General features: G+C 72.5%; 50 protein-coding genes and 1 pseudogene (1 of these 51 cut by a window edge). 25 read left to right on the top strand and 26 right to left on the bottom strand.

The annotated features are described in order from the left end of the window. Together JKV81_RS32425 and zapE are read right to left on the bottom strand one after the other, a co-directional pair. On the bottom strand, positions 1-260 hold the 5' portion of the coding sequence (locus JKV81_RS32425; RefSeq protein ID WP_099174907.1) for an OsmC family protein. Its footprint begins 166 nt before the window's first position; the window shows 260 of its 426 coding nt (coding positions 1-260); its start codon is at positions 258-260; the stop codon falls past the left edge of the window. A gap of 82 nt (positions 261-342) precedes the next feature. Further along, positions 343-1,473, bottom strand: coding sequence for a cell division protein ZapE (zapE, locus tag JKV81_RS32420; RefSeq protein ID WP_129266146.1), 1,131 nt, complete (start codon positions 1,471-1,473; stop codon positions 343-345). A 219-nt stretch (positions 1,474-1,692) separates the two neighbouring features. Here zapE and JKV81_RS32415 point away from each other — a divergent pair, with 219 nt between their 5' ends. From JKV81_RS32415 to msrB, 4 genes are all read left to right on the top strand, one after another. Then, entirely contained in the window at positions 1,693-2,466 is a 774-nt protein-coding gene (locus JKV81_RS32415) for a pyrimidine reductase family protein (protein ID WP_202079195.1), read from the top strand. Positions 2,467-2,623: 157 nt separating this feature from the next. Continuing rightward, on the top strand, positions 2,624-3,076 hold the full coding sequence (locus JKV81_RS32410; RefSeq protein ID WP_187281859.1) for an indole-3-glycerol phosphate synthase: 453 nt from the start codon (positions 2,624-2,626) through the stop codon (positions 3,074-3,076). 46 nt (positions 3,077-3,122) lie between these two features. After that, positions 3,123-4,517: a UDP-N-acetylmuramate--L-alanine ligase gene (gene murC / locus JKV81_RS32405; RefSeq protein WP_124275378.1), complete on the top strand. Its 1,395-nt coding sequence runs from the start codon at positions 3,123-3,125 to the stop codon at positions 4,515-4,517. A 9-nt stretch (positions 4,518-4,526) separates the two neighbouring features. Next, the gene (gene msrB / locus JKV81_RS32400) at positions 4,527-4,934 is read left to right on the top strand and encodes a peptide-methionine (R)-S-oxide reductase MsrB (RefSeq protein ID WP_099174912.1); all 408 of its coding nucleotides are present in this window, start codon (positions 4,527-4,529) and stop codon (positions 4,932-4,934) included. Between the two features lie 51 nt (positions 4,935-4,985). On the opposite strand, the pseudogene JKV81_RS32395 reads toward msrB, so the two are convergent. The 7 genes and pseudogenes from JKV81_RS32395 to JKV81_RS32365 all read right to left on the bottom strand — a co-directional run bounded on the left by JKV81_RS32395 (position 4,986) and on the right by JKV81_RS32365 (position 14,516). Beyond that, a pseudogene (locus JKV81_RS32395) lies at positions 4,986-7,153 on the bottom strand (MMPL family transporter). A 40-nt stretch (positions 7,154-7,193) separates the two neighbouring features. Further along, positions 7,194-7,748 (bottom strand): TetR/AcrR family transcriptional regulator, encoded by a 555-nt coding sequence (locus tag JKV81_RS32390; protein ID WP_129266149.1) that lies wholly within the window; start codon positions 7,746-7,748, stop codon positions 7,194-7,196. Between the two features lie 89 nt (positions 7,749-7,837). Further along, positions 7,838-9,211, bottom strand: coding sequence for an amidohydrolase family protein (locus JKV81_RS32385; RefSeq protein WP_202079193.1), 1,374 nt, complete (start codon positions 9,209-9,211; stop codon positions 7,838-7,840). A gap of 85 nt (positions 9,212-9,296) precedes the next feature. Next, on the bottom strand, positions 9,297-10,574 hold the full coding sequence (locus JKV81_RS32380; protein WP_202079191.1) for an amidohydrolase family protein: 1,278 nt from the start codon (positions 10,572-10,574) through the stop codon (positions 9,297-9,299). Between the two features lie 173 nt (positions 10,575-10,747). Further along, positions 10,748-11,494, bottom strand: coding sequence for a GntR family transcriptional regulator (locus tag JKV81_RS32375; protein ID WP_202079189.1), 747 nt, complete (start codon positions 11,492-11,494; stop codon positions 10,748-10,750). A 36-nt stretch (positions 11,495-11,530) separates the two neighbouring features. After that, entirely contained in the window at positions 11,531-12,007 is a 477-nt protein-coding gene (locus JKV81_RS32370) for a hypothetical protein (RefSeq protein WP_129266153.1), read from the bottom strand. A 94-nt stretch (positions 12,008-12,101) separates the two neighbouring features. After that, complete coding sequence (locus JKV81_RS32365; RefSeq protein ID WP_202079187.1) at positions 12,102-14,516, bottom strand: GTPase-associated protein 1-related protein; 2,415 nt, start codon at positions 14,514-14,516, stop codon at positions 12,102-12,104. A 196-nt stretch (positions 14,517-14,712) separates the two neighbouring features. On the opposite strand from JKV81_RS32365, the gene JKV81_RS32360 reads away from it, so the two are divergent. After that, positions 14,713-15,549 (top strand): alpha/beta fold hydrolase, encoded by an 837-nt coding sequence (locus tag JKV81_RS32360; RefSeq protein WP_129266155.1) that lies wholly within the window; start codon positions 14,713-14,715, stop codon positions 15,547-15,549. Between the two features lie 62 nt (positions 15,550-15,611). Here JKV81_RS32360 and JKV81_RS32355 read toward each other — a convergent pair whose 3' ends face one another. Then, the gene (locus tag JKV81_RS32355; protein WP_202079185.1) at positions 15,612-17,204 is read right to left on the bottom strand and encodes an MFS transporter; all 1,593 of its coding nucleotides are present in this window, start codon (positions 17,202-17,204) and stop codon (positions 15,612-15,614) included. 129 nt (positions 17,205-17,333) lie between these two features. Continuing rightward, entirely contained in the window at positions 17,334-17,807 is a 474-nt protein-coding gene (locus JKV81_RS32350) for a MarR family winged helix-turn-helix transcriptional regulator (RefSeq protein WP_129266157.1), read from the bottom strand. A 79-nt stretch (positions 17,808-17,886) separates the two neighbouring features. Here JKV81_RS32350 and JKV81_RS32345 point away from each other — a divergent pair, with 79 nt between their 5' ends. From JKV81_RS32345 to JKV81_RS32330, 4 genes are all read left to right on the top strand, one after another. Then, on the top strand, positions 17,887-18,390 hold the full coding sequence (locus tag JKV81_RS32345) for a MarR family winged helix-turn-helix transcriptional regulator (protein ID WP_124275387.1): 504 nt from the start codon (positions 17,887-17,889) through the stop codon (positions 18,388-18,390). 378 nt (positions 18,391-18,768) lie between these two features. Then, entirely contained in the window at positions 18,769-19,797 is a 1,029-nt protein-coding gene (tdh, locus tag JKV81_RS32340; protein WP_129266158.1) for an L-threonine 3-dehydrogenase, read from the top strand. Positions 19,798-19,918: 121 nt separating this feature from the next. Next, positions 19,919-21,124: a glycine C-acetyltransferase gene (locus tag JKV81_RS32335; RefSeq protein ID WP_129266159.1), complete on the top strand. Its 1,206-nt coding sequence runs from the start codon at positions 19,919-19,921 to the stop codon at positions 21,122-21,124. 30 nt (positions 21,125-21,154) lie between these two features. After that, the gene (locus tag JKV81_RS32330) at positions 21,155-22,060 is read left to right on the top strand and encodes a LysR family transcriptional regulator (RefSeq protein WP_147984181.1); all 906 of its coding nucleotides are present in this window, start codon (positions 21,155-21,157) and stop codon (positions 22,058-22,060) included. 42 nt (positions 22,061-22,102) lie between these two features. Here JKV81_RS32330 and JKV81_RS32325 read toward each other — a convergent pair whose 3' ends face one another. Further along, positions 22,103-22,651, bottom strand: coding sequence for a hypothetical protein (locus JKV81_RS32325; RefSeq protein ID WP_202079183.1), 549 nt, complete (start codon positions 22,649-22,651; stop codon positions 22,103-22,105). A 46-nt stretch (positions 22,652-22,697) separates the two neighbouring features. Then, positions 22,698-23,084 carry a VOC family protein gene (locus JKV81_RS32320; protein ID WP_202079181.1) on the bottom strand — a complete coding sequence of 129 codons (387 nt, stop codon included), beginning with the start codon at positions 23,082-23,084 and terminating at the stop codon, positions 22,698-22,700. A 97-nt stretch (positions 23,085-23,181) separates the two neighbouring features. Between JKV81_RS32320 and JKV81_RS32315 the strand changes: the two genes are divergently transcribed. Together JKV81_RS32315 and JKV81_RS32310 are read left to right on the top strand one after the other, a co-directional pair. Further along, positions 23,182-23,805 (top strand): nucleoside/nucleotide kinase family protein, encoded by a 624-nt coding sequence (locus JKV81_RS32315; RefSeq protein ID WP_129266162.1) that lies wholly within the window; start codon positions 23,182-23,184, stop codon positions 23,803-23,805. 92 nt (positions 23,806-23,897) lie between these two features. After that, positions 23,898-25,028, top strand: coding sequence for an aminopeptidase P family protein (locus JKV81_RS32310; protein WP_202079179.1), 1,131 nt, complete (start codon positions 23,898-23,900; stop codon positions 25,026-25,028). 42 nt (positions 25,029-25,070) lie between these two features. Here JKV81_RS32310 and JKV81_RS32305 read toward each other — a convergent pair whose 3' ends face one another. After that, positions 25,071-26,087, bottom strand: a complete 1,017-nt coding sequence (locus tag JKV81_RS32305) for an aldo/keto reductase (protein WP_202079177.1) — start codon at positions 26,085-26,087, stop codon at positions 25,071-25,073. A gap of 106 nt (positions 26,088-26,193) precedes the next feature. Then, positions 26,194-27,954, bottom strand: coding sequence for a malto-oligosyltrehalose trehalohydrolase (gene treZ / locus JKV81_RS32300; protein WP_202079175.1), 1,761 nt, complete (start codon positions 27,952-27,954; stop codon positions 26,194-26,196). Positions 27,955-28,155: 201 nt separating this feature from the next. Here treZ and JKV81_RS32295 point away from each other — a divergent pair, with 201 nt between their 5' ends. Further along, a complete protein-coding gene (locus JKV81_RS32295; RefSeq protein WP_129266166.1) occupies positions 28,156-29,535 on the top strand; it encodes a GH1 family beta-glucosidase in 1,380 nt (459 codons plus the stop codon). On the opposite strand, the gene JKV81_RS32290 is transcribed toward JKV81_RS32295, so the two are convergent. Both JKV81_RS32290 and JKV81_RS32285 read right to left on the bottom strand, forming a co-directional pair. Further along, positions 29,523-30,434, bottom strand: a complete 912-nt coding sequence (locus tag JKV81_RS32290; RefSeq protein ID WP_202079173.1) for a GNAT family N-acetyltransferase — start codon at positions 30,432-30,434, stop codon at positions 29,523-29,525. The two genes, JKV81_RS32295 and JKV81_RS32290, sit on opposite strands and share 13 nt — an antisense overlap. A gap of 227 nt (positions 30,435-30,661) precedes the next feature. Next, the gene (locus JKV81_RS32285; protein WP_202079171.1) at positions 30,662-31,621 is read right to left on the bottom strand and encodes a GNAT family N-acetyltransferase; all 960 of its coding nucleotides are present in this window, start codon (positions 31,619-31,621) and stop codon (positions 30,662-30,664) included. A 164-nt stretch (positions 31,622-31,785) separates the two neighbouring features. On the opposite strand from JKV81_RS32285, the gene JKV81_RS32280 reads away from it, so the two are divergent. Next, the gene (locus JKV81_RS32280; RefSeq protein WP_124275401.1) at positions 31,786-32,352 is read left to right on the top strand and encodes an FHA domain-containing protein; all 567 of its coding nucleotides are present in this window, start codon (positions 31,786-31,788) and stop codon (positions 32,350-32,352) included. A 75-nt stretch (positions 32,353-32,427) separates the two neighbouring features. Here JKV81_RS32280 and treY read toward each other — a convergent pair whose 3' ends face one another. Both treY and glgX read right to left on the bottom strand, forming a co-directional pair. Then, positions 32,428-34,821, bottom strand: coding sequence for a malto-oligosyltrehalose synthase (gene treY / locus JKV81_RS32275; protein WP_202079169.1), 2,394 nt, complete (start codon positions 34,819-34,821; stop codon positions 32,428-32,430). Between the two features lie 97 nt (positions 34,822-34,918). Further along, a complete protein-coding gene (gene glgX, locus JKV81_RS32270) occupies positions 34,919-37,075 on the bottom strand; it encodes a glycogen debranching protein GlgX (protein ID WP_129266170.1) in 2,157 nt (718 codons plus the stop codon). 379 nt (positions 37,076-37,454) lie between these two features. Between glgX and JKV81_RS32265 the strand changes: the two genes are divergently transcribed. Together JKV81_RS32265 and JKV81_RS32260 are read left to right on the top strand one after the other, a co-directional pair. After that, positions 37,455-38,687, top strand: a complete 1,233-nt coding sequence (locus JKV81_RS32265) for a DUF5919 domain-containing protein (RefSeq protein ID WP_129266171.1) — start codon at positions 37,455-37,457, stop codon at positions 38,685-38,687. A 78-nt stretch (positions 38,688-38,765) separates the two neighbouring features. After that, positions 38,766-39,479 carry an exonuclease domain-containing protein gene (locus JKV81_RS32260; RefSeq protein WP_124275405.1) on the top strand — a complete coding sequence of 238 codons (714 nt, stop codon included), beginning with the start codon at positions 38,766-38,768 and terminating at the stop codon, positions 39,477-39,479. Between the two features lie 39 nt (positions 39,480-39,518). On the opposite strand, the gene JKV81_RS32255 is transcribed toward JKV81_RS32260, so the two are convergent. Continuing rightward, a complete protein-coding gene (locus JKV81_RS32255; protein WP_202079167.1) occupies positions 39,519-39,920 on the bottom strand; it encodes a DUF4333 domain-containing protein in 402 nt (133 codons plus the stop codon). A gap of 158 nt (positions 39,921-40,078) precedes the next feature. Further along, positions 40,079-40,945 carry a phosphotransferase enzyme family protein gene (locus JKV81_RS32250; RefSeq protein ID WP_202079241.1) on the bottom strand — a complete coding sequence of 289 codons (867 nt, stop codon included), beginning with the start codon at positions 40,943-40,945 and terminating at the stop codon, positions 40,079-40,081. A 127-nt stretch (positions 40,946-41,072) separates the two neighbouring features. On the opposite strand from JKV81_RS32250, the gene JKV81_RS32245 reads away from it, so the two are divergent. The 10 genes from JKV81_RS32245 (at position 41,073) to JKV81_RS32200 (ending at position 51,405) form a co-directional block, all read left to right on the top strand. Then, a complete protein-coding gene (locus JKV81_RS32245; protein ID WP_202079165.1) occupies positions 41,073-42,011 on the top strand; it encodes a carbohydrate ABC transporter permease in 939 nt (312 codons plus the stop codon). After that, the gene (locus JKV81_RS32240) at positions 42,008-42,847 is read left to right on the top strand and encodes a carbohydrate ABC transporter permease (RefSeq protein ID WP_099174942.1); all 840 of its coding nucleotides are present in this window, start codon (positions 42,008-42,010) and stop codon (positions 42,845-42,847) included. The genes JKV81_RS32245 and JKV81_RS32240 overlap by 4 nt, the downstream gene beginning before the upstream one ends. Then, a complete protein-coding gene (locus tag JKV81_RS32235; RefSeq protein WP_129266173.1) occupies positions 42,847-44,142 on the top strand; it encodes an ABC transporter substrate-binding protein in 1,296 nt (431 codons plus the stop codon). The genes JKV81_RS32240 and JKV81_RS32235 overlap by 1 nt, the downstream gene beginning before the upstream one ends. A 65-nt stretch (positions 44,143-44,207) precedes the next feature. After that, positions 44,208-45,416: a macrolide-inactivating glycosyltransferase gene (mgt, locus tag JKV81_RS32230; RefSeq protein WP_202079163.1), complete on the top strand. Its 1,209-nt coding sequence runs from the start codon at positions 44,208-44,210 to the stop codon at positions 45,414-45,416. Between the two features lie 391 nt (positions 45,417-45,807). Continuing rightward, the gene (locus tag JKV81_RS32225; RefSeq protein WP_202079161.1) at positions 45,808-47,010 is read left to right on the top strand and encodes a S8 family peptidase; all 1,203 of its coding nucleotides are present in this window, start codon (positions 45,808-45,810) and stop codon (positions 47,008-47,010) included. Between the two features lie 94 nt (positions 47,011-47,104). Next, positions 47,105-47,653 (top strand): DUF1697 domain-containing protein, encoded by a 549-nt coding sequence (locus tag JKV81_RS32220; RefSeq protein ID WP_129266176.1) that lies wholly within the window; start codon positions 47,105-47,107, stop codon positions 47,651-47,653. Next, positions 47,646-48,029, top strand: coding sequence for a nuclear transport factor 2 family protein (locus JKV81_RS32215; protein ID WP_202079159.1), 384 nt, complete (start codon positions 47,646-47,648; stop codon positions 48,027-48,029). The genes JKV81_RS32220 and JKV81_RS32215 overlap by 8 nt, the downstream gene beginning before the upstream one ends. Positions 48,030-48,621: 592 nt before the next feature. After that, positions 48,622-49,539, top strand: coding sequence for a S1 family peptidase (locus JKV81_RS32210; RefSeq protein WP_124275413.1), 918 nt, complete (start codon positions 48,622-48,624; stop codon positions 49,537-49,539). A 103-nt stretch (positions 49,540-49,642) separates the two neighbouring features. Further along, complete coding sequence (locus tag JKV81_RS32205; RefSeq protein ID WP_202079157.1) at positions 49,643-50,644, top strand: ketopantoate reductase family protein; 1,002 nt, start codon at positions 49,643-49,645, stop codon at positions 50,642-50,644. A gap of 77 nt (positions 50,645-50,721) precedes the next feature. Then, a complete protein-coding gene (locus JKV81_RS32200; RefSeq protein ID WP_129266179.1) occupies positions 50,722-51,405 on the top strand; it encodes a mycothiol-dependent nitroreductase Rv2466c family protein in 684 nt (227 codons plus the stop codon). Here JKV81_RS32200 and JKV81_RS32195 read toward each other — a convergent pair. From JKV81_RS32195 to JKV81_RS32170, 5 genes are all read right to left on the bottom strand, one after another. After that, a complete protein-coding gene (locus JKV81_RS32195) occupies positions 51,360-52,112 on the bottom strand; it encodes a sirohydrochlorin chelatase (RefSeq protein WP_129266180.1) in 753 nt (250 codons plus the stop codon). The two genes, JKV81_RS32200 and JKV81_RS32195, sit on opposite strands and share 46 nt — an antisense overlap. Positions 52,113-52,118: 6 nt before the next feature. Beyond that, positions 52,119-52,997, bottom strand: a complete 879-nt coding sequence (locus tag JKV81_RS32190) for an ABC transporter permease (protein WP_099174952.1) — start codon at positions 52,995-52,997, stop codon at positions 52,119-52,121. Beyond that, positions 52,984-53,775 carry an ABC transporter ATP-binding protein gene (locus JKV81_RS32185; protein ID WP_099174953.1) on the bottom strand — a complete coding sequence of 264 codons (792 nt, stop codon included), beginning with the start codon at positions 53,773-53,775 and terminating at the stop codon, positions 52,984-52,986. The genes JKV81_RS32190 and JKV81_RS32185 overlap by 14 nt, the downstream gene beginning before the upstream one ends. Before the next feature lie 49 nt (positions 53,776-53,824). Beyond that, the gene (locus tag JKV81_RS32180) at positions 53,825-54,940 is read right to left on the bottom strand and encodes an aliphatic sulfonate ABC transporter substrate-binding protein (RefSeq protein WP_202079155.1); all 1,116 of its coding nucleotides are present in this window, start codon (positions 54,938-54,940) and stop codon (positions 53,825-53,827) included. A 234-nt stretch (positions 54,941-55,174) separates the two neighbouring features. Next, a complete protein-coding gene (locus JKV81_RS32170; RefSeq protein WP_202079153.1) occupies positions 55,175-56,521 on the bottom strand; it encodes a sulfate adenylyltransferase subunit 1 in 1,347 nt (448 codons plus the stop codon). Positions 56,522-56,590 lie beyond the last annotated feature (69 nt).

Genomic DNA, 56,590 nt, shown 5'->3' with positions numbered 1-56,590 from the left:
AAGGTGACCTCGGCCTGGGTGTTCAGCCGGGTGGGCGGGGTGCCCGCGGTGGCCAGCCCGTTGGACAGGGCCATCGAGAAGCAGCTGGAGTGCGCGGCCGCGATGAGCTCCTCCGGGCTGGTCTTGCCGTTCGCCTTCTCCGCGCGGGACGGCCAGGAGACCGGGTAGGCCCCGATCCCCGAGGAGTCGAGGGTGACAACGCCGTTGCCCTCGAGCAGGTTGCCTTCCCAGACCGTGTGCGCCTGACGCGTGGTAGCCATGCTGATCCCTTCAAACGGTGTGCGCGGTTCTACGGGGTGGCCGGGCGCTCCGTCGTGCCCGGCCGGTGTCACGCCCCCGAACCTACTGCGCCACCAGTCCCTTTGCGTCACGCGCCAGCGCGGTCAGCCGCGAGATCGCCCGGAAGTACTTCTTCCGGTACCCGCCGTTCAGCATCTCGTCGCTGAACAGCCGGTCGAAGGGGAGACCGGAGGCGAGCACCGGGACCTCACGGTCGTACAGCCGGTCGGCGAGCACCACCAGGCGCAGCGCCGTCGACTGGTCGGGCACCGGCTGCACATCGGTGAGACAGACCGCCGCGATCCCGTCCGTCAGCGCGCCGTACCTGCTCGGGTGCACCCGGGCGAGATGGTCGAGCAGGGCCGGGAAGTCGTCGAGCGAGGCGCCGGCGGTGGCGTACGCGGCCCTGGTGACCTGGTCGTCGGAGTACGGCGGCGGGGCCTCGGGCAGCCCCCGGTGGCGGTAGTCCTCGCCGTCGATCCGCAGCGGCCGGAAGTGCGCGGACAGCCCCTGGATCTCGCGGAGGAAGTCGGCCGCCGCGAAACGGCCCTCGCCGAGCTTGCCGGGCAGGGTGTTCGAGGTGGCGGCCAGCGCGACGCCCGCGTCGACGAGCCTGCTGAGCAGCGAGGACACCAGGACGGTGTCGCCCGGGTCGTCCAGCTCGAATTCGTCGATGCAGAGCAGCCGGTGCCCGCTCAGGGTCTGCACGGTCTGCTGGAAGCCCAGCGCGCCGACCAGGTTCGTCAGCTCCACGAAGGTGCCGAAGGCCTTGAGCGAGGGTGCGGCGGGGGTCGCGTGCCAGAGCGAGGCCAGCAGGTGCGTCTTGCCGACGCCGTACCCGCCGTCGAGATAGACACCGCGCGGCCCGGCGGGGGCCGCCGCCTGCTTCTTGCCGAACCACCCGCCCGTCGCCCGCCGCCACCCCGCGGAGGCGCTTCCGGCCTTGCCCGACCCCGTCGCATGCGCCCCGCCGAGCCCCGCGGCGAACGAGCTGAGGACCTCGACCGCCTCGGTCTGGCTCGGCTGGTTCGGGTCGGGTACGTACGTATCGAAGCGCACCGAGTCGAAGCGCGGCGGCGGCACCATCTCACCGACCAGACGGTCGGCGGGGACGCGCGGTTCGAGGGCGCACAGGGACTGCGGGGCCGTTTCGGCTATGGGGCTCTGCCCCGGCACGGCTGTGGAGGACGACACAACTCTCCACCTTAAGGCCTCGCCCGCGACGGGGGAGCGGGCTCCCTCCCGGGCTCCTGGGCAGGTGCCCTGTCCGGGCTCCCGGGCTGGCTCCCTCGCCGGGCTTCCGGGCTGGCTCCCTCGCCGGGCTCCCGGGCGGGCTCCGTCGCGGGCACCTCACCGGCTCGCTCATGGCTCCGCCGCCGGTGAGGCCCCGGGCGCCGTGCCAGACTGCTGGGCATGCGACGCCTGCTCCCCGTGACGGACCTGACCACCCCAGCCGCTTCCGCCGCCGACCGTGAGTGGACGCTCGACGAGCTGGCCGACGCCTACGCGTATCCCGAGGGACGGCGTCCCTGGCTCCGGGCCAACATGGTCTCCACCCTGGACGGTGCCGCCCAGCACGACGGCCGTTCCCAGGGCATCTCGTGCCCCACCGACATGCGGATCTTCGGCACTCTGCGCGGCCTGGCCGACGCGGTCGTCGTCGGCGCCGAGACGGTGCGCCTGGAGGGCTACCGGCCCGCGAAGGCCCGCGAGGCCTTCGCCGCCCGGCGCGAGGCCGCGGGACAGGCGCCCACCCCCGCCATCGCGGTCGTCAGCGCGAGCCTGGACCTCGACTTCTCGCTCCCGCTCTTCACCTCGCCGCTGGTCCCGACCTTCGTGATCACCGGCGCGACGGCCCCCTCGGACCGGGTCCACGCGGCCCGGGAGGCGGGGGCCGAGGTGCTGTTCGCCGGGGACGGGGCCTCCGTCGATCCCGCGCGTGCCGTCGAGGAGCTGGCCGGGCGGGGCCTCGGCCGGCTCCTCACCGAGGGCGGGCCGCGGCTGCTCGGCCAGTTCATGGCGGCCGGGGTGCTCGAAGAGCTCTGCCTGACCGTCTCCCCGCTGCTCACCGCCGGGGACGCGCAGCGCATCGCGGGCGGCCCCGCCCTCTCCGTGCCGGAACGTTTCTCCCTCCTCTCGCTCCTGGAGGAGGCAGGATTCCTCTTCACTCGGTACGGGAAGATCTGACACTTAGCGGAATTACCCGTTCCGGTTAGCTCCGGGTGGGCACACTTAGTCCTGCTACCCCTGCAATTGCGGGGAAGGATGGTTTCAGCAACAGCGGCCGTCCGTGCGGCCGACGAGATGAAGCGGAAGGGCGCCTGTCGTGTTCACAAGCGTTTTGATGATCGAGAAGCCCCTCACCCCCGAGGACGTGGAATTCGTCACGACCCTCCACGGTGAGGAGCAGATCTCGTTCGTCGTGCTGATGCAGCCCCGCAGTGACCAGGCCGACGTGCTGCTGCGCGCGATCGACGACGTGGCGATCGGCGAGCTCAGGGAAGCCGTGCGCGAAGGGGACCAGCCGGAGGGCAAGGAGGCCAGGGAGCCCGCCGAGATGGCGCTGGAGTACTCGCTCCGGGAGCTGCGCGAGGCCGGCTCGGAGGCCGTCGGACAGGTGGTCGAGGACCACCCCCTGGACAAGCTGAAGACCGTGGTCGACGACTCCGGCGCCGACGAGGTCATCGTGCTGACGGCACCGCACTACGTCGAGGAGTTCTTCCACCGCGACTGGGCCTCCCGGGCCCGGCACAAGGTCGGCGTACCGGTGCTCAAGCTCTTCGCGCACAGCGAATAGGCTGGGGGCGGACCCAGACCCACCTCACAGCTCGGGAGAGACACGTATGGCACCCGGTATTCCTGCCGCCCTGGAACGGCCGCACTTCATCGGCATCGGCGGCGCCGGAATGTCGGGCATCGCGAAGATCCTCGCCCAGCGCGGCGCGAAGGTGGCGGGCAGCGACGCCAAGGAGTCCGCCACCGCCGAGGCCCTGCGCGCGCTGGGTGCGACCGTCCACATCGGGCACGCCGCCGGACACCTGGCCGACGACGCGACCTCGGTGGTCGTCTCCAGCGCCATCCGCGCCGACAACCCCGAGCTGGTCCGCGCCGCCGAGCTGGACATCCCCGTCGTCCACCGCTCCGACGCGCTCGCCTCGCTGATGGACGGTCTGCGCGCCATCGCGGTCGCCGGCACCCACGGCAAGACGACCACCACGTCGATGCTCGCCGTCGCCCTCTCCGAGCTGTCCCTCGACCCCTCGTACGCCATCGGCGGCGACCTGGAAGGCCCCGGCACCAACGCCACGCACGGCAGCGGCGACATCTTCGTCGCCGAGGCCGACGAGAGCGACCGGAGCTTCCAGAAGTACGCCCCCGAGGTCGCGATCGTCCTCAACGTCGAGCTGGACCACCACGCGAACTACGCGTCGATGGACGAGATCTACGAGTCCTTCGAGACCTTCGTCGGCAAGGTCGTCCCGGGCGGCACCCTGGTCATCGCCGCCGACCAGCCCGGCGCCGTCGAGCTGACCCGGCGGGTCCGCGCGCTCTCCTCCCTCACCGTCGTCACCTACGGCGAGTCCGAGGGCGCGGACGTACGCGTGCACAAGGTCACCCCGCGCGGTCTGACCAGCGAGGTCACGGTCGTCCTCAACGGCAAGTACCTCACCTTCACGGTCTCCGTGCCCGGCCGCCACTACGCGCACAATGCGGTCGCCGCGCTCGCCGCCGGCGTCGCCCTCGGCATCCCCGCGCACAACCTGGCCTCCGCGATCGGCAAGTACACCGGGGTCAAGCGCCGCCTCCAGCTCAAGGGCGAGGCGGCCGGCGTGCAGGTCATCGACTCGTACGCCCACCACCCCACCGAGATGACCGCCGACCTGGAAGCCATGCGGGGCGCGGCGACCGACGCCCGTCTCCTGGTGGTCTTCCAGCCCCACCTCTTCTCCCGCACCCAGGAGCTCGGCACGGAGATGGGCCAGGCCCTCGCCCTCGCCGACGCCTCGCTGGTCCTGGACATCTACCCGGCCCGCGAGGACCCGGTCCCGGGTGTCACGAGCGCACTGATCATCGACGCGGCGAAGGCCGCGGGCGCCGACGTCACGGCCGTCCACGACAAGGCGGCCGTCCCCGCCGCCGTCGCGGGAATGGCGAAGCCGGGCGATCTGGTTCTCACCATGGGAGCGGGCGATGTCACCGACCTCGGCCCGCAGATCCTGGACCACCTGTCGAGCTGAGGAGCCACCGTGTCGTACGACGTCGAGAAGCCGGACGAGCAATGGCGGGCGGAGCTGACCCCCGCCGAGTACGCGGTGCTGCGCAAGGCCGGCACCGAGCCCGCGTTCGTGGGTGAGTACACCGACACCAAGACGGCGGGCGTCTACTCCTGCCGTGCCTGCGGTGCGGAGCTGTTCCGCTCCGACACCAAGTTCGAGTCGCACTGCGGCTGGCCGTCCTTCTACGACCCGAAGGACAGCGACGCCGTCGAGCTGCTCCAGGACAACACCATGGGCATGACCCGCACCGAGGTGCGCTGCGCCCGCTGCGGGTCCCACCTGGGGCACGTCTTCGAGGGCGAGGGTTACCAGACGCCCACGGACCAGCGGTACTGCATCAACTCGATCTCGCTGACGCTGGCGCCGGACGAGAGCTGAGCCGTCGCACCTGCGGTGCCCCCGGCCCTCGGGCCGGGGGCACCGGTGCGTTCACGTCTTCACGAGCTCGACCGCCTCCCGCTGCACCGGGATCTCCCGCTGAAGCCGCTCGCCCTCGATGTCGAGGTCCGGCAGAATCCGGTCGACGGGGCGGGGCAGCCACCACGCCGCGCGTCCCAGCAGGTGCATGACCGCCGGTACGAGGGTCATGCGCACCACGAAGGCGTCGACGAGCACCCCGATCGCCAGGGCGAACCCGATGGACTTGATGATCGGGTCGGGCATGAACACGAATCCGCCGAAGACGGCCGTCATGATCACCGCCGCGGCCGTCACCACGCGTCCGTTGTGGCCGACACCGCTGATGACCGACTCGCGGGCGTCGGCGCCGTGGACGAAGTCCTCCCGCATGCGCGAGACCAGGAAGACCTCGTAGTCCATGGCCAGCCCGAAGAGGATGCCGATCAGGAGGATGGGCAGGAAGCTGACCAGCGGCCCGGGCGTGTCGAGGCCGACCAGCTCCGCCAGATGCCCTTTCTGGAAGATCGTGACGGTGATCCCGAAGGTGGCGCCGATGGTCAGCAGGAAGCCCAGCGCCGCCTTGAGGGGCACCAGGACCGACCGGAAGACGAGCATCAGCAGCAGGACGGACAGCCCGACCACGAGCAGGAGATAGACCGGCAGCGCGGCGGCGAGTTTCTCGGAGACGTCGATGCCGACCGCGGTGGCGCCGGTCAGCGAGACGGTGGCGCCCCCGACGTCCGCCACCCGGTCACGGATCTCGTTGACGGTGTCCTCGGTCGCGGCGGCGGTCGGGCCGGTCTCGGGGATCACGGCCAGCAGGGCGGTGGTGCCCTTCTCGTTCATCTGCGGGGCGGCGACGGCCAGCACCCCGTCGGTGTCGGTGATCAGCGCGGCGGTCTCCTTGGCGGCCGCCCCGGTCGCCCGAGCGGTGTCGCCCGACACCACGGCGACCAGCCGGCCGTTGAAGCCCTCGCCGAACCCTTCGGTCGTCAGGTCGTACGCCTCACGGTTCGGCGAACCGACCGCCTCGGTGCTCGCGTCGGGCAGCGCCAGGCGCATGTCCTGCACGGGCAGGGCGAGGGCGCCGAGCCCGACCACCCCGAGGACGAGGACGGGCACCCGCAGCCGTGCCACGATCCGGCCCCAGCGGAAGCCGAAGCCGGCCTCCGCCTCGGCGGGGGCGGAAGCGGGTGTCCGGTCCCGGGTCCGCTGCTTACGGGGCAGTACGCGGGCGCCCGCGAAGCCGAGGACGGCCGGCAGCAGGGTGAGGGACACCAGCACCGCGAGAGCGACCGTGGCCGCGGCGGCCAGGCCCATGACCGTCAGGAAGGGCACCCCGGCGACTGCGAGCCCCGCGAGCGCGATGACGACGGTGGCACCCGCGAACACGACGGCCGACCCGGCGGTTCCGGCCGCCCGGCCCGCCGCTTCCTCCCCGTCCATGCCCTCCAGGAGGTAGTGGCGGTAGCGGGAGGTGATGAACAGGGCGTAGTCGATGCCGACCGCCAGGCCCAGCATGAGCGCCAGGATGGGCGCGGTGCTGGTCAGCTCCACGGTGCTGCTGAGGGCGAACAGCCCCGCCATGCCGGCCGCCACGCCGACCAGCGCGTTCAGCAGGGTCATGCCCGCGGCCACCAGCGAGCCGAAGGTGAGGACCAGGACGAGGGCGGCGACGGCCACACCGATGATCTCGGTCGAACCGATCTCCGGTACGCCCCGCATGATCTCGCCGCCTCGACCCGCAGGCCGGAGACGGACGCACCCGCCTCGCCGAACGCCTCCCGCTGTGCGTCGGTGATGCCGTCGGCACCGGACGCGAACTGCACCTGGATCAGGGCGTGGCGGCCGTCCTGCGAGACGGCCTTGGACACGAAGGGATCGACGGCCGCGAGCACCCCGGGAACATCCGCGGCCTCCTCGGTCACGGGAGCCACGGCCGCGGGCGTGAGCTTCCCGCCCTCGGGTGCGACGACGACGATGGTCCCCGTCGCGCCGCCCGCCTGCGGGAACTCCCTGGCGAGCGAGTCCAGGGCCTTCTGGGACTCGGTGCCGGGGATCGAGAACTTGCTGGTGGTGGGCCCGCTGAAGGCCGCAGCACCCCCACCGAGCAGGGCGAGCAGCAGGAGCCAGAGGGCGAGGACACGCCCTCGGCGCCGGAAGGACAGCCGGCCGAGCCGGTACAGCAGTATGGCCATGCGAAGGAGGCGTCTTTCTCTTCGGTCGGGACGGCTTCGGTCAGCTCAGGCCGGTCGGATGCCCGAGGGTTCTCAGGGCTCCCCGGACCAACTCGTCACGCATCGTGGCGGGTTCGGCATCCACATCGGCCGCGACCGTGACAGCCACGCCACCGATCACCATCTGCGCCGCCACGCGCGCACGGGGCTCGTCCCTGCGGCCGGCCAGTGCGGCCGCGAGCTGGTCGACGGCCCGGGGGATGACGGCCAGCACGGGATGGCCGAGCATGTCGGGCAGCTCGGCGAAGATGATCTTCACTTCGAGGTGGAAGCGCATGGCGAGGCCGACGTAGCCCGTGACGGCGGCTTCGACGGCCTGACCGCCGGTCAGCGCGGCCAGCTCCTCGCCCATGGCGGAGAGCGCCTCGGCCGGCGGGGTCAGCAGCTCGGTGAGGATCGCGTCCTTGCCGGCGAAGTGGTACAGCAGGGACGCCTTGGAGCACCGGGCCTCGACCGCGATGTCGTGCAGCGAGGTTCCCTTGAAGCCGTGCTCGGCGAAGAGACGCAGTGCGGAGTCGAGAATCTGACGACGCATCGCGGAAGGCGGACGTGGCATGGGGCCACCGTAGCTGACCGATCGGTCAGAGCTGACCGATCGGTCAGGCAATGCGGGTGACGCACGCCACATCCGGCCCTGTGGGACTGCTACTCCGGCCGGCCCCGGCCGACGAGCTCCCCGTCGCGCGCCACGACGGCTCCGCCGTGCACGACCATGTCCCGTCGGGGCATGTCCACGACGACCTGGGGCAGGCACTCGCCCCGTACCAGGACGAAGTCGGCGGGGGCCCCGGGCCGGAGATCCGCGTGCGCGAGGCCCATGACGTCCGCGCCCCCGTGGGTCGCGACGCGGTAGCAGTCCGCCAGCTCCTCGTCCAGGCGCACGTCCGTGACCCATCCGAGCAGATGGGCGCGGTGCAGCATGTCGGCGTTGCCGAAGGGGCTCCAGGAGTCGCGTACGCCGTCGGAACCGAGCCCGACCCGGACACCGTGCTCGCGCAGCCGTGCGATCGGCAGGACCAGGGAGTCGGACGGCGCGACCGTGGTGAGCGCGATGTCCAGATCCCCCAGTTCGGCGGCGAGGGCGCCCAGTTCGCCGTCCGTCAGACCGGGCAGGCAGAAGACGTGGCTCACGGTGACCTTGCCGGTGAGGGACAGCGCGCGCGTCCGGTCGATGATGCCGCGCAGCGCCTCGGTCCCCTTCGCACCCCGGTCGTGCAGATGGATGTCCACGCCGATGCCGTGGCGGTCGGCGATACCGAAGACGAGGTCGAGCTGCTCGTCCAGGGCCTGGTCGAAACCGCCGGGGTCGATGCCGCCGATCATGTCGACGGCGCCGGTGCGCGCCGCTTCCTCCAGCAGCTCCGCCGTGCCCGGGGTGCGGATGACGCCGTGCTGCGGGAAGGCCACGATCTGGACGTCCAGGGCGTGGCGGAGCCGCTCACGGGCGTCCGCCAGACCCTCGACCCCGGCCAGGCCGTAGGCCGGGGCCACGTCGGCATGGGCGCGCATCGCCCGCGTGCCGCGCGTGACGGCGTGGGCCATCAAGCCGTACGCGCGTTCCGCGACGGGCCTGCGCTGACTGTGGAACAGGTCCACGTCCTGGGCGACGTAGTCCGCGATACCGCTCGCGGGCCGGCGCGACACCCAGGAACCGCCCCAGGTCGTCTTGTCGGGGTGGATGTGCGCGTCCACGAGCGACGGCAGTGCGATCCGGCCGCCACCGTCGACGACCTTCGCGCCGCGCGGCGCCGGGCCCGGTGTGACACGGCCGTCGACGACCACGAGGTCCGTGGCCCTCGCGGCCCCGTGCAGGCGTACGTCGCGGAAGACGACGGCCCTGCCGGCCGCCGGTCCGGCACCGGACGCGGCCCCTTCGGCCGGGGCGGCGTCGGCCCGGGCGGCCGGGGCTACCGCGGCCGCGGTCGTGGTGGCCCCGGCCGTGGTGCCGGCGAGTGCGGCGGCACCGGCCAGCACCGTGCGACGGGAGAAGGTGCCGAGGGCGGGCGATGACGGCTGCATGGGGACTCCTGCTGCGGATCGGCGAGGCGAGACGAGGCGAGGCGAGGCGAGGGAAGCGGGGGAGGGGCGGCCGGGGCCGGGCGGGTCAGAGCGCGACGCCCGCCCGGACCACCCGCACCGGCCGCGTGAGGACGGAGACGTCGGCCAGCGGATCGCCGTCCACGAGGATCGCGTCGCCCGCGAAACCACGCGCGAGGCGGCCCACCGTGCGCTCCAGCCCCAGGAGACGGGCCGCGCCCGTCGTGGCGGTGCGGATCGCGTCGAGGGCGGGGAGTCCCGCCGCGCGCATCAGCTCCACCTCGCTGCCGATGGGCCGTACCGTGCCGCCGGACGAGTCCGTTCCGGCGGCGAGCGGCACCCCGCGTTCGTGCGCGGCGAGGACCGCCCGCTCCAGGACGGGGAGATAGGTGCGCCCCCGCTCGGCGAGGACCGGGTCCGTGGACTGCGCCAGGCCCGCGATGGCGGTGAGGGTCGGCGTGAAGTACGTACCCCTGCGGAGCATTTCGTCCAGGGTGCGCTCCCCGACGAACGCGCCGTGCTCCAGGGAGCGGATGCCGGCGGTGACGGCGTCGTGGCAGCCCTGCTCGCTGTAGCTGTGGCAGAGGACGCCCTTGCCCCGTCGCCGTGCGGCGGCGACGAGCTCCGAGAGCTGCTCGTGCGAGTACACCTGGGTGAGCGGGTCCTGCTCGGGCAGCCCGGCGCGCTCGTTGACGCGCGTCTTGATCACGTCGGCACCACGGGCGACGTTCACCTCCACCACGCGGCGCAGCGCCTCGGCCGAGCGGACGCCGTCCTTGAGCCGGGCGAGCGGGGTGAGGTCGGGGTCCGCGAGCACGGTCTCGCCGAGGTCCGGGGTGACGAAGACGCCCGCCGCCGTCAGCCGGGGTGCGAGGCCGGGGCTGTGCCGGGCCAGTTCGCGGACGGCGATGTCCTGGTAGAACGACGTGGACCCGCTGCGTGCGCTGGTCGCCCCCTGGCGGACCGCGTCACGGGCCTCGGCGGCCGTGCTCAGGTGGATGTGCGCGTCGACCAGGCCCGGCAGGACCCAGCGGCCGTGCGCGTCCAGGACGTCCGCGCCGCCCGGTACGGCGACGCTGCCGCGCGGTCCGGCCGCGCGCACCGTTCCGTCGCGGATGACGACGACGGCGTTCTCGGTGACCTCGCCGGTCGCCGGGTCGAGGAGCGTGCCGCCCCGGATGACGAGACCGCCGCCTCGCGCCGCGCCGCCGGAGGCGCTCCGGTCCGCGGGGGCGGCCACCGCGGGAGCCGCCGCGGCCACGGTCCCGGCGAGGGCGGCGGCACCGGCGAGAACTCCGCGGCGGGTCAGCCTGGCTGAGGGCGGGGGGAGGGCTTCGACGCACATGAGAGCTCCTTGGGGGGGAGTGGGCCGATGGCTAGGGAGTTTGTATACCAAGCGTCGAGCCACAGGCAAGGATCATGTCATCGAACGGCAAAGATGCGGGGGTTTGAGGTGATGGATCCGCGAGGTGGAGTCTGCTTGGTATACAAGCTTTGGCGGCAGGTCCCCGCGAGGTGTCAGGCCTCGCCGAAGAGCGAGCGCAGGGCGACCACCCGGCTGTCGCGCACATGCAGGAGGGTGCAGGCCACGGCGGCCTCCACGTCGCCGGCGGAGATGTGCCGGAACATCTCCGCGTGCTGGGCCCGCATGTGCGCGGGCTCCTCGCGCATGCCGAACAGCAGCCGGAGCTGCCAGCTCAGCTGCTCCATGGTGCGTGCCAGCAGGGGATTGCCCGACATCGCCACGACGCCCTCGTGGAAGGCGGTGTGGGCGGCCACCTCGCGCGTCCCCTCGTCCGACGCGGCGGCCGACTCGGCCTGGCGGAGGGCGGCTTCGAGAACGGCCAGCCCGTCGGTCCGGCCCGCCGTCACGGCACGGGCCGCGAGCCGCGAGGCCTGGACGGCCAGAGGCTCCCAGACCTCGTAGAGGTGCTCGACATCGGTGTGTTCGAGACGGCGCACCCGGACGCCGCTGTGCGGGAGCAGCTCCAGCAGGCCTTCCGCGACCAGCGCGCGCAGAGCCTCGCGTACGGGCACGCGGGACATGCTGAGCTCCTCGGCGACCTCCCGCTCGACGAGGCGGGCGCCCTGCGCGTAACGCCGGTCGACGATGCGCTGCAGGACGGCTTCACGCGCCCGCGCGCTGAGCGAGGCCGGCGCCGGCGCTCCCGGTGCCGACGCTCCCGGTGCCGACGCTCCCGGCGCCGGTGCACGTGAACCGCTGTCGCTTCCGTCCGCCACCTGCGCCACCTGTTCCGCCTTCATCCGCAGCCCCGCCCCCGGCGATCCCGACGAGGGACCCTAGTCCTCGTCGGACCTGGACTCGGCGGCCGCCTCGGCCCGCAGCAGCGGGTGCACCACCCCGGGGAAGACCCGGGCCCGTACGACCTCCTCGGCGGCCCCGCCCTGCACCACGGTCTCGGCCACGCCCCACGGGCGGCCCGCCAGGTGGACGGTGAGCGTGTACGAGGCCGAGCAGCCCAGGCACTCGTAGCGGTCCGCCCAGACCTCGACCTCCGTGACGCTGCCCGGGTAGCGCTTCACATGCCGGTGCCGGGCGTGACAGCGGTCGCACGTCTCGCCCGGCTCGCACGTACCGCCGCACGGACAGGGCACGTCCAGCGACTCCGCGGGCAGCCACCGCTGCACGAGCAGCGCCTCGCGGGTCGCCCCCATGTCCTTCATCGCCTTGAGGTTCCGCGCGGCGACGTTGTACGACTCGCCGGTCGCCGCCATCCGGTCCCGGATGACGTCCTTACGTCCGCGGTTCGTCGTCATGCCGTCTCCTCCTGGGTGTCACGCAGCCCGCCAGGAGGCACACGAGATCAGAACGTCCCACGGTACCTTCCGCGCGGTGCGTTCCACGACCTCGTCACGCCCTGCGCACCCGCCCCGCGATGCGCCGGCCGAGGCGCCCCAGCGAGCGGGACGGCCGGTTCCAGGCGCGGAACGCCTCCAGGGTGCGGCTGCTCCCCTCGCGCTCCACGGCCCCCTCCACCGCCGCCAGCTCCTCCGGGGACAGGGCGCGCACCACGGGGCGCAGGACCTCCTCCAGCAGGGCGGTCCGGATCCGGGTCCAGTCGGGGCCCGCGTGCGGGTGGGCGTTCCATACGGCGAAGCAGTCCGCCACGTACGCGGGATCCGCCCGCAGCAGCGCCAGGACCGGCTCGCGGCGGCCGGCCACGCCGTACGCCGCGATCAGCTCCTCGTCCCCGCTGTGCACGAACGCGTACAGCTCGTCGTCCGGCCGGCCGGGAGCCAGCAGCCGCTCGGCCAGGGCGCCGAAGGCGTGCTCCAGGGCCAGGGGCTCCGCCGGTTCGGCGCGGCTGCGCAGGGTCCGGGCGCGGTCCGCCCAGCCCGGTTCGGCCGTACCGGCGCGCAGGTCGCGGGCGAAGTCCAGCAGCATCAGGCAGGCGCGGACCCGGGCGCCGATCTCCTGGGGGAAGCCGCGCAGCAGGTCGTGGGCGAGCTCGGCGGCGTCCTCGTCACCGGAGGGCGCGGCCAGCGCGGCGTCGACCAGGCGCGCCCAGGTGCCGGCCGTCCGGTGGGCGTCGGACGTGGTCTCGCCCAGCAGCGACCGGGCCTCGCCCGCCGTCGGGGTCTCCTCGCCCCACACCAGGCCGACGGCGGTCCGCAGCACCAGCGGCTCGGCGAACGGGGACATGCCGGCCGCGCGCAGCACGGTGTGCAGGATCTCCACCCGGTCGGCGCCCCGCGCCTTCGCCCCGGGCGCCTCGGCGCACATCCGCAGATGCGGCAGCGCCTGCGTCCCGGTGAACGGCAGGGTCACCCGGGTCAGCAGCCGTTCCGTGTCCGCCGGGCGGTCCGGTGCGAGCCGGTCCAGCTCGCCCAGGAGCGCCGTACGGACGTCGAACTGCTCGTCCAGCAGGTCCGGCAGCGCACGGCACGCGCCCGCCCCGGGGTCGTCGAGCAGCGCGCCTGCCAGCCGGCCCACCACGCCGGGCAGCAGCTCCGCGCGGTCGAGGTCCAGCAGCCGGGCTATCCGCAGCAGCTGCACCGTCCGCGCGACCCCTCCGGGCACCCCGGAGGAGAGCTCGGCCAGCACCTCGTCGCCCAGCTCCTCGACCAGCCCGGCGAGCACACGCTCCCCGGCGGGCTCCTCGAACGCCGAACGCGCCGGCGGCTCCAGGGCCACATCGCCGCCCCGTACGGCCTCCGTGACCAGCAGCGCGGCCAGCGGCGCGGTGACGGAGGCGGGGCAGCGGCCGTCCAGCGCCGTCAGCAGCCGGAGCGCCGCGGCGCACTCGGCGGCCGTACGGTCGTCGGCGGGCGCGGTCAGGGCGTCGGTCAGCTGCCGGGTGCGCTTCTCGTCCAGCGCGTAGGGCCGCTCGGCCGCCCAGTCGGCCGCCGCGGCCCGCTCCTCGGACCCGAGCGCGATCCCTGCACCGAGCGCCGTGACGGCGAGCGGCCCCGCGGCGAAGGGCTCGCCCGGCAGCTCCGCCGCCTCCCGGAACAGCTCGGGGGAGCGGCTGCGCCAGATCCGGGCGGCCGTCCCCGCCCAGGCGTCGTCCACCGTCCCCGAGGGGCGCGGACCCGAGGCGGCGTGCACACGGAAGCGGGGGTCACGGGCGTCGGGCGCGTCCTCGGGAAGGACCCCGACGACCTGGTGCGTGGTGCGCCCCGGGTGCCGGGTGTACGTCGTGAAGGTCAGCCGCTCGGCATGGTCCCTGGGCAGGACCGCGGTGGCCAGCGCGACCCACCGGGCCACGTCGGCGCTCTGCCGCTCCACGAGCACGACCGGGGGCGCGGACGGGTCCTCACTCACCCGGCGCAGATCGCTGAGCACGGCGGCGAGCCACGGGCTGCGGGCCACCGCGAAGTCGCCGAGCCCCTCCCGGGTCAGCCCGCGTGACGGCCCGTGCGCGGTGGCCAGGGCGGTCAGCGGGTCGGGCGGCATGCGGTCGGGCGTCGTGGCGAGCCACCCCGCGGCCCCCCAGGCGGCGACCGGGAGCACCCGGCCGGGCACCGGCGTCCCGGGCAGGAGATGGACGGCGTGGGCGTGGAACCCGCCCGCGCCCGTGGCCACCGTACGGCTGAGCAGATGGCTGCCGTCGGAGAGCAGGACGAAGCCGAACGCCACCGGAAGCGCCCGGAGTTGCGCGTCGGGGAGCCGGCCGGGAGTGCCCGCCGGAGCGTCGTACGCCAGGATCGGTGCGGCCTCCGCGCGCACCGGGCCGGGTATCGCGGGGTCCACGGCGGTGAACCGGCCGGCGGGCTCCCCGTCCCCGGGCGTGACGGAGGTGTAGTGCAACTGCGGGAGGCTCATGCGTAGGCCCTCATCGTCCCTGCCACGTGCGTCCCCGTCACACGCACCGGCCGCCGCTCGCCGCCCTGTCGGTGCGGCCCGGCCCGGCGGAGCGACGACCCCGGCGGGGAGCTTTCCGTAGTCGTGCGGGCGACGCTATCAAGCCCTGACGCCCCGTTGGGCCGCGCGCTGCAGGAGGACGACCTAGGTTGGCCGTATGACTGAGGTGACGCTTTCCGCGGGAGTGGTGGAGTACGAGGACACCGGCGGGGACGGGCCCGTGGTGGTCCTGCTGCACGGTGTGGCGATGAACGGTTCGCTCTGGCGCCACGTCGTCGCCGGGCTGCGATCCGACTACCGGTGCGTCGTGCCCACCCTGCCGCTGGGCGCCCACCGCCGGCCGATGCGTCCGGACGCCGATCTGACGGTGCTCGGGGTCGCCCATCTGGTGGCGGAGTTCCTGGAGAAGCTGGACCTCGACGACGTCACCCTGGTGATGAACGACTGGGGCGGGGCGCAAGCCCTCGTCGCGGAGGGCCGGGACCGGCGGATCGGCAGGCTGGTGATCACGTCCTGCGAGGCGTTCGACAACTATCCGCCCGGTCTGCCCGGCCGCAATCTGGCCGTCGCGGCCAGGACCCCCGGAGGGCTGCGGCTCGCTTTCGCCCTGCTGAAGCTGAAGCCGATGCGCCGAACGTCCCTGACCTGGGGGTGGATGAGCAAGCGGCCGGTCCCGCACGACGTGATGGACGACTGGCTCCGGCCCCTGTGGACCTCCGCGGCGATCCGGCGGGACCTGCGGGCGTACATCGTCGGGGTACCGCCCCGGGACGTTCTGCTGGGGTGGGCGGAGGCGCTGCGTACGTTCGACCGTCCCGCGCTCGTCGTCTGGGCGGCCGAGGACAAGGTCATGCCGCCCGCGCACGGCCGGAGGCTGGCGGAGATGCTGCCGAAGGGCGAACTCGTGGAGATCGCCGACAGTTTCACCCTCATCCCCGAGGACCGGCCCGAGCCGCTGACCGAGGCCATCAGGGACTTCGTGCCGCTGCCCTGACGCCGTCCGGCCGGGTGCGGGAGCGCCTTCGCACGCGCTCCCGCACCCGGCCGGGGCCGGTCTCAGTCCTCCGAGCCCTCCGGTGCGGTGCGGCGGCGCATGCCGAACCCGGCGAGCAGCGCGCCCGCGGCACAGAGGACCGCGGTGACGATCACCGCGGTGTGCATGCCGTTCATGAACGCGTTGCCGCTGCCCTCGATCACGGCGGCCCTCAGCTGCGCGGGCATGTCGGCCGAGACGGGTGAGACGCCCATGGACACCGCGTCCCTGGCCTCCTCGAAGCCCGCCGCCGTGCCCGCCGGGACGCCGGCCGAGGTCAGTTCGCCGGTCAGGGTGGAGCCCACCTTCGAGCTGATCAGGGAGACCAGCACGGACGTGCCGAGCGCGCCGCCGATCTGCAGCGAGGTGGCCTGCAGCCCGCCGGCCACCCCGCCGTCCTTCCTCGGCGCGTTGCCGACGATCGCGTCGGAGGACGCGGACATCACGATGCCGACGCCCAGGCCGATGGCGAGGAACGGCGGCCACAGGGAGGCGTACGAGGAACCGGCGTCCCAGGTCAGCATCCACAGGGCTGCCGCGGTCTGGAGGGCCATGCCGACCGGCATGGTGACCCGCGGGCCGAAGCGCTGGGTCAGGGCGGCGCCCAGCGGCGCCGCCACCACCGTGGCCAGGCTGAACGGCAGGGTGCGGACACCGGCCTCGACCGGGGAGAAGCCGCGCACGTTCTGCAGGTACAGCATCACGAAGAAGATGACACCGAGCATCACGAAGAAGTTGACCGCGGTGACGATGGCGCCGATGGTCAGCGAGCGGTTACGGAAGAGCCGCATCGGCAGCAGCGGGTGGGCCAGCCGGGTCTCGTACCAGCAGAAGCCGGCCAGGACGACCAGGCCCGCGGCGATCGACCCCAGCGTTCCGCCGGAGGCCCAGCCCCAGGTCTCGCCCTTGACCACGCCGAAGATCAGGGCGACCAGGCCGACGGCGAGCAGGACCACGCCCGGTACGTCGAAGCGGTGGTGCCCGGTGGAGTCCTTGCTCTTCGGCAGGACGAACAGGCTGAAGACCAGCGCGGCGACGCCGATGGGCGCGTTGATGTAGAAGACCGACTCCCAGTTGACGTACTCGATGAGCAGACCGCCGACGATCGGGCCGAGCGCGGTGGAGCAGGACGCCACCATGGCCCAGAGGCCCACGGCCATGCCGAACTTCCGCGGCGGGAAGACCGCCCGCAGGAGACCGAGGGTGTTGGGGATCAGCAGGGCGGCGAACAGGCCCTGGACCGCGCGGAAGGCGATGACGCCCTCGACCGAACCGGAGAGGGCGATCGCCACCGAGGCCAGCGTGAAGCCGAGGGTGCCCGCCATGTAGACCGCGTGCCGCCCGAAGCGGTCACCGAGCTTGCCGCCCAGGATCAACAGGGCGGCCATGGCGATCAGATAGGCGTTGGTGACCCACTGGAGGTCGGCCGTGGACGCGCCGAGGTCCCGGCCTATCTCCGGGTTGGCGATCGCGACGACGGAGGAGTCGAGGTTGACCATGAACAGGCCGACGGCCACGGCGATCAGCGTCAGCCAGGGGTTGCCGCGCCTGCCCCGGGGCACGTCGGGTGGACTGCTCTCGGGCAGGGCGGAGGGGTCCACGGTGGTGGAGGACATGCGTGAGCCTTGTCTGTGAAACGTCGGACGACGAGAAGAGGTGCCCCGGCTGCGAGGGCCGCGCGGCGGCCACGCCAGGGGAACCTGCCGTGCCCCGGGACGGGGGCACGGCGATGACCGGCGGAGTGGTCAGCCGGCGGGGGAGTGGAGGTGCCGGTTCAGTGACGTCAGCGCGCCCAGGGCCGCACCGAGGGCGTCGAGCTCTCCCTCGGTGAGCGTGTGCAGCACGCGCGCCAGATGGCTCTCCTTGAGCGCACGCGCCTCGGCGAGCCTCTCCCGGGCCGTGGGCGTGGGGTGCAGATGGGCGACCCGCTTGTCGGCGGTGTCCTGCCGGCGCTCCAGCAGTCCCAGGTCGGTGAGCTGGGAGACGAGGGCGCTGACGTTGTTCGGCTTCATCAGGAGCGCTTCGGCCGTCTCCCTGACGGTGATCCCTTCGCGCTCCTCGACGAGGAACAGCAGGGCCAGCTGGCCGTCGGGCAGCCGGGGGTGCGGAAACCCGTGCGCCACCTGCCGCTCCAGACCCCGGTGCAGCGCAGGCAGGGACGCCACGAGCGCGGAGGCTACGCGGTCGATCTCCTGGGCGGGCGCGGCGGGGTCGGGCATCCGCACAGCATAGGTACGGGACTATAGGTATGTCAACATACTTAAATGCGGTGTCCTGCCGGCGAGAGCCGGATGGTATATGTGCGGGGGAGAGCCCCGAGGTGCCGCGCAGGCGGTCGAGAGAAGGACCGTGGACAAGCCGACGCACTTGATCGAGTTCGAGACGATGCTGCTCGGGCGGCACCTCCAGCCGGGCGCCATCCGGTCGCGGCGCGGCGGACACCTCGACCGCAGCGCGTACACCCTGCTGAGCCGGATCCGTATGGAAGGCCCGATGTCCATCGGCCAGCTGAGCGAGGCCTTCGGTCTCGACGCCTCCACGCTGAACCGGCAGACCGCCGCCATGCTGCGGGCCGGTCTGGTCGAGCGCATCCCCGACCCCGACGGAGGCATCGCCCGCAAGTTCCGCATCACCGGTGCGGGTGAACGCGGCCTGGACGCGGAGCGCGAGGCGAACATCAGCGGCCTGGAGCGGGTCATGGCCGAGTGGTCGCCCGACGAGGTCGCCGACTTCGCCGCGTACCTCAAGCGCTTCAACAGCGACATCGAGCACCTCGACGGACGGCCCTGGCCCCGGCCCTGACCCGCGGCACCCGTCACGCCGCACCCGTCACGTCACCGCACTGGTCGCCGCGCGCTCCTCCGCGGCGCTCACCCTGCCGGACCCCGAACCCCTGTCCGCCGTCCCGGTCGACGACGGCAAGGCCCGCCGGCTCGGGCTCTACGCCACGGCGTGAAGCGCAGCTGCGGCGGCGCTTAAGAAATCCTCGATGGACCTGGGCCCGCGTGTGCGGCAGTGTCTTCCTGACGGCAACGAGCGGCGCGGCACCGGGTGACCGGTGGGACGGCGCACACGTCCGCCCCGCTCCGACCGCCGTCACCCCCCAAGCACCCCGGGCCGCAGGCCGCCTTCGGCATGCCCCCGGCCCGGGGCCGTCACCAGGTACAGGGAGCCGCAGCCGTGAAGGCACTCGTGAAGCACAAGGCCGAGCCGGGACTGTGGCTGATGGACGTGCCGGAGCCGGAAATCGGCCCCGGGGATGTGCTGATCAAGGTGCTGCGCACCGGGATCTGCGGCACCGACCTGCACATCCGCGACTACGACGGCTGGGCGCAGAAGGCCGTGCGCACCCCGCTCGTGCTGGGCCACGAGTTCGTCGGCGAGGTCGCCGCGACCGGCGCGGACGTCGTCGACATCGAGATCGGCGACCTCGTCAGCGGCGAGGGCCACCTGGTCTGCGGGAAGTGCCGCAACTGCCTCGCCGGACGCCGGCACCTGTGCCGCTCCACCCTCGGGCTCGGGGTCGGCAGGGACGGGGCGTTCGCCGAGTACCTGTCGCTGCCCGCCTCCAACGTCTGGGTGCACCGCGACAAGGTGGACCTCGACGTCGCCGCGATCTTCGACCCGTTCGGCAACGCCGTGCACACGGCCCTGTCCTTCCCGCTCGTCGGTGAGGACGTGCTGATCACCGGCGCGGGCCCGATCGGCATCATGGCCGCCGCCGTCGCCCGCCACGCGGGCGCCCGCAACGTCGTCATCACCGACGTCAGCGAGGCGCGGCTCGACCTGGCCAGGAAGGTCGGGGTGGACCTCGCCCTGAACGTCGGCGGCGCGACCATCGCCGACGGCCAGCGCAGCCTCGGGCTGCGGGAGGGCTTCGACATCGGCCTGGAGATGTCCGGCCGGCCCGAGGCCATGCGGGACATGATCGCGAACATGACGCACGGCGGCCGGATCGCGATGCTCGGACTGCCGTCCGCCGAGTTCCCCGTCGACTGGTCCCGCGTCGTCACCTCGATGCTCACGATCAAGGGCATCTACGGCCGCGAGATGTACGAGACCTGGTACGCCATGTCCGTACTCCTGGAGGGCGGGCTCGACCTCGCCCCGGTGATCACCGGCCGGTACGGCTACCGCGACTTCGAAGCCGCCTTCGACGACGCCGCGAGCGGTCTCGGCGGCAAGGTCCTGCTCGACTGGTCCGCCTGAGGCTCCGCGCCCCGAAGCCTCGTACCGAAGCGCCGCGCACGGGAACGCAGCACCGACGCCCGTCGTAAGCCTGTCGTACCGAAGCTCCTCGCACGCACCTGTATCCACCTGGGAGACCCACATGTTCGACTCCGTACGCGACGACGTGCGCACCACCCTCGACGAGATCCGCGACGCCGGGCTCCAGAAGCCCGAGCGCGTGATCGGCACCCCGCAGTCCGCCACCGTCGCCGTCACCTCCGGCGGCAGCGGCGGTGAGGTGCTGAACTTCTGCGCCAACAACTACCTGGGCCTCGCCGACCACCCCGAGGTCATCGCCGCCGCCCACGAGGCGCTGGACCGCTGGGGCTACGGCATGGCCTCCGTCCGCTTCATCTGCGGCACCCAGGAGGTCCACAAGGAGCTGGAGCAGCGGCTCTCCGCCTTCCTCGGGCAGGAGGACACGATCCTCTACTCCTCCTGCTTCGACGCCAACGGCGGAGTCTTCGAGACGCTCCTCGGCCCCGAGGACGCGGTGATCTCCGACGCCCTGAACCACGCCTCCATCATCGACGGGATCCGCCTCTCCAAGGCGAAGCGGTACCGGTACGCCAACCGCGACATGGCTGACCTGGAGCAGCAGCTCAAGGAGGCCTCCGGCGCCCGCCGCCGGCTCGTCGTCACCGACGGCGTCTTCTCCATGGACGGCTACGTCGCCCCGCTGGCCGAGATCTGCGACCTCGCCGACCGCTACGACGCCATGGTCATGGTCGACGACTCGCACGCCGTCGGCTTCGTCGGCCCCGGCGGCCGGGGCACCCCCGAGCTGCACGGGGTCATGGACCGCGTCGACATCATCACCGGCACGCTCGGCAAGGCGCTGGGCGGCGCGTCCGGCGGTTACGTCGCCGCGCGCGCCGAGATCGTCGCGCTACTGCGCCAGCGCTCGCGCCCGTACCTCTTCTCCAACTCGCTCGCCCCGGTCATCGCCGCCGCCTCCCTCAAGGTCATCGACCTGCTGGAGTCCGCCGGCGAGCTGCGGGAGCGGCTCGACGCCAACACCGCGCTCTTCCGCTCGCGGATGACCGCGGAGGGCTTCGACATCCTGCCCGGCGACCACGCCATCGCCCCCGTGATGATCGGCGACGCCGCGAAGGCGGGCCGGATGGCGGAACTGCTCCTGGAGCGCGGGGTGTACGTGATCGGGTTCTCCTACCCCGTCGTCCCGCAGGGCGCCGCGCGCATCCGCGTCCAGCTCTCCGCAGCGCACTCCACCGCCGACGTCGACCGTGCCGTGGACGCGTTCGTCGACGCCCGGGCCGCGCTGGAGGCGGAGACGGAGGCGTAGAACCGTCTCACGATCTGGGATCATGGGCGCATGATCGATGCACGGCGGCTGCGCATTCTCCGTGCGGTGGCGGACCACCGCACCGTGACCGCCGCGGCCGCCGCGCTGTATCTGACCCCCTCGGCGGTCTCCCAGCAGCTCGCCGCCCTGGAGCAGGAGACCGGCCACCGGCTGGTCGAGCGCGGGGCGAGGGGCGCGCGGCTGACCGTCGCCGGGGAGATCCTGCTGACCCACGCCAACGCGGTCCTCGCCCAGCTGGAGCGGGCGGAGGCGGAGCTCGCCGACTACAGCGCGGGTGTCGCGGGGACGGTCACGGTCGCCGCGTTCGCCACGGGGATCGGGCTGGTCCTCGCCCCGGCGATCGCGGAACTGACCCGCACCGCGCCCGGCATCCGGGTCCGGGTGCAGGACGCCGAGGGCGACGCGAGCGTGCCGATGGTGCTGGACCGGCAGGTCGACGTGGCGGTCGCCGTCGAGTACCGGGGCGCACCCGGTGACGACGACCGGCGGCTGACCCGGGTGCCGCTGTACTCGGAGCCCTTCGACGCGGTGCTGCCGGTCGGCCACCGCCTCGCGGACCAGGACCACGTCGCCGTCGCCGATCTCGCCAAGGACGTGTGGATCGGCCCGTACCCCGGCAACCCCTGCCACGACGTGGTGGTCCTGGCCTGCGAGTACGCGGGCTTCGAGCCCCTGCTGGAGCACTCCTCCGACGACTTCCACGCCGTCGTCGCCCTGGCCGGTGCGGGCGCCGGGGTGGCGCTGGTGCCCCGCTCGGCGCTGCGCGGCACGGAGCTCGGCGGGGTCGTCGTACGGCCCGTGGAGGGCGTCGCCCCGACCCGGCGCGTCTTCGCCGCCGTACGCCAGGGCGCCGAGGGCCACCCGCTGATCAGGCCGGTCCTGGAAGCACTGCGCGCGGCGGCCGGCCCGGCGTAGCGCGGGTCCCGGACGTCGGTACGGGCCGGGTCGCGGACGCCCTCAGCCGCCGACCACCGGCACGTCCGGCGCGAACCGGTGGACGGCGGCGGCGAGCGCGGCGTGGTCGAGGCGCCAGCCGGTGACGGCACGTGAGGCCAGGGCCACGTCGGCGGGAACCTCCGGGGCCATCGCCCGCATCACGGCCTGGGGGCGGTCCCCCTGCCCCGGCCCGGGCAGCCGAGCCGCGTCGGGGCGGCGGGCCACACCCACCCACCGCATGCCCGCCGCTGTGTGCTGCTGCCAGAGGACGACGGCCGTGATGTCCTGCCAGGGCACATGCGCCGTGGTCGCGGAGTAGCGGGCGGGGGAGCCGCCCAGCAGCACGCCCGTCCCGTCCACCCGGAACGCCACCTTGCGGCTCGTCGCCCCGTACGCCATGAACAGGCCCGCGCCACCGAACAGGACGACTCCCGGCCATCGCAGGACCGGCGTGACGTCCGCCACCGCCACGAGCGTGGTGAGGGCCGCCGCCGTCACCACGAACAGTGACGTCCTGCGGTCCCAGCCGTACCGTGCCTCGTACGCCGGCGACGTGCCCCCCGATGTCATGGGCCGATCATGGCAGGGGCGGCGGGCCCCGGGTAGGGCAGGGGACTCACGCGGGCTGCAGCAGGTCCCACCGGTTGCCGTAGAGGTCCTCGAACACCGCGACGGAGCCGTACGTCTCGTGCCTCGGCTCCTCCAGGAAGCGGACGCCGGCCGCCCGCATCCGCTCGTGGTCGCCCGCGAAGTCCTCCGTGTGCAGGAAGAAGCCGACCCGGCCGCCCGTCTGCGCCCCGACGGCCGCCTCCTGGGCCCCGTCCTTGGCGCGCGCCAGCAGCAGTCCCGTACCCGCGGCGCCCCGCGGCCGGACGACGACCCAGCGGGAGCCGTCGCCCCGGTCGGTGTCCTCCACCAGCTCGAAGCCGAGGGCGTCGGTGTAGAAGGCGAGGGCCTCGTCGTAGTCGCGGACGACCAGCGTGACCAGGGCGATGTGGGACATGGGGAACCTCGTCGGTGTGCGGCACGGCGTGAGTTATACGTAACACTTTATACGTGACACTCACGTGTACCGGTCCCGTACGGGGACAATGCCCGCCATGGACACGAGCGATCTCGCCACGCTGACGGAACGCGCCCGTGGCCTCGCCGACGCCGGCGGGCGCCGCATCCTCGGCATCGCGGGTGCGCCCGGCGCCGGGAAGTCCACGCTGGCCGCCAGGATCACCGAACGGCTCGACGGCCGCGCGGTCCTCGTCCCGATGGACGGCTTCCATCTGGCCGGCGCGGAGCTGGAGCGTCTCGGGCGGGCGGGCCGCAAGGGCGCCCCCGACACCTTCGACGCCGCCGGATACGCGGCCCTGCTCCGGCGGCTGCGCCGGCCCGGCCCCGACCCGGTGTACGCGCCCGCGTTCGACCGGGCGCTGGAGGAACCGGTCGCCGGGTCCGTGTGCGTCGCCCCGGACATCCCGCTCGTCGTGACCGAGGGCAACTACCTGCTGCTGGACGAGGGCCCCTGGGCGCCGGTGCGCGGACTGCTGGACGAGGTGTGGTTCCTGGACGCCGATCCGGGGCTGCGGGTGAGCCGGCTCGTGGACCGGCATGTGCGCTTCGGCAAGCCGCGTCCGTACGCCGAGCGCTGGGTCGCCGGCTCCGACGAGCGCAACGCCCGGCTGGTCGAGCGGCACCGGGACCGCGCCGACCTCGTCGTACGGCTGCCCTGAACCGGACGCGGCGCGCCCCGGAATCCCGCTCGCTTACGGCCGGGCGGCCGGGCAGGATGCTGTGTGCCGTGTCGCCCCGCCAGGAGGTCCTCATGCCCAGCACCGACCAGCCCGTGCCCTTCACCGCCGACGACTACCGGGCCAGGATGACCCGCGCGGCCGAGTCCGCCGAAGCCGCCGGACTGGCGGGCGTCCTCGTGGCCCCGGGCCCCGACATGGTCCACCTCACCGGCTACCGGCCGACCGCCGAGACCGAGCGCCTCACCCTCCTCGTCCTCAGGGCGGGCCACGACCCCGTCCTCGTCGTCCCCGCCCTGGAGGCGGCCGACGCGGAGCGCGCCGCAGGTGCCCCCGCCCTCATCCTGAGGGACTGGACCGATGCCGCGAACCCCTACACCCTCACCGCCGGACTCCTGCACGCCAAGGGCCGGTTCGGGATCAGCGACAACGCCTGGGCGCTGCACCTGCTGGCCCTGCGCAAGCTCCTGCCCGACAGCTCCTACGCCTCGCTCACCGACGCCCTGCCCATGCTGCGGGCGGTCAAGGACGCGGCCGAACTGGAACGCCTCGCCGCGGCGGGGGCCGCCGCCGACGCGACGTACGAGCAGATCCTGAAAGTCCGCTTCTCCGGGCGGCGGGAGAGCGAGGTGGCCGCCGACCTGGCCGCGCTCCTCACGGAACACGGCCACTCCCAGGTCGACTTCACCGTGGTGGGGTCGGGCCCCAACGGCGCGAACCCGCACCACGAGGCGGGCGACCGCACCATCGAGCGGGGCGACATGGTCGTCCTGGACTTCGGCGGCCTGAAGCACGGCTACGGCTCCGACACCTCCCGTACGGTCCACGTCGGCGAACCCACCGCCGAGGAGCAGCGGGTCCACGACGTCGTACGGGAGGCGCAGGAGGCCGGCTGCCGTGCGGTGCGGCCCGGAGTGGCCTGCCAGGACGTCGACCGGGCGGCCCGCGCCGTCATCACCGAATTCGGCTACGGCGAACGCTTCATCCACCGCACCGGCCACGGCATCGGCGTCACCACCCATGAGCCGCCCTACATGATCGAGGGCGAGGAGCAGCCGCTGGTCCCCGGGATGTGCTTCTCCGTGGAGCCGGGCATCTACCTCCCGGGCCGCTTCGGCGTCCGCATCGAGGACATCGTCACGGTCACCGAGAGCGGGGGCCGGCGGCTGAACACGACCGCGCGCGAACTGGCCGTCGTCGAGTAGGCGCCTGCGCCCGGGCCCGGCTCCCGGTGCCGGCCCCGGCCCTCAGTCCTGCGGCTCGCGGTCCCGGAACCGGTGCAGCACGTCGTACGGATAGGGCAGCGGGCGCTCGCTCGCCGTGTCCAGCCGGGCCGTCTGCTCCGGCGTCAGCTCCCAGCCCGCCGCGCCGAGGCTGTCGGTCAGCTGCGCGGCCGTGCGCGCCCCCACGATCGGTGCCGTCACGCCGGGGCGTCCGAGCAGCCAGCGCAGGGCGACCTGCGCCGGCGTGCGCCCGGCTTCCTCGGCGACGGCGACGACCGTCTCGACGACCCGCCAGGTCCTCTCGTCGTCCCGCTCCCGCCAGGCCTCGCGGCCCAGCTCCTGCTGGTAGCGGGCCTCGCGGGTGCCGGGCTCCACCGCGGTCATGCCCCGCCGGTACTTGCCCGTCAGCCAGCCTCCCTGGAGCGGGCTCCAGGGGATGATGCCGACGCCCTCCGCCAGGCTCACCGGGGCGAGCTCCCACTCGACCTCGCGGGCCAGCAGGTTGTAGAGCGGCTGGAGGCTGACGTAGGGCTCCCAGCCGTTGCGGCGCGCCAGGTCCTGGGAGCGCTGGAGCTGCGACGCGGAGAGGTTGCTCGCACCGAGGTAGCGGACCTTTCCGGCCTTCACCAGCGTGTCCAGCGTCGCGAGGGTCTCCTCCACCGGTGTCGTCGCGTCCCAGACATGGGTCTGGTAGAGGTCGATGTGGTCCGTGCCGAGCCGCCGCAGGCTGTCCTCCACGGCCCGCACGATGTGCTTGCGGCTCAGCCCGCCCGCGTTCGGTGCCTCGCCCATCGTGCCGAACACCTTGGTGGCGATGACGAGGTCGTCACGGCGGCGGTCCTTCAGCCAGCGGCCGATGATCTCCTCGGACACCCCCCGCTGGTAGACGTCCGCGGTGTCGACGAACGTCCCGCCCGCCTCCGCGAAGGTGTCGAGGACGCGGTGCGCCTCGGCCTCGTCGGTGTCCTGGCCGAACGTCATCGTGCCGAGGCACAGTTCGCTGACGCGCAGCCCCGACCGGCCAAGGAATCGCTGCTTCATGGCTCCCCCTCCGTCCGGACCGTCCGGACATGGTCTGGACCATAGAGGTTGAAGTGCACACGAAGGCAAGGGAGTTGCGCGGCCCGGGCCGTTCGGCCGGTGCGGCTCAGTCGTCGGCGAGCAGCACGCAGGACTCCGGCGGCAGGTGCAGCAGCCCGTCGGCGCCGGGAGCCTCGGCCGGTTCCCAGGCGGCCAGCACCCTGCCCCCGCCCGCCCGGTGCCGGCCGGCCCCCAGCGGGATGGCGGCGGGCTTCCCGGAGAGGTTGACGGCGATCCGCAGATCACCCCGCCGGTAGGCGATCCAGCGGGCCTCCTCGTCGTACGCCGTCCGCACCGACGCCAGGTCCGGGTCGGAGAGGTCCGGCAGGGCGTGGCGCAGGGCGATCAGCTCGCGGTACCAGGCGAGCAGCCGGGCGTGCGGCTCGCGCTCCGGCTCGCTCCAGTCGAGGCAGGAGCGGGCCCGGGTGGCCGGGTCCTGCGGGTCGGGGATGTCCTCCTCGGCCCAGCCGTGGGCCGCGAACTCCCGCCGTCTGCCGTTGCGCACGGCCTCCGCGAGCCCGGGGTCGGTGTGGTCCGTGAAGAACTGCCAGGGGGTACGGGCGCCCCACTCCTCGCCCATGAAGAGCATCGGGGTGAACGGCCCGGTGAGCACGAGCGCCGCGGCGCACGCCTGGAGGCCCGGGGAGAGCCCGGCGGCGAGCCGGTCACCGAGGGCGCGGTTGCCGATCTGGTCATGGGTCTGGGCGTAGCCGACGAAGCGGTGGGCGGGCGTGCGGGTGACGTCCACGGGGCGGCCGTGCGTGCGGCCACGGAAGCTGGAGTACGTGCCGTTGTGGAAGAACGCCCTGGTCACGGTCTTGGACAGGGCAGCCAGCGGGGCGGTGGCGAAGTCGGCGTAGTAGCCCTGGGACTCGCCGGTGAGCGCGGTGTGCAGGGCGTGGTGGAAGTCGTCGTTCCACTGGGCGTGCAGCCCGATGCCGCCCTCGGTGCGCGGTGTGGTCGTCCTCGGGTCGCAGAGATCGGACTCCGCGATCAGCGCGAGCGGTCTGCCGAGCTCCGAGGCCAGGGCGTCGACGGCCGTGGAGAGCTCCTCCAGGAAGGTGAGCGCCCTGCCGTCGGCCAGCGCGTGGACGGCGTCCAGGCGCAGGCCGTCGAGGCGGTAGTCGCGCAGCCAGGCGAGCGCGCTGCCCAGCAGGTAGTCGCGCACCTCGTCCGATCCGGGGGCGTCGAGGTTCACGGCCGAACCCCAGGGGGTGTGATGGGTGTCCGTGAAGTACGGGCCGAACGCCGGGAGGTAGTTGCCCGAGGGGCCCAGATGGTTGTGGACCACGTCCAGGACGACCGCGAGACCCAGCCCGTGCGCCGTGTCGACAAAGTGCTTCAGTCCCTCCGGGCCGCCGTACGGCTCGTGCACCGCCCAGAGCGACACTCCTTCGTACCCCCAGCCGTGGGTTCCCGGGAACGGGCAGACGGGCATCAGCTCCACATGGGTGATGCCGAGGTCCACGAGACGGCCGAGCCGGTCCGCCGCGGCGCCGAAGGTGCCCTCCTCCGTGAACGTGCCGACGTGCAGCTCGTACAGGACGGCGCCCGGCAGCCCCCGCCCGGCCCAGACGGTGTGCCAGGCGTACGCGTCGTGGTCGACCACCGCGCTCTCGCCGTCGGGCCCGTCCGGCTGGCGTCGGGACCGCGGATCGGGCAGCACGGGGCCGCCGTCCAGCGAGAAACCGTAGCGGTCGCCGTCCGCCGCCTCCGCCTCCGCGGTCCACCGGCCCGCGCGCAGCGGATCGCCCTCCATCGGCAGCCGGCCGCCCGCCGTGCACAGCTCGACCGACCCGGCCTCGGGGGCCCACACCTCGAACCGCATTCACCACTCCTCGTCCAGGACCTGATGCCTCGCCGGAGCCCCATGATCGGCGCAATTCACACCCACGACCCCCGGATACTGGAGCGAGCACGTAACTGCCGATTAGGGTCTGGTCCTGATCATTGCCCTGCCGGGTTCTGCTCATACGCGGCGAGCCCGGGCAGTCATACAAGGTCCCTCTTACGGCTGCTGGAGGCCGAGATGACCGTGCCGACGTTCCCACCCAACTTCCTGTGGGGCGCCTCCGCCTCCGCTTTCCAGACGGAGGGGGCCTTCGACACCGACGGCAAGGGGCCCTCCGGCTGGGACGCCTTCGCCGCACAGCCCGGCAGGATCAAGGACGGCACCGACACCACCCGCGGCACCGGCTTCCACGAGCACTACCGCGAGGACGTCGCCCTGCTCGCCGGACTCGGCGCGGACGCGTTCCGCTTCTCCATCAGCTGGCCCCGGGTCGTCCCCGGCGGCAGCGGCGCGCTCAACCCCGCCGGGCTGGACTTCTACGACCGGCTCGTCGACGAGCTCTGCGCCCACGGCATCACCCCGGCCCCGACCCTCTACCACTGGGACACCCCGCTCCCGCTGGACGAGGCGGGCGGCTGGCTCAACCGGGACACCGCCTACCGCTTCGCCGAGTACGCGGGGATCGTCGCCGAGCGGCTCGCCGACCGCGTCCCCATGTGGATCACCATCAACGAACCGGCCGAGGTCACGATGCTCGGCTACGCCCTCGGCGAGCACGCCCCCGGCCGCACGCTCCTCTTCGACGCCCTGCCGGCCGCCCACCACCAGCTGCTGGCCCACGGACTGGCCGTGCGGGCGCTCCGCGCGGCGGGCGCGGGCAACATCGGCATCGCGCTCTCGCACACCCCCGTCTGGGCGGCGGGGGACTCCGACGAGGACCGGGCGGGCGCGGAGATCTACGACACCCTGACCAACTGGCTGTTCGCCGACCCGGTCCTCACCGGCCGCTACCCCGACGAGGGCTTCGCCGCGCTCATGCCCGGCCCGGTCGAGGACGACCTCAAGGTCATCTCCGCACCCCTCGACTGGTACGGCGTCAACTACTACAACCCCACCCTCGTCGGCGCCCCCAGGCCCGAGGCGCTCGACTCCTTCTCCGGGTACGCGATGCCCGCCGGGCTCCCCTTCGGGATCCGGGAGATCGAGGGCTACGACACCACCGACTTCGGCTGGCCCGTCGTCCCCGAGGGGCTCGCCGAGACGCTCGGCCAGCTGCGGGACCGCTTCGGCGACCGGCTGCCGCCCGTCTACATCACGGAGAACGGCTGCGCCGTCGACGAGCCCGTCGCCGACGGCCGCCGCATCGCCTTCCTGGAAGGGCACCTGGAGGCGCTGCGCACGGCCATCGACGCGGGGGTCGACGTACGCGGCTACTTCACCTGGTCGCTCACCGACAACGTCGAGTGGACCGAGGGCGCCAGCAAGCGCTTCGGCCTGGTCCACATCGACTACGAGACCCTGCGCAGGACCCCCAAGGAGTCCTACGCGTGGTACCGCGACCTGATCCGCGCCCAGCGGACGGGCGGGTCAGGGGGCGTCGGCGCTCACACCAGGTGAACGCGCTCCTGGGTGATGCGATGGCCGGCCCGGGCGAACGCGCGGGCCATCGGCACGTTGCCCCGGTCGGTCGCCCCGGCGACGGAGGTCGCGCCGTGCTCCACCAGGAAGCGTGTGCACTCCACGAGCAGGTCGTAGCCGTAACCGTGCCCCCGGGCCTCGGGGACGACCCCGATGAAGCCGATGCACGGCCCGCCCGGGTTGTGGGCGGGCACATGGATCCCGGCGAGCGTGCCCTCCGGGGTGTACGCCAGCTGCCACCAGGAACGCGGTGACGGGCACCAGTGGAAGAAGTCCAGCTCCTCCTGGGCGGCCCGCTCCAGACCGCCCGGGCCCTCGACGGCGCGCCGGGCGTGCGCGTCCAGCGTCTCGGAGTGCACCCGGCGCAGCACGTCCAGGATCACCGCGTCGTCGGGCTCCTCGCGGAACTCCAGCCGGCCGGGCCGCTCGGGCAGACCGTCGGCGGTGGTCCACTCGTAGCGGTACCGCTCGACGAGCGGTTTCATGCCGGCCGCCTCGGCGGCCGCGATCCGCGCGGAAGCGGCCGCCCGTACCTCGGGCGTCTCCCGCCAGGCGGGCGGCACGATCAGCTCGTACTCGACGGACCACGGGGCGCGGCGCAGCAGTTCGGTGCCGGCGGCGTCCTCGCCCTCGGCGAAGTCGAAGTAGTTGAGCAGGACGGGCTCGGTGTCGTCGGGCCCGCCCCACCAGGCCGCCCTGGCGACGACGACCCCGTCGCGCAGGGCCACCCAGGTCCACTCGGGGCGGTACTCACCGCCCTCGTGCACGGGGACGTAGCGGTGCCCGAACGCGGCACGGCCGACCAGGGAAGGGCCTTGGAGGGAATGGAAGAGATGGGCGTCGCTCGGGGTGAGCGGACGGATGACCGGAACGGTCATGGTGAGGTCCTCCGGGGACTCGGCGCCCCCGGTCAGACCGAGTCCGACACCGTCCTGCGGACGGAACGGGAGCGCGTGAACATGGTGCTGCGGATGGTGTCGACGCTGTTGCCACGCATGTCCTTCGCCTCCTTCCCTGTCCGGGCGGGTGTCCGGGCGCCGACACTACGGCCCCCGGAATGCCGCGTCCACCGCTTTTTTGCAGCCGGTTTCTTACGGCCGGTCGGCTAGGGCTGGTCCCACACCATGTCGAAGGCGCGCTCGAAGTTGACGTAGCCCAGGCGCGCGAAGGACTTCGCCATCGGTACGTTGCCGAGGTCGGTCGCCGCCCTGATGCGCTCCACGCCCTGCGCGGCGAGCACCCGGGTGCCCTCGGCCAGGACGTCGTCGATGTAGCCGTGCCCCCGGTGCGCCGGCAGGACCCCGATGTAGGCGATCATCGGGTGGTAGTTGTTGCGCGCCGGAACGACGAAGCCGACCGGCTCCCCGCCCGGCAGCTCCGCGATCCGCCACCACTCCTGAGGCGACCGGAGACCGGCGAACTCCTCGTCGTACTGCTTCTCCGCGGCCTCGCGGGCGCTCAGTCCGGACGCCAGGTCCTGCCGGCCGTGCGCGTCCAGGGTGCCTTCCATCACCGGGGTCATCAGCGCGAGGAGGTCCTCGCGTCCGGTGACCGGGCGGAAGACCAGCCGGCCGGAGTCCTCGGGCACCGGCGTGCCGGCCCGCCACTCCAGGCGCAGCCGCTCGACCAGCAGCCGGGCACCGGTCGCCTCCATGACCAGTATCCGGGCCTCCACGACCTCGCGCGAGGCGGGGTCCTCGCGCCAGTCCGGCGGGAGGTAACGGCCGTACTCCGGACGGGCGTTACCGGCCGGGACGACGGCGGCGGTCGCCCGCTCCACCAGCTCCAGCCCGATCGACCCGCGCTCAGGCTCCGGCAGGGAGTCGTCCACGTCGAAGAAGTCCAGGAGCTGGGGAGCGCCGCCCTTCTCACCCGTCCACCAGGCGATCCGGGCCACGACGTGACCGCCGCGCAGCGCCACCCACATCCACTCGGGGCGGCGGCGGCCCGTCGCCAGGTCATCGGCGAGCTCATGGTCGAGCACATAGGAAAGCCGCTGGAAGAGACCGAGTTCGTCCGCTCCGGTGAGCGGACGGATGGTCAGTTCCGGTGGTGCAGGGGTCACAGGGTCTCCTCGACGTGTACGCCGCCTCCGAAGGCGGCAGCGCGTGACCCTAACAACTTCCCGCCGCCCGGCGAGCGGTATTTATCCACTGCCGCCCAGGTCAGGAAGGCCGGAAACGGGCATCGTCTGGACACCTCGGGCCTCCCGGACCGACAATCGGTGCTGTGACGTCCTCCTTCGAGTCCTCCACGTATCCCGCGCGGCTCTCGGACGCCGAGCGCGACCGTGTACTCGGTGTGCTCAGAGACGGCGCCGCACAGGGCAAGCTCTCCCACGACACCTTCCTGCGCCGCATGGAACTGGCCCTGACCGCCCGGCGGTCGGAGGAGCTGAAGGCGCTCACCTCGGACCTGGAACCGGGCGGGCGCTGGTCCCGCGGCCTCTTCCGCGCGGTGGGCGGGGTCTCGGCCTTTCCCGCCCGGGTGCGCCGGGCGTGGCAGTCCGAGCGGCTCCCCAAACTCCTGCTGCCCCTGCCCGGCCCGCAGCCGCTGCGCATCGGCCGCGACCCGGGCAACGGACTCCGGCTCAGCCACGAGACGGTGTCCCGGCTGCACGCCGAACTGACCGCGCACGGCAGCCGGTGGATCCTGCGCGACCTCGGCTCGACCAACGGCACCTGCGTCAACGGCCAGCGGGTCGTCGGCGCGGTCGTGGTGCGCGACGGCGACCAGGTGAGCTTCGGCCGGATGTCCTTCCGGCTCATCGCGTCGCTGCCCATGCCCCCGGCCTGAAGCCGGGGGCGGTGCCTCCACGCCCGCGACGGCACACCGGCCTGCCGGCGCTCGCCCTGCGTCGCGGGACGTACCTCAGCGCCCTTCCGTACCCGCCCTCACCAGCAGCGCCACCGGCCGGTCCGTGAAGAGCTCCGCCACCGGCACCACGGGCCCCGTGAACTCCCGCCCTTCCGCCAGGAGATCGGCCCACGGTCCCTCGTCGGGCAGCGCCAGCTCCGTGTCGCGCCAGCCGCCCTCCTCCTCCAGCCGCAACGACAGCCGGGTCACCGCCGTGACCACCTCGCCCGACCGGCAGAACGCCAGGCAGTGCGCGGCCGCGGCGCCCCGCGCCGTCAGCGGGGCGTACGTGGCCGACTCGCCGAAGAGCTCCGGGCGCTCCCGGCGCAGACGCAGCGCCGCCGTCGTCAGTGCGGCCTTCTCGTCGGCGCCCGAGGAGGGCCTGGTGAACGGCCGCCGGTTGTCCGGGTCGACCAGCGCGATGTACTCCCGCTCCGTGCCCTGGTAGAGATCGGGCACGCCGGGCATCGTGAGGTGCACCAGCGCGGCACCCAGCACATTGGCCCGTACGAAGGGAGCGAGCGTCTCCGCGAACCTGGCCAGCAGCGTGCGCGCCTCGCCAGCGTCGCTGCCCGGACCGGCCGCCACGAAGTCGGTCACCGCCCGCTCGTACGCGGGATCCGGCTCGGTCCAGCTGGTGAACAGGCCCGCCTCCCGGACGGACTTCAGCAGGGCCGGCTCCAGCCTCCCCGCCATCTCCCCGGCGGGCAGGCCCACACAGCCGTACGCGGACTGCCAGGCCTGCCAGGCCAGCTGCGGGTCCGGGGCAGGCGCGGACGCGGCCCTGGACAGCTGCGCCACCAGCGCGGACCAGCGCTCGGGGCACTCGGACAGCACCGCGATCCGGGCCCGCAGATCCCCGCTGCGCTTGGTGTCGTGGGTGGTCAGCACCGTGCCGGTCGCCGGCCAGTCCCGTGCGATCCTCGCGCAGAACGCGTGGAACTCCTCCGGGCTCACCGCCGGCCGGCCCGGGTCGCCGCCCACCTCGGTCGCCGAGATCAGCGGGACGTAACGGTAGAACGCGGTGTCCTCCACCGACTTGGCGTGCAGCGCGGACGCCGTCTGCGCGAACCGGGCGCAGAACGCCGCGTGCGCCGGCCCGTCGCCCAGCCGGCCCAGCGCGAGGTCCCGCACCACGTCGACGGCCTCCGCCTCCTGCGAGACCGAGAACACCGCCTTGGCGTCCCGCACCGCCTCGGCCGGGAGCGTCGACTCCGCGATCTCGGTGAGCGGGCCGCCCGCGGTCACGTACGGCCGGTAGACGGGCACCCGCACCAGGAGCTCACGGACCGCCGTGTGGAGCGCCCACGGCGCGTGGTCGCGCAGGGCCGTGTCCCCGGCGCACACCTCGACGGCCAGACGCGTCAGCCACTCCGTCTCCGCGGCCAGCTCATGGGTGACCACGCGGTACGCCGCCCGGCGGACGGTCGCGGTCCAGTAGCCGCCGCGGTCCCCGGGAGGGCCCGCGAAGTCCCGGTAGCGGCCGAGCAGGTCCGCCGCGCCCATCGGGTCGGTGAACAGGCCGTCGATCCGGTGCAGCGCGTCGTAGCCGGTGGTCCCCGCGACGGCCCAGCCGGCCGGCAGGGCCTCGTCACCGGTGAGGATCTTCTCGACCACCGTCCACCGCCCGCCGGTCGCGTCACCGAGCCGCCCCAGATACGCGGCGGGGTCCGCCAGCCCGTCCGGGTGGTCGATGCGCAGACCGTCGACGACCCCCTCGCGGACCAGTTCGAGGATCTTGCCGTGGGTGGCGGCGAACACCTCGGGGTGCTCCACCCGGACACCGATCAGTTCGGAGATGGTGAAGAACCGCCGGTAGTTCAGCTCCGTCCTGGCCAGCCGCCACCAGGCGAGCCGGTAGTGCTGGGCGGCCAGCAGCTCCGGCAGCGCGAGGTCCGCCGTACCCTCGCGCAGCGGGAACTCCAGATCGCCGTAACGGAGCACCGGCGTGCCGTCGTCCCGGGTGCCCGGTTCGAATCCGTCGCTCTCCTCGCCGATGCGCCCCGCCAGCACGGGCAGCAGCACCTTGCCGCCGCCCGCCGCCCAGTCGATGTCGAACCAGCGGGCGTACGGGGACTCCGGGCCCTCGCGCAGCACCTCCCACAGCGGCAGGTTGTGCCGGGGCGCGGCGGCCATGTGGTTCGGCACGATGTCCAGGATCAGCCCGAGACCGTGGGCGCGCGCCGTGCCGGCCAGCTCCCGCAGGCCCTCCTCGCCGCCGAACTCGGCCCGCACCGTGCTGTGGTCGACGACGTCGTAACCGTGCCCGGACCCCGGCACGGCCTCCAGGACGGGGGACAGATGCAGATGGGAGACACCGAGCTCGGCGAGGTACGGCACGGCGTCCGCGGCGGCGGCGAACGGGAAGTCCGGTTGGAGCTGCAGCCGGTACGTGGCGGTGGGCGTCATGGACTCGTACGTACCCAGCCGGACGCCTCTCTCCCACCTTCTGCGCCACCCGGACCGGCCGGGCACGCCCGCCCGGCCGGTCCGTCACCCCAACGGTCTACGCCGGACGCTTGAGCACCGTCAGGCTCCGCCCGACGAGCGTCACCCGCTCGCCCGCCGACACCTTGGGCCCGGCCCCCGGCGGCACCCCGTCCGGGATCGCCGTGTCCACGACGACCTGCCACTGCTTGCCGTGGTTCATCGGGACGGCGAACTCCAGTGTCTCCGCGCCCGCGTTGAACATGAGCAGGAACGAGTCGTCGGAGATCCGCTCCCCGCGTGGCCCCGGCTCCGAGATGGCGTGGCCGTTCAGGAAGACCGTCATGGCCTTCGCGTGCGCCGCCTGCCAGTCCCGCTGGGTCATCTCGTCCCCCCGGGGGGTGAACCACGCGATGTCCGACAGCTCGTCGTGCGTGCCCTCCACCGGGCGGCCGTGGAAGAAGCGTCTGCGCCGGAAGACCGGGTGGTCGCGGCGCAGCCAGACCATGGCCCGGGTGAACTCCAGCAGACTCGTGTCCGTACCGCCGGCGTCCTCCTCGCCGTCCTCGCCGCGCGAAGCCGCCGCCGGATCGGGCCAGTGGACCCAGGAGAGCTCGTTGTCCTGGCAGTAGCCGTTGTTGTTGCCCCGCTGCGTCCGGGCGAACTCGTCGCCGTGGCTCAGCATCGGCACGCCCTGGGAGAGCATCAGCGTGGCGATGAAGTTGCGCATCTGACGGCTGCGCAGCTCCAGGACCTCCTTGTCGTCGGTCTCCCCCTCCGCTCCGCAGTTCCACGAGCGGTTGTGGCTCTCGCCGTCCCGGTTGCCCTCGCCGTTGGCGTCGTTGCGCTTGTCGTTGTACGAGACCAGGTCGTGCAGCGTGAAGCCGTCGTGGCAGGTGGTGAAGTTGATCGAGGCCAGCGGGCGCCTGCCGTCGTCCTGGTAGAGGTCCGAGGAGCCCGTGAGACGCCCGGCGAACTCCGCGAGGGTCCGGGGCTCGCCCCGCCACAGGTCCCGCACCGTGTCCCGGTACTTGCCGTTCCACTCGGTCCACAGCGGCGGGAAGTTCCCCACCTGGTAACCGCCCTCGCCCACGTCCCAGGGCTCGGCGATCAGCTTCACCTGACTGACCACCGGGTCCTGCTGCACCAGGTCGAAGAACGAGGACAGCCGGTCCACCTCGTGGAACTGGCGTGCGAGGGTCGCGGCCAGGTCGAAGCGGAAACCGTCCACATGCATCTCGGTCACCCAGTACCGCAGGGAGTCCATGATCAGCTGGAGGACGTGCGGGGACCGCATCAGCAGGGAGTTCCCCGTGCCGGTGGTGTCCATGTAGTACTTCTGGTCGTCCGCCAGCCGGTAGTACGAGGCGTTGTCCAGGCCCCGGAAGGAGAGCGTCGGACCGAGGTGGTTGCCCTCGGCCGTGTGGTTGTAGACCACGTCGAGGATCACCTCGATGCCCGCCTGGTGCAGCGCCTTCACGGCCTGCTTGAACTCCAGCACCTGCTCACCGCGGTCGCCCCAGGAGGCGTACGCGTTGTGCGGGGCGAAGAAGCCGATGGTGTTGTAGCCCCAGTAGTTGGCCAGCCCGGCGTCGGCGAGCCGGTGGTCCTGGACGAACTGGTGCACCGGCATCAGCTCGATCGCCGTGACGCCCAGCTCGGTCAGATGCGCGATGATCTCGGGGTGCGCCAGCCCCGCGTACGTGCCGCGCAGCTCCTCGGGCAGACCCGGGTGGAGCATTGTCAGGCCCTTCACATGGGCCTCGTAGATCACCGTGCGGTGGTAGTCCGTACGGGGGCGGCGGTCGTCGCCCCAGTCGAAGTACGGATTGACCACGACGGAGCTCATCGTGTGCGGCGCCGAGTCGAGGTCGTTGCGCTCGTCCGGCTTGCCGAACGGGTAGCCGTAGACGGCCTCGCCCCACTGGATCTGCCCCGAGATCGCACGTGCGTACGGATCGAGGAGCAGTTTCGCGGAATTGCACCGCTGTCCGCGCTGCGGCTCGTACGGTCCGTGCACCCGGAAGCCGTAGCGCTGCCCCGGCATCACCCCGGGCAGATAGGCGTGACGGACGAAGGCGTCGGTCTCGCGGAGTTCCACCGCCGTTTCTGAACCGTCGTCGTGCAGCAGGCACAACTCGATTCGGTCGGCGGCCTCCGAGAAGACCGCGAAGTTGGTTCCTGCGCCGTCGTACGTGGCGCCGAGGGGATACGCGTGTCCCGGCCAGACCTGCATAGATAGGACTCTTCCACTTCTGATCCGGGTGCTGGGGGGTTTTCGCCCCGATACTCCCCGAAAGACGGTCCTGTACCTAGTACGTCGACCGGTGCGGCCGGGTCCCGTCGCGTCTTCCCGCCGTGCCGGTCAACCTGGGACACCTCGGTGTCGCCCGGACAGGGGTCCGGGCCGCCGGGCCGCTCCTCCGTCCGTCATGCGGCGTGCGAGGGGGTGCGCAATCACTATGAACCATCTCACTCCACCCGATCTCACCGCAAGGAACGAGCCTGCCGCATAGGAGAGTTGAGTAAGGAGCCTGTGCATCCTGCTGCACCGGCTCCCGCTACCGGAGTACCCTTCCTTGATCGTTGGTGGGGGAGTGGAAGGCGGTACACGGGTGAGCTCGGGAGGGTTCGAGCTGCCCCCAGGTGACGCGGGTCACGAGGGGGAATCGACCGATGCCCCGCCAGGTGCTGTCTCCCTCGCACAGCCCATGGAGATCGGTGCCGATCTCAACTGGGGAGCGGACGCCTGGAACGAGGTCCGCACGCGGGCCCAGCGCGCCGGGCGGGCGTACATCTGGCTGAATCTGGTGGAACAGCGGCTGCGCGCCGTGGTCTCCGCCGTGATCCGGCCGATCTACGAGCCGGTGCACGGCGAGGACTGGGTGGTGGCCGCCGCGGGGCCGGCGGGGCAGGAGTGGGTGCAGCGCGCCGTCGCGGTCCGGGAGGTCTCCCGCCGCAAGGGCTATCTGCTGGACCCGGCCGACGACAACGTCCTGAGCTTCCTCACGCTCCCGCAGCTGCGGGAGCTGATGGTCCAGCACTGGCCGTGCTTCGAGCCGTACTTCGACGACCGCCGCGAGGTGGAGCTCGCCCTGGACGAGCTGGAGGTCGCGCGCAACGTCGTCTCCCGCAACCGCGCGCTGAACGAGGCCGTCCTGGCGCAGGCCGAGCGGGCCTCCGCGCGGCTCCTGGAGATCCTCGGCAGCGGAGCCGCGGTCCCGTCCGCCGAGCGGCTGCCGGTCGACGCCGTGGAGGAGCTGGTCGGCGACCGGTACGCCGACGTGGTCTCCGTCCACCCGGACCGGGTGAGGCTGCAGCGCCAGCTGCCCGCCGAGGACCTGTTCGGCGGGGCCCGCCGGCTGGACGCGATCGGCATCGGGCTCAACCTCCTCACCCAGAACTTCTCGGGGCGCCGGCTGGTCCGCCTCGCCGAGTCGGGCTGCCGGGTCCGGCTGCTGTTCATCAACCCGGCGAGCAGCGCGGTCAAGCGCCGGGAGCGCGAACTGGGTCTCAAGAAGGGCGAGCTGAGCCGGTCCGTGGAGATGAACATCCTCCATATGCGCCGGGTCCGCTCCAAGCTCCGCGACCCGGGCGCCTTCCAGATCCACGTCTTCGACGAGACGCCGAGGTTCACGGCGTACCTGGTGGACGGGGACGGGCCCGACGCGGTGGGGGTCGTCCAGCCGTATCTGCGGCGCGCACGCGGCATGGAGGCGCCCGTGCTGGTGCTGCGCGGCGGAGGGCGTGCGGTGGTCAGGGCGGGGCAGGACAGCGAGCACGGCCTCTTCGAGACCTACCGCGAGGAGTTCGAGTCGGTCTGGACGGACTCCAGGCCCGTCTCCTGACGCCCCTTCCGGCGTTGTCAGTGGTGCGTGCGAAGGTGGTCATCACTTGGGGGAACGCACCATATGAGGAGGTACGGGATGAGCTGGATCAGCGGACCGCTGCTGGCGTTCGACCTGGAGACCACGGGGACGGACGTCGAGACCGACCGCATCGTGACGGCGGCGGTCGTCCGGCTCGAGGCGGACGGATCGGTGTCGCGGGAGCGGACCTGGCTGCTGGATCCCGGTGTGGCCATACCGGAGCAGGCATCGGCGATCCACGGCATCTCGACGGAACGGGCCCGCGCGCACGGGGCGCCGGCCGCGGCCGCGGTCGAGGAGATCGCGGCGGCCGTCGCCGAGGGGCTGCGCTCGGGGACCCCGCTGGTGGTGATGAACGCGCGGTACGACCTGTCCCTGCTCGACCGTGAGTGCCGGCGGTACGGCATCGAGTCGGTCAGCGAGCGCCTGGGCGACGCTCCTTCACCCGTCATCGACCCTCTGGTGATCGACAAGCACGTCGACAAGTACCGGAAGGGGAAGCGGGCGCTGCACGCGCTCTGCGCCCACTACGGGGTGTCGCTGGAGGACGCGCACGACGCGCGGGCGGACGCCGTGGCCGCGGCCCGTGTGGTGCGGCGCATGGGGGAGAAGCACCAGCCCGTCGGGGTGATGGGCCTGGAGGAGCTGCACGGCCTCCAGGTGCGCGCGGCGGCCGAGCAGTCCCTCTCCCTGCAGGCCTATCTGCGGCGTACTGCGGACCCGGCGGCGGTCGTCGAAGCTGCCTGGCCGCTCATCCCCCGGATGCGATGACCGCGGCTGCGGGGGCGGTGGTCCGGGAGGGGCCTGGGATCAGTTGGGGGCCGGGGTGGGCGTGTCGTCGGCCTTGATGTCGTAGTCGATCTTGTCGCCGTCGACCGCGGTGACGGTGACCGTGACGCCCAGGGTGCTGCCGTCGGCGGCCTTCAGCGTGCAGCGGGTGGTGGTGCCGACCTTGCCGACCAGGTCGTCGGGGCAGGTGACGTCCGGCTTCGGCTGGCCGGTGGTGGCGGCCAGCTTCTCGGCCACCGTGTCGCCCAGTTGTGCAGCGGACACCTTCGGCGCGAAACCCCCGTCGGATCCCTCCGACGCGCCGGCGGACTTCTTCGGTTCCACGTTCCCGATGGACACCGAGCCCGAGCAGCCGACGAGGAGCGCACCGGCCGCCACCGTCGCGAGGCTCCATGCCACCACGGGCAGGCGGGATATGGTCATGACAAGCTCCAATGCGTGCGTGAATGCTGCTGATGGGACGGTGCGGTGTCCGGATGGCGCGCTGTTGCGATGGTGCGCCGGCCGGGTCGGGACAAACAGACGGCAGCATACGCGCCGGCCCGGTGCCGGACCCGGGCTTTCGTGCGGCGCGGCCCCGCTCAGAACGGGTACCAGCGCACCTCGGGGTCGTCCTCGCGCAGGGAGGCCACCCGGCGCCGGAATTCGGCCAGCGCCTTCGGGTTCGCCGGGGCGTGCTGGGAGACCCAGGCGCAGCTGGCCGTCTCGCGGGCGCCGCGCAGGACCGCGCAGCCTTCCCAGCCTCGCACGTCCCAGCCGTACGCCTCGGTGAACGCGTCGTAGGCCTCGGCGGGCAGGCCGTAGCGGTCACGGGAGAGCGCCAGGACCACCAGGTCGTGCTCGCGCAGATCGGCGGAGAAGGTCTCCAGGTCGACCAGGACCGGTCCGTCCGGCCCGACATGGACGTTGCGGGGGAGCGCGTCGCCGTGGATGGGGCCCGGCGGCAGGTGCGGGGCGAGGGCCGCCGCCGCCTTCGCGAAGCCGTCGCGCCGGCCGCGCAGATAGTCGGCGTCCGCCGGGTCGATCGCGTCGCCCGCGAGCCGCAGCCAGCGCTCGACACCGCCCAGCAGCTCGCGGCGCGGCAGCGTGAAGTCCCCCGGCGCGGGCAGCGCGTGGACCTGGGTGAGCAGCGGGGCGAGGTCGCGCGGCTCGGGCGGCCGTACGGCCTCGGGCAGCCGGTGCCACAGGGTCACCGGGTGGCCCTCCACCAGGCGGGCCTCCGGCTCGGCGGCCCGGACGGCGGGTACGCCCGCGTCGGCCAGCCACCGGGCGACGGCCACCTCGCGCTCGGCCCGTTCCCGCAGCTCCGGGTGGTGGGTGGCGTCCCGGCCGACCTTGGCCACCAGGCCGTCGACGGCGAACACCGCGTTCTCGCCCAGCGCGAGGAGCTCCGCACCGGTGGGCAGACCGGCGGCCGTCAGTACCTCGCGTGCGCGCAATTCGTCCATGGCCCCGATTTTCTCATCCTCGCAGGCCACCTTGACGAACGGGCGGCCCGTCAGCACGATGACGAGGGCCGCTCGGTCGGCCATACGGGGATGAAACCGATCCAGGAATGACAAAGGGGTCGAATTCATGACACTGGCGACCGCAACGACGCGGTCCGGGCGCACGCGCCCACACGGCGGGCCGGGCGGGAGCCGCCGGCGGGACGGCGCCACCTGGTTCCTGGTGCTGCCCGCACTGATCCCGATCCTCATCCTGAGCGTCGGCCCGCTGCTGTACGGCATCCTGCTGGCCTTCACCGACGCGCAGTCGGGCCGCACCCGCTCCACCCAGTGGATCGGCGTCCTCAACTTCCAGGACCTGCTGCACGACACCCTGTTCTGGGACTCGTTCCGGATCGGTCTGCTCTGGGCCGTGGGGGTCACGGTCCCGCAGTTCGTGCTCGCCCTCGGCCTCGCCCTGCTGCTCAACGCGAACCTGCGGATGCGCTGGCTCGCCCGGGCGCTGGCGATCGTCCCCTGGGCCATGCCCGAGGTCGTCGTCGGCATCATGTGGCGCCTGGTCTACAACCCCGACGCGGGCATCCTCAACGAGACCATCCGGGACCTCGGCCTCGGCGACGGCAGGGACTGGCTGACCGGGCTCGCCACCGCGCTGCCCGCCGTGATCGTCGTCGGCGTCTGGGCCGGTATGCCGCAGACCGCCGTGGCGCTGCTCGCCGGTCTGCAGAACACCCCGGACGAGCTGCACGAGGCGGCCGCCCTCGACGGAGCCGGGGCCTGGCGCCGCTTCCGTACCGTCACCTGGCCCGCGATCAGGCCGGTGGCACTCGCGATCAGCGCGCTCAACTTCATCTGGAACTTCAACTCCTTCGCCCTGGTCTACGTCCTGACCAGCGGCGGACCCGGCGGCCGCACCCGGCTGCCGATGCTCTTCGCCTACGAGGAGGCGTTCCGCTACGGGCAGTTCGGCTACGCCGCCGCCATGGGATGCGTGATGGTCGCCGTCATCTCGGTGCTCCTCGCCTTCTATCTCGTCGGCCGGCTCAGGGGAGGCGAGGACGCATGAGCCTCCGTACGGGCAGAACCGCGCGCGCCGGGCAGTACGCCGCGCTCCTGTGCTACCTCGTCTTCCTGGCGTTCCCCTTCCTCTGGCTGATCTCCACCGCCTTCAAGCCGGCCCGTGAGCTCGGATCGCTGCACCCCACGTGGATCCCCGAGGACCCGACGCTGGACAACTTCCGGCAGGCCTTCGACGAACAGCCGCTGCTGCGGGCCGCGGCCAACTCGCTCACCGCCGCGCTCTGCGCCGCCCTGATCGCCGTCGTCATCGCCACCCCCATGGCCTATGTGATGGCCCGCCACCGGGGGCGGCTGTCCACGGCCGCCACCGGGTGGGTCGTGGTCAGCCAGGCGTTCCCGTTCGTCCTGGTGATCATCCCGCTCTTCCTGGTCCTCAAGCACCTGCACCTGATCAACTCGCTGTGGGGGCTGATCCTGGTGTACGTCGTCTGGTCACTCCCCTTCGCGCTCTGGATGCTCGCCGGCTACGTACGGGCCGTGCCGCCCGAGCTGGAGGAGGCCGCCGCGGTCGACGGGGCGGGGAGGGCGCGGATCCTCATGTCGGTCACCGCGCCGCTGCTGGCCCCGGGGATCGTCGCCACCGCGCTCTTCGCGTTCATCACCGCATGGAACGAGTTCTTCTTCGCGCTCGTCCTGCTCAAGACCCCGGAGAAGCAGACCTTGCCGGTCGTACTCACCCACTTCCTCGGCGCGGAGGGTGTGGCCGACCTCGGACCGCTCGCCGCCGCCGCGTTCCTCGCCACCCTTCCCTCGCTCGTGCTCTTCGCGGTCATCCAGAAGCGCATCACGGGCGGCCTGACCGCCGGGGCGGTGAAGCACTGATGCGCCGCCGCCTGCCCGCGCTCGCCGCGACGGCCACCGCGCTCGCCCTCCTGCTGACCGGCTGCTCGGGAGAGGGCCACGGCAGGGACGCCGACGGCACGATCCGGCTCAGCTTCCAGTCGCTGGCCTGGCAGAAGGAGTCCGTCGACGCCAACAAGCAGCTCGTACGCGAGTGGAACGCCGCCCACCCGGGCATCCAGGTGGACTACGTCCAGGGCAGCTGGGACAACGTGCACGACCAGCTGCTCACCTCCTTCGAGGGCGGCGAGGCGCCCGACATCATCCACGACGCCTCCGACGACCTCGCGGACTTCGCGTACGGCGGATACCTCGCCGATCTGCGGGACCTGCTGCCCGGCCGGCTGACCCGGGACATCCCCCGGCAGTCCTGGGAGACCACCACCTTCGACGGCGGCGTCTACGGGGTCCCCTTCCTCCAGGAACCCAAGGTCCTCATCGCCAACACGAAGATCCTCGCGTCCTCGGGTGTCCGGATCCCGACCCCGGAGAAACCCTGGAGCTGGCCGGAATTCCGCCAGGTCAGCGAGAAGCTGACGACGAAGGGGACGTACGGGGTCGCCTGGCCGCTCAAGGAGCCGGTCTCCGTCACCCTCAACCTGGGCCTCTCGGCCGGCGGGCAGCTCTTCCACCGGGGCGCGGACGGCAAGGTGACCATCCGGTCCGACGCCGGCGACCGGATCATGCCCGGCACGGTCCGCGACCAGGTCAACTCCGATCACAGCGCCGCGCGCTCGGCGCTCGGCATGGGCGGGTCGGACACGCTCCCCGGCTTCTTCGGCGGCAAGTACGCCATGGTCCCGCTCGGCTTCTCCTACCGCCAGCAGGTCGTCGAGCAGGCCCCCGAGGGCTTCGGGTGGACGGTGCTGCCGGCCCCGGCCGGCAGTGGAGGGCTCGCCCAGGGGGTCAGCCCGCAGACCCTCTCGGTCGCCGAGGACAGCCCGCACAAGAAGGAGGCCGCGCAATTCATCGACTTCCTGCTGCGCCCCGCGAACATGGTGCGGCTGGCCAAGGGGGACTGGATGCTGCCCACCGGCACCGAGGCGCTGGCCGATCCCGCGCTGCACACCGAGGAGAACGGCTGGGCGACCGGCACCGCGCTCGCCCGTGCGCTGCGCCCCGCCCCCGCGCAGTCGGTGCGCGGCTATCCCGAGTGGAAGGACAAGGTCGCCACGCCCGCCCTCCAGGAGTACTACAGCGGGGCCATCGGCACCGAGGAGCTGAGAAAACGCCTGGTCGACGACGGAAACCGGGTGCTGGCCCGCTACCAGCGCTGAACCGGGCGGGGCCAGGCCCGCATATTCTGGTGGACGAGACGTCTCGTCTCGTTTAGGGTGGCGGCATGCCAACGACCCCGCCTGCCCACATCGCCATGTTCTCCATCGCCGCCCACGGACATGTGAACCCGAGCCTCGAAGTGATCCGGGAGCTCGTCGCCCGTGGGCACCGCGTCAGTTACGCCATCCCGGCCTCCTTCGCCGGGACGGTCGCCGCCACCGGGGCCGAGCCGGTGATCTATACCTCCGTGCTGCCCACCGCGGACAACCCGGAGGACTGGGGCACCGAACTCATCGACAACATCGAGCCGTTCCTGGAGGACGCCGTCCAGGCCCTTCCGCAGCTCGCCGACGCCTTCGACGGGGACGAGCCCGACCTCGTCCTGCACGACATCACCTCCTACCCGGCCCGCGTCCTCGCCCACCGCTGGGGCGTTCCCGCCGTCCAGCTCTGGCCCAATCTCGTCCCCTGGGAGGGGTACGCGGAGGAGGTCGGCGACCCCGCGACCGCCGAGCTGAAGCAGACCGAGCGGGGCCGGGCGTACTACGCGCGCTTCGCCGCGTGGCTCGCCGGGAACGGTCTGGGCGACCTCTCATCGGACGACTTCGTGGCCCGGCCGCGCCGCGGTCTCGTACTGATCCCCGAGGCGCTCCAGCCGAACGCCGACCGGGTGGATCACGCCAGGTTCACCTTCGTCGGCGCCTGCCAGGGCGACCGGGCCGGCCAGGGCGAGTGGAAGCGGCCCGCCGGTGCCGAGAAGGTCCTGCTGGTCTCCCTCGGGTCCTCGTTCACCGACGAGCCGGCGTTCTACCGCGAGTGCGTCAAGGCGTTCGGCGACCTGCCGGGCTGGCACGTGGTGCTGCAGATCGGCAGCCGGGTGGACCCCTCCGCGCTCGGCGACGTACCGGACAGTGTCGAGGTGCACTCCCGGGTCCCGCAGCTGTCCGTGCTGAAGCAGGCGGACGCCTTCATCACCCACGCGGGCGCGGGCGGCAGCCAGGAGGGGCTCGCCACCGCCACCCCGATGGTGGCGGTCCCGCAGGCCGTGGACCAGTTCGGCAACGCGGACATGCTCCAGGCCCTCGGCGTCGCCCGGCACCTGCCGAAGGAGGAGGCCGACGCCGCCTCCCTGCGTGCCGCGGTGCTCGCCCTGGTGGACGACCCCGACGTGGCCGCGAGGCTGGCCCGGATCCAGGAGCGGATGGCGGGGGAGGGCGGGAGCGTGCGGGCCGCCGACCTCATCGAGGCCGAACTGCCGCCCGCGAAGAGCTGATCCGACCGCATGTCACCGGGACCGCTCCCGTGCTCGGGCTCCTCGCCGGCGGGGCGGTCCCGGTGGTGTGCGCACGGTCCGCACAACCGAAACGTCCCATTCCACTCACGCGCTCATTAGCAGTGATGTGCGGTCATGCGCCCTCGATCGCGCCGAGTTCACCCGTCAGAAGCGTATGTGGGCCTTCATGTTCGAAAAAAGCTCGCGGCGGTTTGCCCGGCATCGAGCGATGTGCGCAGGTTTTCTGTGACCAAAGTTTGCCGAGTGGGTGACGGCTGCATGAAGTTCTTGATCTGGGCGCGTCAATCGAGCAGTGTTTCGAGGCAGCCCCCGGAGATCTTCCGGCCGAGGGCCAATCCCCCCACAAAGAATGACGAGGAGACCCCTCTTCATGGCACTTCACAAGCGCGTGCGTTCGGTCAAGCTCACCGCCGCGATAACCGCCGTGGCAGCCGCCGCCGGCGTCACCCTGCTCACCACCCCGTTCGCCGGAGCCGCTCCGGCGCCCGCGATGGGCACCGTCTACGGCGCGGACGCGGCGACGGCCGTCTCCGGCAGCTACATCGTGATGCTGGACCAGAAGGCCGACAAGGCCGGGCTGGCCAAGGAGTACGGCGGCAAGCTCCAGCGGAACTACAAGTCGGCCATCAACGGCTTCTCCGCCAGCGGGCTTTCGGAGACCGAGGCCAAGCGGCTCGCCGCCGACCCGGCCGTCTCCAAGGTCGTCCAGAACAAGAAGTTCCACATCGACGCCACCCAGGACAACCCGCCGTCGTGGGGGCTGGACCGGATCGACCAGGCCGAGACCGCCGGTGACGACGCGTACACCTACCCGGACGCCGCCGGCGGCGACGTCACGGCGTACGTGATCGACACGGGTGTCCGCATCACCCACAACGACTTCGAGGGCCGCGCCACGTCGGGCTTCGACGCCGTGGACAACGACGACGACGCCGACGACGGCAACGGACACGGCACCCATGTGGCCGGGACCATCGCGGGCGCATCGCACGGGGTGGCCAAGAAGGCGAAGATCGTGGCCGTCCGCGTCCTGGACGACGCGGGCTCGGGCACCACCGAGCAGGTCGTCGCGGGCATCGACTGGGTCACCGAGAACCACCAGGGCCCGTCCGTCGCCAACATGAGCCTCGGCGGATCCGCGGACCCGGCGCTGGACGCGGCCGTGCAGAAGGCCATCGCCTCCGGCGTCACCTTCGCGGTCGCCGCGGGCAACGAGTCGAGCGACGCCGGCGAGGGCTCCCCCTCCCGCGTCCCCGAGGCCATCACGGTCGCCTCGTCCACGGTGGACGACGAGCAGTCGTCGTTCTCCAACTTCGGCTCGGTCGTGGACATCTACGCGCCCGGCTCGGACATCACGTCGGCCTGGAACGACAGCGACGACGCCACGAACACCATCTCGGGTACGTCCATGGCGACCCCGCACGTGGTCGGCGCGGCCGCCGTCTACCTCGGCGGTCACCCGGACGCCACCCCCGAGGAGGTCGCCACGGCGCTCACCGACGGCGCCACCCCGGACGCCATCTCCAACGCGACCGAGGGCACCGCGAACAAGCTCCTGAAGATCGTGGAGTAGGTCCGAAGGGCCGCACAGCACATGCAGGAGGCCGCCGCGCCCTCCCCCACGGGGCGCGGCGGCCTGTTCCATGAGGAAGCTCTAGGGTGGGGACATGAGCACGATGTACGCGGCGCTGCTGCGGGGGATCAACGTCAGCGGCCACCGGCGGGTCCCGATGGCCGAACTGCGCACGCTGCTCGGTGGGCTGGGGCACGAGGACGTCGCCACCCACCTGCAGAGCGGGAACGCCGTCTTCCGCAGCGCGTCGGACGACGAGGGCGAGCTCGCCGCCGGGCTGGAGCGGGCGATCCAGGAGCACTTCGGCTTCCCGGTCGACTGCCTCGTCCGCTCGGGCGCCTATCTCGCGGCCGTGGCCGACGCCTGCCCCTTCCCCGCCGCCGAGCTCGAGGCGAAGCAGCTGCACGTCACGTACGTCGACAAGCCCCTCGACGCGGCACGGTTCGCCTCGCTCGACGCCGACGCGTTCCGCCCGGAGGAGTTCCGGCTCGGGGACCGCGCCCTGTATCTGTACGCGCCCGAGGGGCTCGGCCGCTCCAAGCTCGCCGTGGCGCTCGGCCGTCCCGCCCTCACCCGTGGCCTCGTCGCCACCAGCCGTAACTGGAACACCGTGGTCAAGCTTGTGGAGATGACGCGTGACTGAGCCCCTGCCCGCCGTGGACGCAGCCGTAGAGGGCGAGCTCCGCCTCCTCGACCCCGTGGTACGGGCCTCGGCGGACGTGCTGGCCACCCTGCTGCACCCCGACTTCCGGGAGATCGGCACCAGCGGCCGGCTCTGGGAGCGGGACACGATCATCGCCATGCTCACGGACCCGGAGGCGCCCCGCCGCGACTCGCTCGTCGCGACCCGGATGCGGGGTGACCAGCTCGCCCCCGACCTGGTGCACCTCACCTTCGACACCGAGTCGAACGGCCTGCGGTCCCATCGCAGTTCGCTGTGGCGGCTGACCGGGAGCGGCTGGCGGCTCTACTTCCACCAGGCGACGCCCTTCATCGACGATCCGTTCGCCGAGGTCTGAGCCGCCGAGGTCCGAGCCGGCGGGATCCGAGCGGCCGAGGTCCGAGCCGGCGGGGCCACAGGGCTCCCACGGCTTCCGCAGCACACCCCGGGACGGCGTCGCAAGAGTGCCGCCCCGGACTGTTCTGCGCCCGGAGTGCGGCCGGTTCTCGCCGGAGGGGCTGATTCCGGCCACCTGCGGCGCCCGGGCAAAACACTGGTAAGCCGTCCGAACGGGCCGCGCCCCGGCCGGCCCGGTCCGGACCGTGGGCACGGCCGGCGGCGCGGCCCGCGGGCAGCGGCGGTGTGTAGGAACGCGATGCGCGTAGACAGCCGCCGACGTCCGATCCCCGTTACGGGCTTTGCTGCAATTCGCTGTCCGCCTCCGTTCGGTGGGCGGACCCCGTTGTTCGGAGGCCACTCGCACGCATAGCGGAGTTCAGGGTCCGTTCTCCGTCGCGGTCCGGAAGGCGACCTTGTCACCGGTGCAAGCGGAGTCAAGGATTCGAGTCGTGCGGTTGGCAGGTCCACGACCAGAACCCGCGGTCGAGGACAGCCGCACATCCCGGCCCGCCCACCCAGCGGACCTGACACCCCCAATGACGGAGGATCCTGTGACCTTCAAGCGCTTCGCCCCCCTCAGCTCGCTCTCCAGACGCGCTCGCCTCATCGCCGCGACCTCAGGTCTGGTCACCGCTGTCGCGCTTGCTGCACCCACCGCGGTAGCCCAGGCGGCACCGGACGCCACCGTGTCGAAGGCCGCGCTCGCCGACGCCAGCTCGGCCGTCCGCGGCGCCGACATCGCGGGTACCGCCTGGTACACCGACGCGAGCACCGGCAAGGTCGTCGTGACCGTCGACAGCTCGGTCACCGCCGCCGAGATCGCCACGATCAAGGAGTCGGTCACCGACTCGGGCGCGAAGGCCGACATCAAGCGCACCGAGGGCACGTTCAACAAGCTCATCGCGGGCGGACAGGCCATCTACGCCGGCGGCGGACGCTGCTCCCTCGGCTTCAACGTCCGCAGCGGCAGCACCTACTACGCGCTGACCGCCGGGCACTGCACCGAGATAGGCAGCACCTGGTACACCAACTCGGGCCAGAGCACGACCCTCGGCACGCGGGCCGGCTCCAGCTTCCCGGGCAACGACTACGGGCTGATCCGGCACTCCAACTCCGCCGCGGCGGACGGCCGGGTCTACCTCTACAACGGCAGCTACCAGGACATCACCTCGGCCGCGACCCCCAGCGTCGGCCAGTCCGTCAAGCGCAGCGGTTCCACCACCGGCGTCCACAGCGGCACCGTCACCGGCCTCAACGCGACGGTGAACTACGGCGGCGGCGACATCGTCAGCGGCCTGATCCAGACCAACGTCTGCGCCGAGCCCGGCGACAGCGGCGGTTCGCTCTTCTCCGGCACCACGGCACTGGGCCTCACCTCGGGCGGCAGCGGCAACTGCTCCTCCGGCGGCACCACGTTCTTCCAGCCGGTCACCGAGGCGCTGAGCGCCTACGGCGTCAGCGTCTTCTAGCGCTCACGCACCCCCACGACCTGCCGACGGGCCGCGCTCACCGAGCGCGGCCCGTTGTCGTGACCGCTTTCCCCGAGGTCCGGCGGTATGCAAGGCTCACGGCATGCGCTACATCATCGTGGGAACGGGCGCCGTCGGCGGCGCCATAGGAGGACGGCTCGCGGAGGCGGGCCACGAGGTGGTGCTCGTCGCGCGGGGCGCCCAGTACGACGCCCTGCGCGAGGACGGGCTGCGCCTCACCACACCCGAGGGGACACGCACCCACCGGCTGCCCGTCGCGGACGGCCCGGCGGCGGTCGGTCTCCGGCCCGACGACGTCCTCGTCCTCGCCGTGAAGACGCAGGACAGCGTCGCAGCCCTCGACGCCTGGAGCGTGCGGCCCGTGGCCGGCGGCGGAACGGCCGGGGAGCGGCTCCCCCTGATCTGCGCGCAGAACGGCGTCGAGAGCGAACGGCTGGCCCTGCGCCGCTTCCACCGCGTCTACGGCTGCTGCGTCTTCCTCCCCGCCACCTTCGTGGAGCCGGGCAAGGTGCTCGCCCCCGGAGCGCCGCTCACCGGCATCCTGCACCTCGGCCGCTACCCCTCCGGCACCGACGACACCGTGCGCGCCGTCGCGGCCGACTGGGAGAAGGCGAGGCTGGAGGCCCCCGTCGTCCCCGATGTGATGCGCTGGAAGTACGCCAAGCTGCTCTCCAACCTCGCCAACGCGATCGAGGCGGCCACCGGAGTGCTGAGCGGACCCGACGCCTCCGCCCTCCTCGACCGGGCGCAGGCCGAGGGACGCGCGGTCCTCGCCGCCACCGGCATCGAGGCCACGGACAGCGCCGAGCAGGAGGCGGCCCGCGACGGAAGGATCCGCTTCGACCCGCTCGACGGGTCCGAGCGCGGCGCCGGGTCCTCCTGGCAGAGCCTCAGCCGCGGCACGGGCACCATCGAGGCCGACTACCTCAACGGGGAGATCGTCCTGCTCGGCCGGCTGCACGGCGTCCCGACACCCGTCAACGAGGTACTGCGGCGCACCGCGAACTCCTTCGCCCGGGAGCGGCGGGCCGCCGGATCGATGACGGTGGCCGAGCTCACCGCCCTCGCCGACGCGGAGTCCTGAGCGCCCGGGAGATGGCCCAGCGGAACACCGGCCGAATGGCCCAGAGCCACGGGCCACATGCTCTCTAGGCTCCTCGCATGACCACCCATGTGAACGACACGACGGGCAGGACGACGGTCGACTTCTACTTCGACCCCGCCTGCCCGTTCGCCTGGATCGCCTCCCGGTGGATGCTGGAGGTCGAGCGCCGGCGCGACATCGACCTCCGCTTCCACGTCATGAGCCTCCACCTGCACAACACCGGCAACGAACTCCCCGGCTGGTACCGCGAACTGGTCGACCGGTCGATCGGCCCCGTCCGGGTCGCCGCCGCGGCGGCCGAGGAGCACGGCCCCGGCATCCTCAGGGACCTCTACACTGCGCTGGGCACCCGCATCCACCCCGGGAAGAACGAGGACTTCGACGCCGTCGTCGCCGAGTCGCTCGCCGAACTGGGCCTGCCCGCCGCCCTCGCGGAGGCCGCGCACACGGACACGTACGACGAAGCGGTACGCCGCAGCCATGACCGGGGGAAGGACCCCGCCGCCGGCTCCTACGTCGGCACGCCCACCATCCACGTCGACGGAACCGTCTGGTTCGGGCCGGTGCTCAACTCCGTACCTAGGGGGGAGGAGGCGGCGCGGCTCTTCGACAGCTTCCGGGTCCTCGCCGGCCACCCGGACTTCTTCGAGCTGAAGCGCGAGCGCACCGGCAGCCTGGACCTCGCGGACACGGGTCAGGCGCTCAGCGTCCCGGCCACCGGCACCCGCGCCTCGTCGTAGCGGGTCAGCAGCAGCCGGGCCAGGGCGGGGGACGGGCCCAGTACGCCGGCGAGGACATCGGCACCGGCCTCCTCCGCGCCCGCCGCGATGCGGTCCGGGAGGCGGCCGGGGGCGATGACGTACGGGGCCACCGCGACCCGCCGGACGCCGTCCGCCCGAAGGGCGCGTACGACGTCCGCGGTGCGCGGAAGCGATGCGGAGGCGAACGCAGGCCGCACGGCGCACCAACCGGTGTGCCGCAGCTCCCGCGCGATTTCAGCGATCACTGCGATCGCCTCCGGGTCGGTGGAGCCCGCCGAGGCCAGGACCAGCCCGGTCGAGCTCTTGTCGCCGGGCGCCACCCCGGCCTCGTACAGCCGCCGCTCCAGGGCCGCGTTCAGCAGCGGGGACGGGCCGAGGACACCGGCCTGGCCGATCCGCAGCCGGGGCAGCCGTGCGCGGGCCTCGCGCAGCACCGAGGGGATGTCCGACTTGGCGTGGAAGGCCCGCGTGAGCAGCAGGGGAAGGGCGACGACCTCGCCCGCGCCCTCGGCGGCCAGGCGCTCCAGCACCCGGGGCACGGACGGCGCGTTGAACTCCAGGAAGCCCGTCTCCACGCGCAGCCCGGGCCGCAGCGCCCGCACCCGCGCGGTGAGCGCGTGCACGGTCGCCGCGTGCCGCGGGTCGCGGCTGCCGTGGGCGATGACGAGCAGGACGGGGGAGGCCATGGGAACTCAGCTCTTGACGAGGAGACCGCGGCTGCGCAGCACCCGCCGCTCCAGCGGACTGAAGATCAGCAGGTCGATGGCGATGCCGACGAACAGGATGAGGAGGATCGCCAGGAAGATGCCCGGCATGTCGAAGTTGTTCCGGCCGTTCTCCAGCAACTGGCCGAGGCCCAGGCCCAGGTCGGGCGAGGACGCGATGATCTCGGCGGCCATGAGGGAACGCCAGGAGAACGCCCAGCCCTGCTTGAGGCCCGCCAGATAGCCGGGCAGCGCGGCCGGCAGGACGATGTGGATCGTCCCGCGCAGCCCCGTCGCGCCGATCGTGCGGCCCGCGCGCAGGAACAGCGGCGGCACCTGGTCGACGCCGGAGACCAGGCCGTTGGCGACGGACGGCACCGCGCCCAGCAGGATCACCGCGTACATCGTCCTGTCGTCCAGGCCCAGCCAGATGATCGCCGGCGCCACCCAGGCGACGGACGGCAGGGACTGAAGTCCGGACAGGATCGGGCCGATCGCCGCCCTGACCACCTTCACCCGCGCGACCAGCAGCCCCAGCGGGGTGCCGATCGCGACGGCCATCACGAAGCCGAGCAGACCGCGCGACACACTGGTCCAGACGACCTCCAGCAGGGTGCCCTGCACCCACATGTCGGTCAGGCTCTCCCAGACCGCGGAGGGCGGCGGCAGCTTGTAGTCGTCGGTGACCTTCGCCCAGACGAGCAGCTGCCAGACGAGGACCACCAGGACGACCGCGACGACCGGCGGCAGCACCTTGTTGAGCAGGATCTCGCGGGTCGGCGTCCTGCGTACCTGTACGGCGTCGAGGGCGTCCAGCCCCGCCTCGAGACCCGCCAGGTCGTCGGCCTTGGTTTCAGTGCTGGCCATGTCGGCGGATCTCCCCACGCAGTTGTTCGGTGATCTCGACGGACAGTTCCGCCACGGCGGTGTCCTCGATGCGGCGGGGCTGCTCGATGTCGACCGTCCACTCCCGGGCGATCCGGCCGGGACGCGAGGACAGCAGGATGACGCGCTGCGCGAGCCGCACCGCCTCGCGCACGTTGTGGGTGACGAAGAGGACGGAGGCGTTGGTCTCGCGCCAGATCCGGGTCAGCTCGTCGTGCAGCACATCGCGGGTGATGGCGTCGAGCGCGGCGAACGGCTCGTCCATCAGCAGCAGCTGGCTGTCCTGGGCGAGCGCCCGGGCCATCGCCACCCGCTGGCGCATACCGCCGGAGAGCTCGTGCACCCGCTTCCCGTACGCCCCGCCGAGGCGCACGAGTTCGAGCAGCCGCTCCGCCTCCGGGCGGCGGTCCGACTTCGGTACCCCGCGCAGCCGCAGGGCCAGTTCGATGTTCTTGCCCGCGGTCAGCCACGGGAAGAGGGCGTGCTCCTGGAACATCAGGGCCGGCCGCCCGCCGGGGGTCTCGATGGACCCCCCGGTCGGGCGGTCGAGTCCGGCCACCAGGTTGAGCAGGGTCGATTTGCCGCACCCGGACGCTCCCAGGAGGGTGACGAACTCGCCCGGAGCGACATCGAGCGAGATGTCGTCCAGGACGAGCTGCTGCCCCGTGGGTCCGGAGAAGGACTTGGACACGTGCGTGAGACGAGCGGCGTGCTCGACCGCCGCGCGGTCCTCGGCCTTGGTGAGGGTGGTGGTCGCCATGGTCGTCACCTCCTGGGAGTCATCGGAGATCCTGGTGCGGTCGGGTGGGCTACTTGGCGCCGAGACCGGCGTCGGCGACCTCGGGCTGACCCTCGGCCTTGAGGATCTTGTTCAGCGGCTTCAGGTCGTAGATGCCGGCGAGGTCGGGCTTCTCCAGCAGACCGGCCTTCACCGCGTGGTCGGCCTGCGCCTGGAGCGTGGCGGCCAGCGGGTCGTCGGTGATCTGGATGGACTCCCACGCCGGGTCGAGGACCTCGGCGGGCAGGGCCTTGCCGCTCAGCTTCTCCAGCGCCGAGTTGGCCGAGGCCTTCGCCTTGTCCGGGTTGGCGTTGATCCACTTGTTGGTGTTCACCGTGCCGCGCAGCACCGCGTCCACGACGTCCGGGTGCTCGGAGAGGAACTTCTGCGACACGATGATGTTCGTGATGACGAACTTGTCGTCCGGCCACAGCTTCGACTCGTCGAGCAGGACCTTGCCGCCCTCGGAGACCAGCTTGGAAGCGGTCGGCTCGGGGACCCAGGCGCCGTCCAGGGAACCGGACTTGAAGGCGTCCGGGGTCACCTTGTTGTCCGAGCGGACCACGGAGACGTCGCCCTTGCCGCTCTGGGCGTCGACCTTCCAGCCCTTCTCGGATATCCAGTTGAGGAAGGCCACGTCCTGGGTGTTGCCGAGCTGCGGGGTGGCGATCTTCTTGCCCTTGAGGTCGTCCAGGGTCTTGATCTTCTTCGGGTTCACGACGAGCTTCACGCCGCCGGAGGCCGAACCGCCGATGATGCGCAGGCTCTGGCCCTTGGACTTGCTGTAGCCGTTGATCGAGGGGGAGGGGCCGATGAAGCCGATGTCGATCGAACCCGCGTTGAGCGCCTCGATCTCGGAGGGCCCGGCGTTGAACGTCGAGGGCTTGACCGTGGTGCCGCCCAGCTCCTTGGCGATGAGGCCTTCCTGGATACCGACCAGGGCGGTGGCGTGCGTGACGTTCGGGAAGTACCCGATCTTCACGGTGTCCGCGGAGAGCTTCTTCCCGTCGGCGGAGACGTCCGTCTTACCGGAGTCGTCGTCCTTCGCCTCGGAGCCGTAGCCGCAGGCGGTGAGCGCCACGGCGAGCAGCGGCAGAGCGGCGGCAGCGGCGAGGCTGCGGCGGAGAGTGGTACGGGTGGCAGGCACGGGAGGCTTTCCTCTCGTTGGCCCGGTGCTCACGCCCCCCTTGAACGGGGTGACGCGGCCGGGCGGTCGGCAGGTCTTCGTCTGAACGGGCGGTGCGGGTGGCACGGGCGGGCGCGCAGGCAGTGCGCGTACGTCATCACGCACATCGTCCGACCCCGCCCTGGCCGCTGCCGAGGGCGCCGCTGCCGACCCGGCCGCCCTCCTTCGCGAAGGTCGAGAAGAAGTCGGTGAGCATCAGAAGTCCCACGCCGCGTCCTCGGCGGAGGTGTCCGCGTCCGCGTCCCCGTCGGTGACGGCGGCGAACGAGGCGCCGGCCATACCGGCGGTCAGCGTCGTGCCGTCGGCGGGGTCGATGAGCAGGAACGAGCCGGTGCGCCGCGAGTCCGCGTAGGCGTCGAGCGCGAGCGGCTCGGCGGTACGGACCACGACGCGTCCGATGTCGTTGGCGACGAGCTGCCCGGGGGCGGGGTGCTGGGAGAGGTCGTCCAGGGTGAGCCGCGACGGGATGTCCTTGACGATCGCCTTGACCGTGCGGGTGGTGTGCTTGAGCAGCACCCGCTGGCCCACCGTGAGCGGCCGGTCGGCCACGTGGCAGACCGTCGCCTCGACGTCCTGCGTGGTGGCGGGCGTGTCGGAGCTCGGCGCGATCAGATCGCCGCGCGACACGTCGATGTCGTCGGCCAGCCGGAGCGTCACCGACTGCGGGGCCCAGGCGATGTCGACGCTCTCGCCGAGCGCGTCGATCCCCTCGATCGTCGTGGTGCGCCCGGACGGAAGTACGGAGACGGCCTCGCCGACGCGGAACACCCCGGCGGCGATCTGGCCGGCGTACCCCCGGTAGTCGGGGTGCTCGGCGGTCTGCGGGCGGATCACGTACTGGACCGGGAAGCGCGCGTGGCACTCGGTGAGGTCGTGGCTGACCGGCACCGTCTCCAGGTGCTCCAGGACCGTCGGGCCGCCGTACCAGTCCATGTGGGCGGAGGGCTCCACCACGTTGTCGCCGGCCAGCGCCGAGATCGGGATCGCGGTGATCTCCGGGACGCCGAGCGAGGCGGCGTACGCGGTGAACTCCTCGGCGATCGCGGCGAAGACGGGCTCCGCGTAGTCCACCAGGTCCATCTTGTTCACGGCGAGGACGACGTGGGGGACCCGCAGGAGCGCGGCCACCGCGGCGTGCCGGCGGGTCTGCTCGACCACGCCGTTGCGGGCGTCGACGAGGACGACGGCCAGCTCGGCCGTCGAGGCGCCGGTGACCATGTTCCGGGTGTACTGCACATGGCCCGGGGTGTCCGCGAGGATGAAGCGGCGGCGCGGCGTGGCGAAGTAGCGGTACGCCACGTCGATGGTGATGCCCTGCTCGCGCTCGGCGCGCAGCCCGTCGGTCAGCAGCGCCAGGTCGGGCGCCTCCTGGCCGCGGTTGGTGGAGGCCAGCGCGACGGCTTCCAGCTGGTCGGTGAGGACCGACTTCGAGTCGTGCAGCAGCCGTCCGACGAGGGTCGACTTGCCGTCGTCGACGGACCCGGCGGTGGCGAACCGCAGCAGGGTGGTGGCCGAGAGCTGCTCGGTGGTGGTGGTGGTCATGGCGGGCCTCTCGTGTGGATCAGGCCGGGTCAGGGAGCGGGGTCTGGTGCCGTGCATCGCAAGGCGGAG

The organism is Streptomyces silvae, assembly GCF_016745505.1.
Classification (GTDB): Bacteria; Actinomycetota; Actinomycetes; order Streptomycetales; family Streptomycetaceae; genus Streptomyces; species Streptomyces silvae.
This window is presented reverse-complemented; position numbering and strand designations above follow the sequence as displayed.

Excerpts from the sequence above, each read along its gene's own strand:
- JKV81_RS32195 (WP_129266180.1), bottom strand. The coding sequence starts at position 52,112 with ATGGCCTCCCCCGTCCTGCTCGTCATCGCCCACGGCAGCCGCGACCCG.
- JKV81_RS32390 (WP_129266149.1), bottom strand. The coding sequence starts at position 7,748 with ATGCCACGTCCGCCTTCCGCGATGCGTCGTCAGATTCTCGACTCCGCA.
- JKV81_RS32220 (WP_129266176.1), top strand. The coding sequence starts at position 47,105 with ATGAGCACGATGTACGCGGCGCTGCTGCGGGGGATCAACGTCAGCGGC.
- treY (WP_202079169.1), bottom strand. The coding sequence starts at position 34,821 with ATGACGCCCACCGCCACGTACCGGCTGCAGCTCCAACCGGACTTCCCG.
- JKV81_RS32290 (WP_202079173.1), bottom strand. The coding sequence starts at position 30,434 with ATGACCGTTCCGGTCATCCGTCCGCTCACCCCGAGCGACGCCCATCTC.
- JKV81_RS32240 (WP_099174942.1), top strand. The coding sequence starts at position 42,008 with ATGAGCCTCCGTACGGGCAGAACCGCGCGCGCCGGGCAGTACGCCGCG.
- JKV81_RS32170 (WP_202079153.1), bottom strand. The coding sequence starts at position 56,521 with ATGACCACCACCACCACCGAGCAGCTCTCGGCCACCACCCTGCTGCGG.
- JKV81_RS32385 (WP_202079193.1), bottom strand. The coding sequence starts at position 9,211 with ATGCAGCCGTCATCGCCCGCCCTCGGCACCTTCTCCCGTCGCACGGTG.
- JKV81_RS32345 (WP_124275387.1), top strand. The coding sequence starts at position 17,887 with ATGTGCGGGGGAGAGCCCCGAGGTGCCGCGCAGGCGGTCGAGAGAAGG.
- JKV81_RS32325 (WP_202079183.1), bottom strand. The coding sequence starts at position 22,651 with ATGACATCGGGGGGCACGTCGCCGGCGTACGAGGCACGGTACGGCTGG.
- murC (WP_124275378.1), top strand. The coding sequence starts at position 3,123 with ATGGCACCCGGTATTCCTGCCGCCCTGGAACGGCCGCACTTCATCGGC.
- glgX (WP_129266170.1), bottom strand. The coding sequence starts at position 37,075 with ATGCAGGTCTGGCCGGGACACGCGTATCCCCTCGGCGCCACGTACGAC.
- JKV81_RS32375 (WP_202079189.1), bottom strand. The coding sequence starts at position 11,494 with ATGAAGGCGGAACAGGTGGCGCAGGTGGCGGACGGAAGCGACAGCGGT.
- JKV81_RS32245 (WP_202079165.1), top strand. The coding sequence starts at position 41,073 with ATGACACTGGCGACCGCAACGACGCGGTCCGGGCGCACGCGCCCACAC.
- JKV81_RS32335 (WP_129266159.1), top strand. The coding sequence starts at position 19,919 with ATGTTCGACTCCGTACGCGACGACGTGCGCACCACCCTCGACGAGATC.
- JKV81_RS32295 (WP_129266166.1), top strand. The coding sequence starts at position 28,156 with ATGACCGTGCCGACGTTCCCACCCAACTTCCTGTGGGGCGCCTCCGCC.
- JKV81_RS32415 (WP_202079195.1), top strand. The coding sequence starts at position 1,693 with ATGCGACGCCTGCTCCCCGTGACGGACCTGACCACCCCAGCCGCTTCC.
- JKV81_RS32305 (WP_202079177.1), bottom strand. The coding sequence starts at position 26,087 with ATGAAGCAGCGATTCCTTGGCCGGTCGGGGCTGCGCGTCAGCGAACTG.
- JKV81_RS32190 (WP_099174952.1), bottom strand. The coding sequence starts at position 52,997 with ATGGCCAGCACTGAAACCAAGGCCGACGACCTGGCGGGTCTCGAGGCG.
- JKV81_RS32255 (WP_202079167.1), bottom strand. The coding sequence starts at position 39,920 with ATGACCATATCCCGCCTGCCCGTGGTGGCATGGAGCCTCGCGACGGTG.
- treZ (WP_202079175.1), bottom strand. The coding sequence starts at position 27,954 with ATGCGGTTCGAGGTGTGGGCCCCCGAGGCCGGGTCGGTCGAGCTGTGC.
- mgt (WP_202079163.1), top strand. The coding sequence starts at position 44,208 with ATGCCAACGACCCCGCCTGCCCACATCGCCATGTTCTCCATCGCCGCC.
- JKV81_RS32355 (WP_202079185.1), bottom strand. The coding sequence starts at position 17,204 with ATGTCCTCCACCACCGTGGACCCCTCCGCCCTGCCCGAGAGCAGTCCA.
- JKV81_RS32185 (WP_099174953.1), bottom strand. The coding sequence starts at position 53,775 with ATGGCGACCACCACCCTCACCAAGGCCGAGGACCGCGCGGCGGTCGAG.
- JKV81_RS32205 (WP_202079157.1), top strand. The coding sequence starts at position 49,643 with ATGCGCTACATCATCGTGGGAACGGGCGCCGTCGGCGGCGCCATAGGA.
- JKV81_RS32380 (WP_202079191.1), bottom strand. The coding sequence starts at position 10,574 with ATGTGCGTCGAAGCCCTCCCCCCGCCCTCAGCCAGGCTGACCCGCCGC.
- JKV81_RS32200 (WP_129266179.1), top strand. The coding sequence starts at position 50,722 with ATGACCACCCATGTGAACGACACGACGGGCAGGACGACGGTCGACTTC.
- JKV81_RS32225 (WP_202079161.1), top strand. The coding sequence starts at position 45,808 with ATGGCACTTCACAAGCGCGTGCGTTCGGTCAAGCTCACCGCCGCGATA.
- JKV81_RS32330 (WP_147984181.1), top strand. The coding sequence starts at position 21,155 with ATGATCGATGCACGGCGGCTGCGCATTCTCCGTGCGGTGGCGGACCAC.
- JKV81_RS32315 (WP_129266162.1), top strand. The coding sequence starts at position 23,182 with ATGGACACGAGCGATCTCGCCACGCTGACGGAACGCGCCCGTGGCCTC.
- JKV81_RS32235 (WP_129266173.1), top strand. The coding sequence starts at position 42,847 with ATGCGCCGCCGCCTGCCCGCGCTCGCCGCGACGGCCACCGCGCTCGCC.
- JKV81_RS32350 (WP_129266157.1), bottom strand. The coding sequence starts at position 17,807 with ATGCCCGACCCCGCCGCGCCCGCCCAGGAGATCGACCGCGTAGCCTCC.
- JKV81_RS32260 (WP_124275405.1), top strand. The coding sequence starts at position 38,766 with ATGAGCTGGATCAGCGGACCGCTGCTGGCGTTCGACCTGGAGACCACG.
- JKV81_RS32370 (WP_129266153.1), bottom strand. The coding sequence starts at position 12,007 with ATGACGACGAACCGCGGACGTAAGGACGTCATCCGGGACCGGATGGCG.
- JKV81_RS32310 (WP_202079179.1), top strand. The coding sequence starts at position 23,898 with ATGCCCAGCACCGACCAGCCCGTGCCCTTCACCGCCGACGACTACCGG.
- JKV81_RS32360 (WP_129266155.1), top strand. The coding sequence starts at position 14,713 with ATGACTGAGGTGACGCTTTCCGCGGGAGTGGTGGAGTACGAGGACACC.
- JKV81_RS32410 (WP_187281859.1), top strand. The coding sequence starts at position 2,624 with ATGATCGAGAAGCCCCTCACCCCCGAGGACGTGGAATTCGTCACGACC.
- JKV81_RS32365 (WP_202079187.1), bottom strand. The coding sequence starts at position 14,516 with ATGAGCCTCCCGCAGTTGCACTACACCTCCGTCACGCCCGGGGACGGG.
- JKV81_RS32250 (WP_202079241.1), bottom strand. The coding sequence starts at position 40,945 with ATGGACGAATTGCGCGCACGCGAGGTACTGACGGCCGCCGGTCTGCCC.
- JKV81_RS32320 (WP_202079181.1), bottom strand. The coding sequence starts at position 23,084 with ATGTCCCACATCGCCCTGGTCACGCTGGTCGTCCGCGACTACGACGAG.